This is a genomic window from Bacillota bacterium (assembly GCA_024653485.1).
In the GTDB taxonomy this organism is placed as follows: domain Bacteria; phylum Bacillota; class SHA-98; order UBA4971; family UBA4971; genus UBA6256.
The window spans coordinates 1-57,671 of the sequence record JANLFY010000009.1 but is presented as its reverse complement, the minus strand read 5'-3'; the positions used below and the strand labels follow the sequence as shown (position 1 = coordinate 57,671).

45 protein-coding genes, 2 tRNA genes and 1 other RNA gene (1 of these 48 running past the window's edge) are annotated in these 57,671 nt (G+C 61.5%); 35 read left to right on the top strand and 13 right to left on the bottom strand.

The window, feature by feature from the left end; genetic code table 11:
- Positions 1-1,002, top strand: the 3' end of a protein-coding gene (locus NUW12_08605) for an endonuclease MutS2 (protein ID MCR4402830.1). It extends 1,401 nt beyond the left edge of the window; only the last 1,002 of its 2,403 coding nucleotides appear in the window; the start codon falls outside the window, past its left edge; its stop codon occupies positions 1,000-1,002.
- Here the strand turns inward: NUW12_08605 and NUW12_08600 are convergent.
- Positions 986-3,259 (bottom strand): penicillin-binding protein 1A, encoded by a 2,274-nt coding sequence (locus tag NUW12_08600; GenBank protein MCR4402829.1) that lies wholly within the window; start codon positions 3,257-3,259, stop codon positions 986-988. The genes NUW12_08605 and NUW12_08600 overlap by 17 nt on opposite strands.
- Before the next feature lie 217 nt (positions 3,260-3,476).
- Here NUW12_08600 and tyrS point away from each other — a divergent pair, with 217 nt between their 5' ends.
- The 3 genes from tyrS to NUW12_08585 all read left to right on the top strand — a co-directional run bounded on the left by tyrS (position 3,477) and on the right by NUW12_08585 (position 6,639).
- Entirely contained in the window at positions 3,477-4,700 is a 1,224-nt protein-coding gene (tyrS, locus tag NUW12_08595) for a tyrosine--tRNA ligase (GenBank protein ID MCR4402828.1), read from the top strand.
- Positions 4,701-5,252: 552 nt separating this feature from the next.
- Positions 5,253-5,885 carry a sporulation protein YunB gene (gene yunB, locus NUW12_08590; GenBank protein MCR4402827.1) on the top strand — a complete coding sequence of 211 codons (633 nt, stop codon included), beginning with the start codon at positions 5,253-5,255 and terminating at the stop codon, positions 5,883-5,885.
- Between the two features lie 106 nt (positions 5,886-5,991).
- Entirely contained in the window at positions 5,992-6,639 is a 648-nt protein-coding gene (locus NUW12_08585; GenBank protein MCR4402826.1) for a hypothetical protein, read from the top strand.
- 135 nt (positions 6,640-6,774) lie between these two features.
- On the opposite strand, the gene groL is transcribed toward NUW12_08585, so the two are convergent.
- The 5 genes from groL to NUW12_08560 form a co-directional block, all read right to left on the bottom strand.
- A complete protein-coding gene (gene groL, locus NUW12_08580; protein ID MCR4402825.1) occupies positions 6,775-8,397 on the bottom strand; it encodes a chaperonin GroEL in 1,623 nt (540 codons plus the stop codon).
- A gap of 54 nt (positions 8,398-8,451) precedes the next feature.
- A complete protein-coding gene (gene groES / locus NUW12_08575; protein ID MCR4402824.1) occupies positions 8,452-8,733 on the bottom strand; it encodes a co-chaperone GroES in 282 nt (93 codons plus the stop codon).
- Between the two features lie 207 nt (positions 8,734-8,940).
- Positions 8,941-9,558 carry a BofC C-terminal domain-containing protein gene (locus NUW12_08570; GenBank protein MCR4402823.1) on the bottom strand — a complete coding sequence of 206 codons (618 nt, stop codon included), beginning with the start codon at positions 9,556-9,558 and terminating at the stop codon, positions 8,941-8,943.
- A 151-nt stretch (positions 9,559-9,709) separates the two neighbouring features.
- Entirely contained in the window at positions 9,710-10,468 is a 759-nt protein-coding gene (locus tag NUW12_08565) for a YebC/PmpR family DNA-binding transcriptional regulator (GenBank protein MCR4402822.1), read from the bottom strand.
- A gap of 89 nt (positions 10,469-10,557) precedes the next feature.
- Positions 10,558-11,448, bottom strand: coding sequence for a PrsW family glutamic-type intramembrane protease (locus NUW12_08560; GenBank protein MCR4402821.1), 891 nt, complete (start codon positions 11,446-11,448; stop codon positions 10,558-10,560).
- Between the two features lie 261 nt (positions 11,449-11,709).
- Here NUW12_08560 and NUW12_08555 point away from each other — a divergent pair, with 261 nt between their 5' ends.
- The 16 genes from NUW12_08555 (at position 11,710) to NUW12_08480 (ending at position 27,706) form a co-directional block, all read left to right on the top strand.
- Positions 11,710-11,934: a DUF2905 domain-containing protein gene (locus tag NUW12_08555; protein ID MCR4402820.1), complete on the top strand. Its 225-nt coding sequence runs from the start codon at positions 11,710-11,712 to the stop codon at positions 11,932-11,934.
- 87 nt (positions 11,935-12,021) lie between these two features.
- On the top strand, positions 12,022-12,822 hold the full coding sequence (gene recO, locus NUW12_08550) for a DNA repair protein RecO (protein MCR4402819.1): 801 nt from the start codon (positions 12,022-12,024) through the stop codon (positions 12,820-12,822).
- Between the two features lie 144 nt (positions 12,823-12,966).
- On the top strand, positions 12,967-13,368 hold the full coding sequence (locus tag NUW12_08545; protein ID MCR4402818.1) for a DUF4342 domain-containing protein: 402 nt from the start codon (positions 12,967-12,969) through the stop codon (positions 13,366-13,368).
- A gap of 358 nt (positions 13,369-13,726) precedes the next feature.
- On the top strand, positions 13,727-14,371 hold the full coding sequence (locus NUW12_08540) for a stage II sporulation protein M (GenBank protein MCR4402817.1): 645 nt from the start codon (positions 13,727-13,729) through the stop codon (positions 14,369-14,371).
- 150 nt (positions 14,372-14,521) lie between these two features.
- Entirely contained in the window at positions 14,522-15,478 is a 957-nt protein-coding gene (glyQ, locus tag NUW12_08535) for a glycine--tRNA ligase subunit alpha (GenBank protein ID MCR4402816.1), read from the top strand.
- Complete coding sequence (glyS, locus tag NUW12_08530) at positions 15,471-17,585, top strand: glycine--tRNA ligase subunit beta (GenBank protein MCR4402815.1); 2,115 nt, start codon at positions 15,471-15,473, stop codon at positions 17,583-17,585. Before glyQ ends, glyS begins: the two co-directional genes overlap by 8 nt.
- 155 nt (positions 17,586-17,740) lie before the next feature.
- Positions 17,741-20,443, top strand: a complete 2,703-nt coding sequence (gene ppdK, locus NUW12_08525) for a pyruvate, phosphate dikinase (protein ID MCR4402814.1) — start codon at positions 17,741-17,743, stop codon at positions 20,441-20,443.
- A gap of 524 nt (positions 20,444-20,967) precedes the next feature.
- Complete coding sequence (gene dnaG / locus NUW12_08520; GenBank protein MCR4402813.1) at positions 20,968-22,914, top strand: DNA primase; 1,947 nt, start codon at positions 20,968-20,970, stop codon at positions 22,912-22,914.
- Between the two features lie 112 nt (positions 22,915-23,026).
- A complete protein-coding gene (rpoD, locus tag NUW12_08515; protein ID MCR4402812.1) occupies positions 23,027-24,169 on the top strand; it encodes an RNA polymerase sigma factor RpoD in 1,143 nt (380 codons plus the stop codon).
- 102 nt (positions 24,170-24,271) lie between these two features.
- Positions 24,272-24,346, top strand: a tRNA-Asn gene (locus NUW12_08510).
- A 7-nt stretch (positions 24,347-24,353) separates the two neighbouring features.
- Positions 24,354-24,428 (top strand) — tRNA-Ile (locus NUW12_08505).
- 326 nt (positions 24,429-24,754) lie between these two features.
- Positions 24,755-24,937, top strand: a complete 183-nt coding sequence (locus tag NUW12_08500) for a TraR/DksA C4-type zinc finger protein (protein MCR4402811.1) — start codon at positions 24,755-24,757, stop codon at positions 24,935-24,937.
- Positions 24,938-25,001: 64 nt separating this feature from the next.
- Positions 25,002-25,715 (top strand): C4-type zinc ribbon domain-containing protein, encoded by a 714-nt coding sequence (locus NUW12_08495; GenBank protein ID MCR4402810.1) that lies wholly within the window; start codon positions 25,002-25,004, stop codon positions 25,713-25,715.
- A 91-nt stretch (positions 25,716-25,806) separates the two neighbouring features.
- Positions 25,807-26,259, top strand: coding sequence for a ribonuclease HI family protein (locus NUW12_08490; GenBank protein ID MCR4402809.1), 453 nt, complete (start codon positions 25,807-25,809; stop codon positions 26,257-26,259).
- Between the two features lie 255 nt (positions 26,260-26,514).
- Positions 26,515-26,897: RNase P RNA component class A (gene rnpB / locus NUW12_08485), an RNA gene on the top strand.
- A gap of 245 nt (positions 26,898-27,142) precedes the next feature.
- Positions 27,143-27,706, top strand: coding sequence for an ECF transporter S component (locus NUW12_08480; GenBank protein ID MCR4402808.1), 564 nt, complete (start codon positions 27,143-27,145; stop codon positions 27,704-27,706).
- 124 nt (positions 27,707-27,830) lie between these two features.
- Here the strand turns inward: NUW12_08480 and NUW12_08475 are convergent, their stop codons facing one another.
- Positions 27,831-28,907 (bottom strand): leucine dehydrogenase, encoded by a 1,077-nt coding sequence (locus tag NUW12_08475; protein MCR4402807.1) that lies wholly within the window; start codon positions 28,905-28,907, stop codon positions 27,831-27,833.
- 329 nt (positions 28,908-29,236) lie between these two features.
- Between NUW12_08475 and NUW12_08470 the strand changes: the two genes are divergently transcribed.
- Genes NUW12_08470 through NUW12_08460 form a run of 3 tightly spaced genes read left to right on the top strand, consistent with a single transcriptional unit; the run spans position 29,237 to position 34,198 of the window.
- Complete coding sequence (locus NUW12_08470) at positions 29,237-30,724, top strand: hypothetical protein (protein MCR4402806.1); 1,488 nt, start codon at positions 29,237-29,239, stop codon at positions 30,722-30,724.
- Positions 30,621-30,863 carry a DUF6504 family protein gene (locus NUW12_08465; GenBank protein ID MCR4402805.1) on the top strand — a complete coding sequence of 81 codons (243 nt, stop codon included), beginning with the start codon at positions 30,621-30,623 and terminating at the stop codon, positions 30,861-30,863. The genes NUW12_08470 and NUW12_08465 overlap by 104 nt, the downstream gene beginning before the upstream one ends.
- 29 nt (positions 30,864-30,892) lie before the next feature.
- Positions 30,893-34,198, top strand: coding sequence for a DNA polymerase III subunit alpha (locus tag NUW12_08460; GenBank protein MCR4402804.1), 3,306 nt, complete (start codon positions 30,893-30,895; stop codon positions 34,196-34,198).
- 248 nt (positions 34,199-34,446) lie between these two features.
- Here NUW12_08460 and NUW12_08455 read toward each other — a convergent pair whose 3' ends face one another.
- Positions 34,447-35,370, bottom strand: coding sequence for a class A beta-lactamase-related serine hydrolase (locus NUW12_08455; protein ID MCR4402803.1), 924 nt, complete (start codon positions 35,368-35,370; stop codon positions 34,447-34,449).
- 516 nt (positions 35,371-35,886) lie between these two features.
- Between NUW12_08455 and NUW12_08450 the strand changes: the two genes are divergently transcribed.
- The 9 genes from NUW12_08450 (at position 35,887) to NUW12_08410 (ending at position 47,633) form a co-directional block, all read left to right on the top strand.
- The gene (locus NUW12_08450) at positions 35,887-37,767 is read left to right on the top strand and encodes an ABC transporter substrate-binding protein (protein ID MCR4402802.1); all 1,881 of its coding nucleotides are present in this window, start codon (positions 35,887-35,889) and stop codon (positions 37,765-37,767) included.
- Between the two features lie 139 nt (positions 37,768-37,906).
- Positions 37,907-39,085: an ABC transporter permease gene (locus NUW12_08445; protein ID MCR4402801.1), complete on the top strand. Its 1,179-nt coding sequence runs from the start codon at positions 37,907-37,909 to the stop codon at positions 39,083-39,085.
- A gap of 32 nt (positions 39,086-39,117) precedes the next feature.
- Positions 39,118-40,080 carry an ABC transporter permease gene (locus NUW12_08440; GenBank protein ID MCR4402800.1) on the top strand — a complete coding sequence of 321 codons (963 nt, stop codon included), beginning with the start codon at positions 39,118-39,120 and terminating at the stop codon, positions 40,078-40,080.
- A 4-nt stretch (positions 40,081-40,084) separates the two neighbouring features.
- Positions 40,085-41,128: an ABC transporter ATP-binding protein gene (locus tag NUW12_08435; protein ID MCR4402799.1), complete on the top strand. Its 1,044-nt coding sequence runs from the start codon at positions 40,085-40,087 to the stop codon at positions 41,126-41,128.
- On the top strand, positions 41,106-42,104 hold the full coding sequence (locus NUW12_08430) for an ABC transporter ATP-binding protein (GenBank protein MCR4402798.1): 999 nt from the start codon (positions 41,106-41,108) through the stop codon (positions 42,102-42,104). Before NUW12_08435 ends, NUW12_08430 begins: the two co-directional genes overlap by 23 nt.
- A 100-nt stretch (positions 42,105-42,204) precedes the next feature.
- Positions 42,205-42,759 carry a hypothetical protein gene (locus NUW12_08425; protein ID MCR4402797.1) on the top strand — a complete coding sequence of 185 codons (555 nt, stop codon included), beginning with the start codon at positions 42,205-42,207 and terminating at the stop codon, positions 42,757-42,759.
- On the top strand, positions 42,752-43,285 hold the full coding sequence (locus tag NUW12_08420) for a hypothetical protein (protein MCR4402796.1): 534 nt from the start codon (positions 42,752-42,754) through the stop codon (positions 43,283-43,285). Before NUW12_08425 ends, NUW12_08420 begins: the two co-directional genes overlap by 8 nt.
- A gap of 141 nt (positions 43,286-43,426) precedes the next feature.
- Entirely contained in the window at positions 43,427-44,767 is a 1,341-nt protein-coding gene (locus NUW12_08415; protein ID MCR4402795.1) for an aminotransferase class III-fold pyridoxal phosphate-dependent enzyme, read from the top strand.
- A 58-nt stretch (positions 44,768-44,825) separates the two neighbouring features.
- Positions 44,826-47,633 (top strand): PEP-utilizing enzyme, encoded by a 2,808-nt coding sequence (locus NUW12_08410; protein MCR4402794.1) that lies wholly within the window; start codon positions 44,826-44,828, stop codon positions 47,631-47,633.
- On the opposite strand, the gene cysE is transcribed toward NUW12_08410, so the two are convergent.
- Positions 47,630-48,286, bottom strand: coding sequence for a serine O-acetyltransferase (cysE, locus tag NUW12_08405; protein MCR4402793.1), 657 nt, complete (start codon positions 48,284-48,286; stop codon positions 47,630-47,632). The two genes, NUW12_08410 and cysE, sit on opposite strands and share 4 nt — an antisense overlap.
- Positions 48,287-48,475: 189 nt before the next feature.
- Here cysE and cysK point away from each other — a divergent pair, with 189 nt between their 5' ends.
- From cysK to NUW12_08390, 3 genes are all read left to right on the top strand, one after another.
- Positions 48,476-49,393, top strand: a complete 918-nt coding sequence (cysK, locus tag NUW12_08400; GenBank protein MCR4402792.1) for a cysteine synthase A — start codon at positions 48,476-48,478, stop codon at positions 49,391-49,393.
- A gap of 342 nt (positions 49,394-49,735) precedes the next feature.
- A complete protein-coding gene (locus NUW12_08395) occupies positions 49,736-50,686 on the top strand; it encodes a SpoIID/LytB domain-containing protein (GenBank protein ID MCR4402791.1) in 951 nt (316 codons plus the stop codon).
- A gap of 215 nt (positions 50,687-50,901) precedes the next feature.
- Positions 50,902-53,163 (top strand): heavy metal translocating P-type ATPase, encoded by a 2,262-nt coding sequence (locus NUW12_08390; GenBank protein ID MCR4402790.1) that lies wholly within the window; start codon positions 50,902-50,904, stop codon positions 53,161-53,163.
- Here the strand turns inward: NUW12_08390 and NUW12_08385 are convergent.
- The 4 genes from NUW12_08385 to nifV form a co-directional block, all read right to left on the bottom strand.
- Positions 53,147-54,178 carry an isocitrate/isopropylmalate dehydrogenase family protein gene (locus NUW12_08385; protein ID MCR4402789.1) on the bottom strand — a complete coding sequence of 344 codons (1,032 nt, stop codon included), beginning with the start codon at positions 54,176-54,178 and terminating at the stop codon, positions 53,147-53,149. The two genes, NUW12_08390 and NUW12_08385, sit on opposite strands and share 17 nt — an antisense overlap.
- A gap of 171 nt (positions 54,179-54,349) precedes the next feature.
- Positions 54,350-54,853, bottom strand: coding sequence for a 3-isopropylmalate dehydratase small subunit (locus NUW12_08380; GenBank protein MCR4402788.1), 504 nt, complete (start codon positions 54,851-54,853; stop codon positions 54,350-54,352).
- 70 nt (positions 54,854-54,923) lie between these two features.
- The gene (locus NUW12_08375) at positions 54,924-56,168 is read right to left on the bottom strand and encodes a 3-isopropylmalate dehydratase large subunit (protein MCR4402787.1); all 1,245 of its coding nucleotides are present in this window, start codon (positions 56,166-56,168) and stop codon (positions 54,924-54,926) included.
- Between the two features lie 98 nt (positions 56,169-56,266).
- Positions 56,267-57,415, bottom strand: coding sequence for a homocitrate synthase (gene nifV / locus NUW12_08370; GenBank protein ID MCR4402786.1), 1,149 nt, complete (start codon positions 57,413-57,415; stop codon positions 56,267-56,269).
- Positions 57,416-57,671: the final 256 nt, after the last annotated feature.

Genomic DNA, 57,671 nt, shown 5'->3' with positions numbered 1-57,671 from the left:
GTGGCGACGCTTCGCCCCACCTACCGCTTGGTCGTGGGGGTTCCGGGTGGGTCTTGCGCGTTCGAGGTCGCCTCGCGGCTCGGTCTCCCGCGGGAGGTCGTCGAGTTGGCCCGGGAGCGACTGGGGGAGGACCGCGCTCGCGTCGAGCACATGATCGCGCACATGGAGCAGAGCCGCAAGCAACTCGAGGAGGATAGTGAGCGAGCACGTGGCGCGAGACAAATGATGGAGAGACTCGCCCGCGAGCGTGACGAAGAGGTCCGGCGCATGCGAGAGCTTCGTTCGGAGATACTCCGAAAAGCCAGGGACGAGGCTGCCGGTGTCGTCGCCCGCGCAAGGCAAGACGTGGCACGGATCATAGAAGAGCTCAGAGAAGTCGCTCTCGACAGGGGCAGCGTGGACGATGCGGCGCGAAGAGCGAGGGAAGCGCTCAAGCGCGTTACAGAGGAGATTGTCGCTGCGGACCCTAAGGAGCCAGAGACTGTTGCCGGTCACCTCTCGCCGTTGACGAGGCCCCCTCGTCCGGGAGAGATATCCGTTGGGACCAGCGTGTACGTGCCCAAGCTGGGCGGGTCTGGACGCGTGCTGAGCGTCCCGCGGGACGGGGAAGACGTGGAAGTGCAAGTAGGCGCGATGAGACTCTTCGTCTGCCTGAGGGATCTTGTCGTCGTGGAGGATGGGTCCAGCGGGGCGAAAGAGCGGCCGGCGGGCGGCGTTTTCATCGCCCCGGTCACGCGTGAGAAGGCGGCCACGATATCCAGTGAACTCGATCTGCGCGGGCTCACCGTGGAGGAAGCCATCGCTGAGGTGGATAAGTACCTGGACGACGCGTGCCTTGCGGGTCTAGTGAAGGCCCGGATCATACATGGGAAGGGAACCGGCGCACTCAGGCAGGCCGTTCGCGACTTCGTCAGAACGCACCCGCACGTCAGGGGATTTGAACCGGGGGGGCCTGCCGACGGGGGAGACGGAGTGACCGTCGTGGCTATTCGAGGGGACTAGGGCGGTCGGCCTCCGGGAGCGCGTCTTTACCGCCTGGCGAGCGGAAAGCACCGTCTCGACCTTCGCGGTTTCCCGAGGCGGCTCCGCGCCACCCATGCAGCGAGCAGTGGGCTGTCGGCATGCGCTCTCCCGCCAGGATGGTGCCGTCGGCAAGCACTCGAAGACCGCTCGACGCGAGATACCGGCGAACCTCTATCATGTCTGGCGGGCATGCGTCGGTGGCGAGCGTTCCCGATTCCGCGCACACCGAGACTTCCACGACCCCGCTGTGGAGACCGCAGTAATCTTTGGGTTCCGTTCCCGGGATGAAGACCTCCGTCGCCGGTTTCGGGCACGAGGCGGTCGCGAGCATTCCAGATTCCGTGCAGATTCTCGTAAACACGACGCCGCTCGGAACGGGAAACTCAGCCGGGGGCAGGTCTTTGAGTGCCTCTTTCATGAACGCTCCCCATATCATGGCGGCGCGCGCGCTTCCTATTCTCACGCCCCCGTACACCATGGGCTTTTGCTGCTCGTCGTTGCCTATCCACACGCACGCCACGAGATCAGGCGTGAACCCCACGAACCATGCGTTGGTGTAATCAGACGTGGTCCCCGTCTTTCCCGCCGCCGGGCGACCGATTTGTGCGGCCTTGCCTGTCCCCCGTGTGATTACTCCGCGCATCATGTCCGTCATGATGTAGGCGGTCTGCTCATTCAGGACGACTGTCTTCGCGGGAGTGTTGCGCTCCAGCACGTTGCCGTCAGGGTCCTCGACTCTGAGGATACACGTGGGCTCAGCCCTTATTCCCTGGTTGGGGAACACCGCGTACGCCGCAGCCATCTCGAGGGGTGTCACACCCTTGGTCAGGCCGCCCAGAACAAGCGCGAGGGTCATGTCGTTGCGGCGCCCCGACTCAACCAAGCTGGTTATGCCCATCGCCTTGGCCATCTTGATGGCATTCTCTATTCCCACCTGGTCGAGGAGCTTGACTGACGCCACATTGATCGAGTTCTCGAGCGCTTCTCGTAGCGAAACGGGCCCCCGGAATTTCTCGTCGTTGTTCACTGGCGCCCACGGTTCCTTCTGACCCGGAAGGCTGTATTCGACCGGCGAGTCATCGAGCAGCGTGGCAGGGGTATAGCCGGCCTGTATGGCCGCGGTGTACACGAACGGTTTGAATGCTGACCCGGGCTGTCTGTACGATTGGACGGCCCTGTTGAATTCGTCGTTGCCGCGCCCTCCCACCATCGCCCTTATGTATCCCTCGCGTGCGTCCAGGACCACCATGGCGCCCTGGGGCTGCATGAGCCCTTTCGCATCCGGCTTGCCTTGTGGGAGGTTCGACAGGAGCGCCTTCTCCGCAATTTCCTGCAGCCGCAAGTCAAGGGTAGTGTATACCCTCAGACCCCCCTTGTACACTGTTTCCTGTCCATATCTCTCGAGGAGATGCGCCCGCACGTAGTCCACGAAGTAGGGGGCGACCTCCTTTGAGGATCGCTTCTCGATTACGCCAAGCGGCGCCTTGTTCGCGGCCTCCGCCTCCTCGTGTGAGATGTACCCAAACTCGGCCATGCGCGAGAGCACCAACGCACGTCTCGCTCGCGCGGCATCAGGGTTCTTGGTGGGAGAATATAGTTGGGAGTTCCGTATGAGCCCCGCGAGGAGCGCCGATTCGGCGAGATTCAGGTCGCGCACGTGCTTTCCGAAATATCCTTGGGCGGCGGCTTCCACGCCGTACACAGCTTGCCCTGGGAAATAGTACACCTCGTTCAGGTACAGCTCTAGGATCTGGTCTTTGGTGTACGCCCGTTCAAGCTGGATAGCGTAGATGAACTCCTGAATCTTCCTTGTGAACGTGCGTTCTTGCGTCAGGAAAGCGTTCTTGGCGAGCTGCTGGGTGATGGTGCTCCCGCCTTGGACGATCTTGCCTTCCCTCAGGTCCACGAGCAGTGCCCTCAACATCGCGGTGAAGTTCACACCGTGGTGGTGGCGGAAATTGTGGTCTTCGATGGAGATGACCGCGTTCTGTAAGGTCACCGGGATGTCGCGCAGGGGAACCCAGACTCTGTTCTGTATGTACAGCCGAGCGACCAGCTTTCCGTTGACGTCGTATATCCTTGTAGCCTCACTGGGCCTGTATTCCAGGTCCTCCAGCGCGGGCATGTCTCGCAGGGCTCCCATGACGACACCAACGAAGACGCCGGAGGCCACGCACGCCACGAGGATGAAGCCAACCGCGAGGATGGAGATGATCCGCCCCATGCCCCTGGACATCGCCACGCTCCTCTCTCGGCACGTACTCGTCGCGATAGACGTCCTATGACGACGCCGATTATCATATCGTCTTGTTCCTCATCCGCCCCAATTATACCATACCCCGCGTTGCCCGAGTCAACCTGGCCGGTCATGCTGCGTCGGGCCGCGAAGGCCCGCGATTGACGAGGGGATCGCCCTATGCTAAACTGGACGTGACTCTGGCTGGGAGGTATTGGTGGTGACTAGCGGGGAGCAGGTAGACATCTTGAAGAGGAAGACAGCGGAGGTGGTATCGGAGGATGACCTCCGCGAGAAGCTGGAAAGGGCATCGCGCGCGTCGCGACCGCTCCGCGTGAAGCTGGGGCTGGATCCTTCTGCGCCTGATATTCACCTCGGCCATGCTGTGGTGCTCCGCAAACTGAGGGAGTTCCAGGACCTCGGCCACGAGGTCGTGCTCGTGGTGGGGGACTTCACGGGGCGCATAGGCGATCCGACGGGGAAGTCCGAGACGAGGCGGCAACTTTCCGCAGACGAAGTCATGAGGAACGCTCGCACGTATCAGGAACAAGCATACAAGATCCTGGATCCGGCGAGGACCAGGATAGCTTTTAATAGCGAGTGGCTTTCCAAGCTCACCTTCGAGGACGTCATCAACCTCGCGTCCAAGTACACCGTCGCGAGGATGCTCGAACGGGATGAGTTCAACGCGAGGTTCCGTCAAGAGCAACCGATATACATCCACGAATTCTTCTATCCGTTCATGCAGGCGTACGACTCCGTGGCGCTCCAGGCAGACGTGGAACTCGGCGGCACTGACCAGAAGTTCAACATCCTCTTCGGAAGGATGCTCCAGCGCGAGTACGACCAGGAACCTCAGGTAGCCATGCTCATGCCGATTCTCGTTGGTACGGACGGCGTCAACAAGATGAGCAAGAGCCTGGGGAACTACATCGGTGTCGCGGAGCCGCCTTCGCAGATGTACGGAAAGACAATGTCCATATCTGATGACGTCATGATGACCTTCTACGAGCTCGCGACGGCTCTTCCCGACGAGGAAATCGAGACTGTGCGCGACGAGCTTGCTTCGGGGAGGCTACACCCTAGGGACGCGAAGAGGCGTCTGGCCCGCGAGATAGTCGCGCTTTACCACGGGTGGCAGGCGGCGAAGACCGCGGAGGAAGAGTTCGACGCGGTGTTCCGCAAAGGGGAACTGCCGGAGGAAGTCCCGGAAGCGGTCATCTCCGTCGCGGACCTCGACGAGGGCAAGATGTGGTGTCCCAAGCTCCTCGTGGCGACGGGACTCGCCGGAAGCACCAGCGAGGCGCGTCGACTCATGGACCAGGGGGCGGTGAGGGTTGATGACGAAAGGCTGGTCGATCCTCAGGCGTGCGTGGCCATAAGGGACGGCACCATCATTCGAGTGGGCAAACGCAGGTTCGCGAGGGTTCGCCTTGCGTGAGCGTGATGCGCGACGAGTCCCCCGGCGGATGATGCGATGATGGCGAAGGGGCAGCGAAGCCCGAAGGGAAGCAGCGCTTGAAACTGGCGTCTGGAGTTGCGAAGCGTGGGCCATCCCGGCTTGTGGTGATACCGGGTGTGGCTCCTTTTGTTATGGCCTTTTCGCACCGAGGCGCGAATATGATTTACCGCGGGCCAGGTGCGACTGCCCGAGCTCTGTGCGAAGGCTAGGGGCAAAGGAGGACGCGGGTACATGCCGAGTCGCCGTCGGCGGAGGGGCCTGCCCCGCCACGCGTGGTGGGTGGAGCTCGCCCGTGCTCTTTCGAGAGCTTTTCGACCCAGGCGGCCTGCACGGCGAAGCCCAAGGGGCCGGGCACCGTCCGGACCGATTCCGCCCACGTCAGGGGGGCGCGAGCGCGGGCGGGCGGGCTTGCTCGACCAAGGACCAGGCGTGGCAAAGGGCAGCTTCGTGCCTAAATGGTCGTCGGCACCAAGACCAAGGTGGCCCCGGGTTTCGCGCCGCCCTTCGAGGTGGCGTGGGTTCCTCGCACGCATGATCCTGCTGGCTGCGGTCGCGGGCCTGCTTTTCGCGGTGGTGGACTGGCGTCTGCGACCGACCCTTCAGCAGCTTGCGAAGGCTCAGGCGCGCGTGATGGCGACTGAGGCCGTGACTCAGGCGGTTGCGCAGGAGATCGCCGAGGCCATCCGCTGGGAGGACCTCTACGCGCTCAGACCTGACAGCTCCGGGAAGGTCGTCCTCGTCCAGCCGAACACGGGTGAGATCGACCGCCTTACGTCCAACGTGACCATGCGCGTGCAGAAGCTGCTCAAGCAAACCACCGAGACACAGGTGGAGATACCCCTCGGTCAGGTCTTCGGCAGCCAGATCCTAGCAAATGTCGGCCCGCGAATACCCATCTCCGTCGTTCCCGTGGGAACGGTGAACACGAGAATACTCAGCGACTTCGAACAGGCGGGCATAAACCAAATCCGCCACAAGATCTACCTCGAGGTTGCGGCGCAGGTCAAGCTGGTCGTGCCGCTCGTTGCCTCGACAGTTGACGTCACGGTGCAGGTGCCGATCACCGAGGTCCTGCTCATGGGCGATGTGCCGCATACTTACATCCAGCTGCAGGGCTCCGAGCTCAGGAACCTCCTCCAGCAGCAGACGCCTCCCGGACAGTGATTCAGCGCTCCCATCTCGCCGATCTGGAAGGGATCTGCGAGAACGTGGGGAACGTAGAAATGTACGGTGCAGTCGACTAGCGCATCAAGGAGGGAGCCCGGAGCGAATGCACAAGAGTCGCGACATGATCCTCACTCGAAGCTACATTCAGCGTTCTATAGTGGTATGGGAGACGGTTCTGGCCTTCATCGTGCTGGTGGGCGTGGTCGCTGGGAGTTTGGAACTCGTGAGATACCTCCGAATGCTCCTGCCGGGAGGTGTTCCGCTTCAGGATCCGTACAGCACGCTTCAGGCGTTGATAAGCCACGTTCTGGTGCTGGTGGTTGGGCTCGAGCTCGCGATGATGCTCATCTGGCATACTCCCGGAAGCGTGATCGAGGTCCTCATGTACGTAGCCGCGAGGAAGATGCTCAGCCCTCAGACCACTGTGGTGGAGTTTCTCATCGGCACCGCTGCCATCGGAGGGCTCTTCGCAATCAGGAGGTACCTCTTCGTCGCCAAGATCGAAGCCGGCGACCACGTCTTTAGCGCGGCCACTCCGGTGAGTGCAGTGTGTCAGATCTCGGATGTACATGTGCCGCAAACCATAGCCAAGACTATTGGAGGGGTGGCCGCACGTCTGGCCGAGGAAGAAGGTGTGGCAATCGTCCCGCACAGGACGTTCCGCGTGGCCGACGCCCTGATCGAAGTCGTATCGGTGACGGACGGAGTCGTGGAGGCGGTGAGGGTGACTCGGATCGATCATGTGTCGTGACGCTGCCTCGCGCCAGGTGCGATCGGCTCGTCACCAGGGAGGAGCCCGAGACAGCAGCGCGAGTGAAAGCGACCCCGGGAAGTGCCCCGGGGTCGCGTAGTCTCGGTTGTGTTCCTACGCCGCTTGGCTCGCGGCTTAGTAGTCCATGCCGCCTCCGGGCGGGTAGGGCGGGTTCTTCTCTTCCTTGGGAATGTCCGCCACGAGGGCTTCGGTCGTCAGGAGCATGGACGCGATGCTCGCCGCGTTTTGGAGGGCGCTGCGAGTCACTTTGACCGGGTCTACTATGCCCGCCTTCACGAGGTCCACGTACTGCTCGGTCACGGCGTCGAAGCCGATGCCGGGCTTCTCCTGGCTCTTGACCCTCTCCAGGACGACAGAACCTTCGAGGCCCGCGTTGTTCGCGATCTGCCGGAGCGGCTCTTCGAGCGCTCTCTTCACTATCTGCACGCCGACTCTCTCGTCGCCGTTGACCTCGATCTTGTCGAGGGCGGGGAGGATGTTCACTAGGGTCGTGCCGCCGCCTGCGACTATGCCCTCTTCGACAGCCGCGCGCGTCGCGGCGAGGGCGTCCTCGATACGGTGCTTCTTCTCCTTGAGTTCCGTCTCGGTCGACGCACCGACCTTGATTATGGCCACGCCGCCCGCCAGCTTCGCCAGCCTCTCTTGGAGCTTCTCGCGGTCGTAGTCGGAGTCGGTCTCCTCGATCTGCTTCTTGATCTGGGAAATGCGGCCCTTGATCTTCTCCTTGTCGCCCCGGCCCTCAACGATGGTGGTCTTCTCCCGGTTGATCTTCACCGTCTTGGCCTGGCCTAGCATGTGGAGATCGATGTTCTCCAACTTGACACCGAGGTCTTCAGAGAGGAACGTGCCGCCGGTCAGGATGGCGATGTCCTCCATCATGGCCTTGCGCCTATCGCCGAATCCAGGCGCCTTCACCGCGGCCACGTTGAGGATGCCGCGGATCTTGTTCACGACCAGCGTGGCCAGGGCCTCGCCCTCGACATCCTCAGCTATGATCACGAGCGGCTTGCCGGCACGCGCGACCTTCTCGAGAATGGGCAGGAGGTCCGCGACGGCCGTTATCTTCTTTTCGTGGAGAAGGATGTAGGGATCCTCGAGCACGGCCTCCATTGCCTCGGCGTTGGTCACGAAGTAGGGCGAGATGTAGCCCTTGTCGAACTCCATGCCTTCGACTTTCTCGACGGTGATCTCGATGCCCTTGGACTCCTCCACCGTGATGACGCCGTCTTTGCCCACGAGATCCATGGCTTCGGCTATCTTGTCACCGATGGCGGGATCGTTGCCCGCTATCGCCGCAACGTGGGCGATGTCCTCCTTGCCTTCCACCGGGATGCTGAGCTTCTTCAGCTCGTCCACGGCGACCTGGACTGCCTTGTCGATCCCCTTCTTGACGAACATCGGGTTCGCGCCGGCGGCGACGTTCTTGAGACCCTCAGACACTATCGCCTGAGCCAGCACTGTCGCGGTGGTCGTTCCGTCGCCGGCCACGTCATTGGTCTTCGACGCGACCTCCCGGCAGAGCTGTGCGCCCATGTTCTCGTATGGATCCTCGAGTTCGATCTCTTTTGCGACGGTCACGCCGTCCTTGGTGATGGTGGGCGACCCGAACTTCCGCTCGAGCACTACATTCCGTCCCCTCGGGCCGAGGGTCACCTTGACCGCGGAGGCCACCTTGTCAACGCCCCTCTGAAGCGCGCGCCTGGCCTCCTCGTTGAAAGTAAGTTGCTTGGCAGCCATCGTATGTATACCTCCTCTTGACTGCGCCCGGAAATGCGCTCGGAATTCGGTGTGCTACTTCACAGCCAGGATGTCGCTCTGACGAAGGATGATGTACTCCTCGCCCTCGATCTTGACTTCCGTGCCACCGTATTTGGCGAAGATGACCTTGTCCCCGGGCTTCACATCCATCGGCGCTCTCTGGCCGTTCTCCAGGAGCTTCCCGGGACCTACGGCGATCACCTCACCTTCCTGTGGGCGCTCCTTCGCTGTATCGGGCAGCACGATACCACCCTTTGTGCGCTCTTCCTCGGTGTTGGGCTTGACCACAACTCTGTCCTCCAACGGCTTTACCACTCGTCATACCTCCTCTGGGCTGAAATTTAGCACTCACCGAGGGGGAGTGCTAACAATCCGACACCATATTACAGAACGTCGCGGCGCTTTGTCAATAGGTAGATCAGGAATTCCTCGGCATTTGCGCGAGACGTGCCCGTGAAAGTCTGGGGGAGACATCGGCCCACGTGAGGCTACGGCATAGCGGAGGCAGCCCGGTCTCGCCCCTTACCCGTCAGCCCAGCTTGCGAGCGTTTCTAGGATACGCAGGAGATCCTCTTCTCCTGACACCGGTATCCCGTCTTGAAGATCCGCCCTCTCACTCTGAGGGAGGTCGCTCGCTCTTATCCTAGTCACGCTCTTCGGTCTGCACCGCCTCTTGGGAGCCCCGTAAAACACGGTGACCCAGCCGTCCTTCTCGCCGATGTGCATGCTGGAAACGCACTCCGGAGACATTCCGGCGCGTCTTTGCGACAACACAACCCGTTCTTTGGTGAATTCAGTGACGGTCCATTCCGGAACCTCAAGTGAGAGCTCCTCCCGCGTGAGACCGAACATCTCCGGCGGCGCGGCCATCCTGTTCACTTCGTCGTGGCCGCACTCGTACATGATCCGATACACTACCTCCGTGGACGATGATACCTTCGAGTCGGAGGAGAGATCCCTCAGACTGGCCTCGAGACCTTCCGGGGGCAACGAGGCCGCGTTGGGATCGGCTTGGTCTAGCTCCTTCCGTGCGCGTTCGAGGTTGTGTGCGGCCTTCAGGCTGAGATAGGCGTAAGTTGCCGCCGCCGACGCAAGAACGATGGCGACGCACAAGGCCGCGAGCCTGCCCGCGCGGTTCACGACTTTACCCCTCCAAGAATGTGTGCGGGACTCCCTGGGTATCATGCCCGAGAATGCGCGGGATATTCCTAGAAACAAAAGAACATGGCAAGTATGCCACGTTCTCCTGTCTGACTTGGAAAGTGTCGGAACGAACCGAAGCGGCTGGGAGTCACACCTCCGCGGCCGCTTCCATCTCCTCGTCGGGTATGTCGAAGTTCGCGTGGACCTGCTGCACGTCGTCCAGCTCTTCCAAGGCTTCGGTCAGACTGAGGAGCTGCTTCGCGTCTTTGCCTGTGACCCTCACCGTGGTTTTCGGCACCCACGTCAGCTCTGCGACGGTGAACGCGACGCCGTGATCCCTGAGGAACTTCTGGACGTTCTCGAACTCCGAGGGATCAGTAGTGATCTCTACGGTAGCGCCGTCAACCTTGAAGTCGTCGGCTCCCGCTTCCACGGCGAGGTTCATGAGATCGTCCTCACTCAATTTGACATCGGCGAGGTCTACTACGAGAAGGCCCTTCTTGTGGAACATCCATGCGACGCACCCGCTCTCCCCTAGGTTTCCTCCGTGTCGCGTGAAGGTATGCCTCACATCAGAAGCCGCCCGGTTTCTGTTGTCCGTCATTACCTCGACCATGATCGCGACGCCCCCGGGGCCGTACCCTTCGTAGATGATCTCTTCGTACGTCTCCGCTCCGGATTCGCCCGCGCCTCTCTTTATCGCCCGCATGATGCTGTCATTGGGCATATTCACCGCACGCGCCCTATCAATAGCCATCCTCAACCTGAAGTTGGCCTCGGGGTCAGGACCTCCCTCGCGAGCCGCGACGAGGATCTCTCTCGCGACCTTGGTGAACATCCTTCCCCGCTCAGCATCTGCCTTCGCTTTTCTGTGCTTTATGTTGGCCCACTTGGAGTGCCCAGACATCTCTCACCCCTCCCGTCACGACAATCTTAGCACAGGGGCGATGCGTTGTCACCGGGTGTCCTGCAGCATCAGTGAAGTCGAGGCGGACCTCACTCTTCTTCGAAGGCTCTCCCCGCGCCCTCGGCGTGCGCTTCCACTTGAGGGCTGTCAGGCTGGACACCGTCGCGAGAATGGGGGACGCGCGTCAACGCGTCGGCCGCAGTCTCCATTGCAGCTGGCGCGTGGGTCCATGCGTGCTTCTTCGAACGTAAGGGAGTGGAGCCCAATGGTCTTTCCCCTGCGACCGGAGGACGGGTCGCGAAAGGCGATAGCCGCTCGGCCTGCGCGATCTTGCGGCTAAGGTACGCGTAAGTTCCCAATACCATGAAGATCCCGAATCCAGGCGGCACGATGCCCCCGATTATGAGGAAATCGTACGCCCCATGGAGCGCGATGGCGATGCCGAGACCTCTCGCCACAAGAGCGGTGGCATGCGGAGCGTCCGCCTTCGCGCGCCCTAGGTAGTACCCAACGATCCCTGAGAATGAAGCGTGTGCCAGGTCGGTGATGAAGGCTCTGACCACTCCCACCGCGAGGCCGTAGGCGCTTGCGTAGAACAGGTTCTCGGTGGCCGCGAACCCGAGCCCCGCGGCGACCGCGTACACTACACCGTCCATCACTTCGTCAAACTCAGGGTTATCGTACGCCGCCAGCTTCACCGCGACGAACTTCGAGACCTCCTCGACGACCCCGACGACAAAGATGGACACCACGAGAAGGGCCAAGAGGTCTTTGCGGCCGGTCGCAATGACCCTACGAAACGGGGCCTCGAGAAGCGCAGCTGGGAAGACTGAGACGACGCCAAACGCGAACGACCTTATCACGAGGGTTTTTGGCTCGGGCTCCGCCCGGTCCTTCCGATAGAAGAACCACACCCAAACGATACCCGGAACGAGAGAGACGGTGGCGAGAACGACTAGCCCGGGAGCAGCAGGATCCATTTGCTCCACCTTCCATGCGAGGACTTGATGCCGCCCCTAAGTCTTCCCAGAGTCGCTGGCCGTCAATCCCCCAGACTCCTCCGCGCGGCAAGAGGAGTGTCAGCGGACTACGCCGGGCAGCGCCGGACTCCGACGACTGTGCACAGTGTGGTATAATAGGGCGGGATGCGTGAGGTGGTGAACCCGTTTTGGTTGCGGAATGGGTCCCACCCGCACATCACCGTGCGCAGCGTTCGTAGGTGGATGGCGGGGTGATCTGGCTTGGATGGCCTAGGTTCGCTTGGAAAGATGCTCATGGTTCTCGGCGGGGTCATGCTCGTCTTCGGAGCGTTGCTGGCCTTCGGGGAGAAGCTTCCGGGCATAGGCAGGCTGCCCGGCGACATCTTGATCAGGCGGGGCAACTTCACCTTTTACTTCCCGCTTGCCACTAGCGTCGCACTGAGCGTAATACTGACGCTTCTCCTCGCGCTCTTCTCTCGCAGGTGACTGTGGCTGGCACTCGGTGTCGCATATACTGTGAGAAGCCAGGGAACCCTATGCGCGATGGGGATGAGATTCCCCGGAGGTTGTGCCATGGCGCTGTACAGAACCGAGGGGGTCGTCCTCAAGACCAGGAACTTGGGCGAGGCTGACAGGATAGTCACGTTCTATTCACCGACCAAGGGGAAAGTCCGGGCGGTCGCCCGGGGCGCAAGAAGGCCACGCAGCAGGTTCGTCAGTAGCACGCAGATGTTCGCCCATGCCGACTTCCTGGTGTTTTCGGGCAAGTCCCTTGACAACATAAGCCAGGTCGAGGTGAAGGCGTCCTTTCCGCGCCTTCACGAAGATCTTGGGAAGCTAGCCTTCGCAAGCTACGCTGCGGAACTCCTCGACGCCATGGTCGAAGAGGGCGAGGGGAGCTCCGACGGCGGGGGATGCGAGGAGATCTTCCGCCTCTTGGTTTCGTACCTCGGCGCGCTCTCCGACACGCGGGATCCTGAGATGCTCACCAGGGCCTTCGAGTTGAAGCTCTCGTGCCTCCTGGGATACAAGCCGGTTCTCGAAGCGTGCGCCGTGTGCGGGGAGCCGGATCCCGGCTGCGATATGGGATTCGATCCCGGGGTAGGCGGGATCGTCTGCCCAAGGTGCCTCGACCGCTCCGCCTCCGGCGTCGTAAGGATCTCGCGGGGGTCTGTGGAAGTGTTGAAGAAGCTTCTTCAGCTCGACTTCGAGAGGGTCTCGCGGATCGGGGCGGGTCCGGGCATGAGGGCGGAGATAGAGAGGACCATGAGGACGCATCTGGACTTCAGGCTTGATCGGGAGCTGAAGTCGCTTGAATTCTTGGACGCGGTGAAAGCTGCACCCAGCGGTGGCGGGGCCGTCACAGCCAAGTGAGAGGATGGGAGCTTCCGGGTCTTTCTAGAGAGCTCCCGGACCGGTCGGAGGATCAGAGTGACGTGGACCGGACGAAGCGTGTGCAGCAAGGGACTGCGGCCTAGGTGCCGCGCTTGAATGCGACCGAGACAGGGAGGGCAGCTCATGCAAATAGACCTCGAGAAGGTGGACATCATCCGCGAGCGGGCAGGTCTTTCTTACCGCGATGCCGTCGAGTATCTCAACAGGGCCGAAGGCGATGTGGTGAAGGCCCTCGTCTTCATAGAAGAGGACAGGCGGCTGGAGCAGGCTAAGATCGCGGACATGGGGCAGGAGGTCCTGGACAAGATAAAGGGCGTCATACGCCGCGGTAACGAAACCAAGATCAGGGTCGAACGCTACGGGAAAACCATGGTTGAACTGCCGGTCACCGCGGGCATAATCGGGACGGCGATAGCGCCTCAGCTCGCGCTGGTGGGCGCTGTGACAGCCCTCGCCACAGGGTGTTCCATCTCCATCGAAACCGCTGGCCAGTTCGGCGATGACCAGCAGGAGCACGTGGAGTGACACAACGCCGTGCCTGCGGTGGCCTGTGAGTTGCCCGGTCGTCCAGGTTAGGATTGACATGACCGGGTACGTCTGGTATATTGGGAGAAAAATGATCACGGTCTGGCGATGATGAAGAAGGAGTACCCGCGGACAGGGCGGGGAGAGAGAGCCGGGTGAGGTGCAAGCCGGTACCGCCACAGCGGGGAAGGGCGTCTTCCGAGCCGGAGTGGCATTTTCGACGAGTGGGCTCATCGCGAGGAGACGCGCCCGTCCGGGCACGGACGCGATGGGTCAATCAGGGTGGAACCGCGGGAGCGACCTCTCGTCCCTGGATGTTGCGTCAAGGGCGAGAGGTTTCTTCATGGGGGGGAACGCGATGAGGGCACCGGCCCTCTTGGCGCGGGTTCCGAAGGTTCTTCGCGCGAGCAAGCGGTACATGTTCTTCACGAGCGTACTCTTCCTGACCGGGGTGGTGTTTGGGTACGTGGCGTTCCGCCGACACCCGGTTGACTCCTCGTGGTTGTTCATCCTCCTCGACCAGAAATTCGGCCCCATGGCCCGGGCGATGTCCACGATGCGAGTCACGGGCATGGCGGGCATGGTCTTTTGGAACAATCTCAAGGCAGCGGGACTTCTGGTCGCTGGCGGGGCGCTGTTCGGAGTCCTCCCGATGATCATGGTCTTCATCAATGGGCTCCTCGTGGGGATGGTTTCCGGAGACGTGGCGCGTCAGGGGTTTGGGTTGGTGCCCTTCATCCTCACGGGCATCCTGCCGCACGGTATGTTCGAGATACCGGGTTACGTCATCGGCGGTACGCTGGGGATGAGGCTCGGCTTCAACATCCTCGGGTACCAACGAGGGCTGCGTGAAGTCAGGAACATCAAGGTGATCGTCCTCGACACCCTGCTCGTGCTGACAGTGGTGGTGGTTCCTCTCCTCATGGCGGGTTCGCTCGTTGAGGTAACGATCACGCGTCACCTCGTTGAATGGGTCATGGGCGACGCGCTTCGGTGGCACTAGGCGAGTCAGGGCACAGGGAGACGGTTGTTCCCGTCGCCAGGGACTGCATGGACGGGACCGCATGATCGTATCGACGGATATCCGCGGGCATCAAACCACGCGAACAGCGACGCAGACGGGTGCGGGCGCACGGAGGTAGGGGGAGAGCGCGTGACATTTCAGGAAATGATAGGGAGGCTGGAGTCGTACTGGTCCGCGCAGGGGTGTGTCTTGCAGCAACCCTACGATGTGGAGGTTGGGGCGGGCACCATGGCGCCGGCCACATTCCTGCGCGCCCTCGGTCCGGAGCCATGGAAGGTCGCGTACGTTCAACCATCCAGGCGACCCGCGGATGCCCGCTACGGCGAGAATCCGAACCGAGTCTTTCTTCATCATCAGTTCCAAGTCATCCTGAAGCCGTCCCCTGAAGACGTGGTGGAGGTGTACCTCGGAAGCCTCACCGATGCTCTGGGAATCGATCCCATAGAGCATGACATACGATTCGTCGAAGACAACTGGGAGGCTCCGACGCTGGGCGCATGGGGCACGGGTTGGGAAGTCTGGCTCGATGGCATGGAGATAACTCAGTTCACTTACTTTCAGCAGGTCGGAGGGATCGACACGCGGCCCGTTTCCGCGGAGATCACATACGGCCTCGAGAGGCTCTGCATGTACCTGCAGGACGTTGACAATGTATTCGACCTCTCGTGGACGGACACTATCACCTATGGTGAGATCCAACGTCAGTTCGAGGTGGAACACTCGAAGTACGGGTTTGAGCTCGCGGATGTACGGGCCCTCAACCTCCTCTTCAACACATACGAGGCTGAGGCGAGGAGGGGGCTCGACGCCGGCGTTGTGCTTCCTGCGTACGACTACGTCCTCAAGTGCTCTCATGTGTTCAACCTGCTCGACTCGAGGGGGGCGCTCGGAGTGAGCGAGCGGACGGCTTTCATCGCGCGAGTGCGGGCGCTCGCCCGGGCGTGCGCTGAGGCGTACGTGCGCAAACGTGAGGCTCTCGGCTTCCCCTTGATGACGGCGTTCGGGGGACGACCAGCGTCAGCGCTGATGGCGGGAACGGCCGGACGGGATGCCGGTGAGCAGCAAGGAGGTGCCGCCGATGAATGACGCGCCTGTTCTGCACGGGCGCAGAGACGCTGTCCTCGAGATAGGTGCCGAAGAGATTCCCGCAAGGTTTCTCCCAGAAGCGCTGCGGTACATAGAGCGTGAAGGCGCGAGGATTCTCACGGAGGAGCGTGTGGACTACGAAGACGTGAGAGCGCTTGGCACGCCCCGAAGGCTCGTGCTGTACGTGGAGGGAGTCGCGCCGCTCGGGCCGCCGCTCGTACGTGAGACCAGGGGGCCCGCGTACAGCGCGGCGTTCGACGCTTCGGGGAACCCCACTCGTGCGGCAGAAGGTTTCGCCAGGTCTCGTGGCGTGCGCGTGGAGGACCTGGTGATCAAGGATGAGCCGAAAGGCCGGTTCGTATACGCCGTATCCCGGGAAGACGGAAGGCCGGCGCAGGACGCTCTTGCCTCGGCGTTCACGCGGCTCATCGCGGGCATGAGCTTTCCGAAGTCCATGAGATGGGGAGACTTGGACTTCCGATTCGCGCGCCCGATCCGTTGGGTGCTGGCGCTTCTCGGGGAACAGGTGGTCCCTCTGGAGGTGGGAGGCATAGGGTCCGGGCGGCTCACCGCCGGACACAGGTTCCTCACAAGAGGGATGCTCGAGGTTGCCAAGGCGGAGGACTACATTGCGACTCTGAGGGCGGCCCATTGCCTCGCGGATCATCGGGAGCGACGGGAGGTCATAGCTCGCGGGGCCAGCGAAGCGGCCAAGTCCTTGGGCGGCAGAATCGTTGAGGACGAAGACTTGCTCGAGGAGCTCACTTTCCTGTCAGAGCATCCCGTCCCGCTAGTGGGGCGCTTTGATCCGGACCTGCTCCGTCTGCCCAGGGAGGTTATCGTCACACCGATGCGGGATCATCAGCGGTACTTCCCTGTGGAGGACGAGAGGGGCCGCCTCCTGCCCGCGTTCGTGGCCGTCCGTGACGGTCTCGCGTCGCGCATCGATGCAGTGCGCAGGGGCAATGAGCGGGTGCTTGCGGCGAGACTGCAGGACGCAAGGTTCTTTTACGAAGAGGACACGAAGGCTCACCTGGAGACGTATATCGACGGATTGTCAGGTGTAGTCTTTCACGAGCAGCTCGGCACCATGCTAGACAAGGCCCGCCGTGTCGAGCGGCTGGCGGCGGACATATGCGTGAGGCTTGGCCTTTCCGAGGGCGTAAGCAAGGTGGTGACGAGGGCAGCTCAGCTTTGCAAGGCCGACCTCGTGACACATATGGTGAAGGAGTTTCCTGAGCTGCAAGGGGTCATGGGCGCAGAGTACGCTATGGCCTCGGGTGAGGACAGTGACGTAGCGAGAGCCATATCCGAGCACTACATGCCGAGATTCGCTGGGGACCGCCTGCCAGAGAGTCGCGCAGGGATCGTACTATCGCTCGCGGACAAGATGGACACGGTCGCCGGGTTCTACGGGATCGGGATACAGCCTTCGGGCTCTGAGGATCCCTACGCCCTAAGGAGGCAAGTCTCCGGCATAGTGAGCATCCTGCTGGAACGCGACGTGGACGTTCCCGTCTATTGGCTTGCGTCCCGGTCCGTTTTCTTACTTGAGCAGGCTGGGGTGCTCAGACTCCCGCCGGAGGAGGTGAGCGAGGCCATCTTGGATTCCACACGGCAGCGCATGCGGGCGACGCTCATAGACCGAGGCATTCGTTACGACCTCGTCGATGCGGTGCTCGGAGCGGGTTTCGACGATGTACCCGACACCCTGCGCCGCGCTGAGGCTCTCGCTTCTGCCAGCGGCACGGAGGAGTTTGGGCGGGCAGTCACAGGTTACACCCGCGCCTCCCGCATAGCGGGTTCGGAGGACCGTGGGGAGGTGGACGAGTCGCTGTTGGGTGAACCCGCGGAACGGAGACTCTTCGTTGCGTTCTGCGAAGCCAGGGAGGTTGTCGCGGCCGCGGTGAAGAGGAAGGATTACGCCAGCGCGCTCAAGGCCATGGCTGAGTTGGCTGACCCTATCGACGCGTTCTTCCGCGATGTGCTGGTAATGACCGAGGATGAGGCTCGAAGGCACAACAGGCTCGCGCTCCTCTCACGCGTGGCCGGGCTTTCGCGAGGCATCGCGGACTTCTCCAAGGTAGTCCAGACTGAGACGACCTGAAGACCTGGAGCAAGACTCGGATTCGAGTGACACACATCGTGCGACGCGCGGGCGCGCCTGCTGAGCGAGTCCTGGCGGGAGACGAGAGGCGACGCGGCGCCCGCGGCCCAGCAGTATACGATCGAAGGTCAGAAACGAAGGAGGTAGAACCATTCATGGCCAAGAAGTACGTGTACTTTTTCGGCAAGGGCAAGGCTGAAGGTGGCAAGGAGATGAGGAACCTTCTCGGAGGGAAGGGCGCGAACATCGCGGAGATGACCAACCTGGGGATACCCGTTCCCCCTGGGTTCACCATCACCACCGAGGTGTGTTCCTTCTACTACGACAAGAACAAGCAGTACCCACCAGAGCTTGCCGATCAGGTCCTCGAGAACCTCCGGAAGCTCGAAGACGCGATGGATCTCAAGTTCGGCGACGCGGAACGACCCCTCCTCGTGTCGGTGAGATCGGGCGCTAGAGTATCCATGCCCGGTATGATGGATACCGTTCTCAACCTCGGCCTCAACGACGAGACCGTGAAAGGGCTCATCAAGCTCACGGGGAACGAGCGATTCGCGTACGACGCGTACCGCAGGTTCGTGCAGATGTTCGGCAACGTCGTGCTAGGCGTCTCCCACGACGACTTCGAGGAGATCCTCGAGGGCAAGAAGAAGAGCCTCGGAGTGCACCTTGACACCGAGCTCGATGCGGCTGCCCTCAAGGACGTGGTGAGGGCCTTCAAAGCGCGGATCCGGGAGAAGAAGGGGATCGACTTTCCCGAAGACCCCATGAAGCAGCTTGAGATGGCGCGCGACGCCGTTTTCGGGTCCTGGAACAACCCCAGGGCGATAACGTACCGCAAGATACACAACATACCGGGCGATTGGGGCACGGCCGTGAACGTCCAGGCGATGGTGTTCGGAAACATGGGGGAGAACTCCGGCACGGGTGTGGCGTTCACTAGAGACCCGGCTACCGGCGAGAAGAAGTATTACGGTGAGTACCTGAAGAACGCGCAGGGCGAGGACGTGGTGGCGGGCATCAGAACTCCCAAGCCCATCGCGGAGCTCGAGCGGGAGATGCCTGAGGTCTACCGGGAACTCACCGGTATCTTCGAGAAGCTGGAGCGTCACTACCGCGATATGCAGGACGTGGAGTTCACGATCCAGGAAGGCAAGCTCTTCATGCTGCAGACCCGCGCGGGAAAGCGGACAGCCGCCGCGGCAGTGAAGATCGCCGTGGATATGGTGAGGGAGGGTCTCATCACCAAGGAAGAAGCCATAATGCGCGTGGAGCCGGCGCAGCTCGACACGCTCCTTCACAAGATGATCGATCCCAAAGCGAAGGTGAGCGTCCTTGCGACGGGTGTCGCCGCTTCCCCCGGTGCAGCGGTCGGTGCGGTCGTGTTCACGGCCGACGACGCCGCTGAAAGGGGCGGCGCCGGCGAGAAAGTCATCCTTGTCAGAAAGGAGACCTCGCCGGATGACATCCATGGCATGGCTGCGGCCCAAGGCATACTCACGAGCAGAGGCGGCAAGACGAGCCACGCCGCGGTCGTGGCGCGCGGCATGGGCACACCCGCGGTCACGGGTTGCGAGGCCATCACCGTGGTTGAGGCGGAGAAGCTCTTCCGTGTGGGGGACGTAGTGGTCAAGGAAGGCGACGTCATAACCCTCGATGGAACGAACGGCCGAGTCATTCTGGGCGAGGCGCCGCTCGTGGACCCCACAATAGGCGGCGATTTCGCGACTCTCATGGATTGGGCTGACGAAATCAAGTCCCTTGGGGTGCGAGCAAACGCTGACACACCGCACGACGCAGAGACGGCTCTGAAATTCGGGGCGAAAGGCATCGGCCTGTGCCGAACAGAGCACATGTTCTTCGGCGAGGAGCGGGTCCCTGTAGTTCAGGAGATGATCCTGGCTGAGACGACCGAGGCGCGACGCGCGGCCCTCGACAAGCTGCTGCCGTTCCAGGTGGAGGACTTCCGCGGGATCCTGAAGGCGATGGCCGGTTACCCGGTGATCATCAGGCTCCTGGATCCGCCGCTCCATGAGTTCCTGCCCAGCCACGAGGAGTTGCTCGTGGAAGTGACCAAGATGAAGCTCCAGGGGACCGACGGCGAGGGACTGAGGAAGAAGGAAGCGCTCCTGGCGCGTGTCGACAAGTTGCGTGAACTCAACCCCATGCTCGGACACAGAGGGTGCAGGCTGGGCATAACCTACCCGGAGATCAACGAGATGCAGGCGAGGGCCATATTCGAAGCAGCTTGCGAGCTGGTGAAGGAAGGATACAAGGTCTTCCCGGAGGTCATGATCCCGGTGGTCGGGCACGTCAGAGAGATCGAAATCGCTCGTGAGGTCGTGGAACGCGTCGCCAGAGAGACTATGGAGAAACACGGTGTGAAGCTCGAATACATGGTCGGGACCATGATCGAGCTGCCTAGGGCGGCTCTCACAGCCGACGAGATAGCCAAGGAAGCCCAGTTCTTCTCGTTCGGCACGAACGACCTCACGCAGACGACATTTGGCTTCTCTCGAGACGACGCCGAAGGGAAGTTCCTGCCGTACTACCTGGAACACAATATCCTGGAGCACAACCCGTTCGAAGTGCTAGACCGAAAGGGCGTAGGACAACTCATAAATATCGCTGTGGAACGCGGAAGGCAAACCCGGCCCGAGCTCGAAGTGGGTATATGCGGGGAGCACGGGGGGGATCCTTCGTCCGTCGAGTTCTGCCACGACGCAGGCCTCGACTACGTGAGTTGCTCTCCTTTCAGGGTGCCTATCGCGCGATTGGCCGCGGCGAGGGCTGAGATAAAGAACCCGCGTAAGGCGACAGGCAAGACAGGTAGAGTGGACGAGTACACCACTGCGTAACCCCTCAGGCAGGGGATCGCGGAAAAGCCCGCGTAGGACAAGAGAGCAAGGTGCCCCCAAGCGCGGCCATGGTCGCTTGGGGGCACAATCATCAGCAGTCCGTCAACCAGAGTGCCGTGGTCACTTCATGCGCTCGCGATGGCGCCTGACGCGAACTGCGCTTGCGAGCGATGCATCGGTCGCACGCGAGGCGGCCCTCGGGCATATACTGCCTCAAGTGCGGTATACTACCAAATATGCGAACACATGGTCCGTTTGAGCATCGCTCGACATGTCGGTTGGTGTGAGAAATGTTGGTCAGCCGGGAGGATTCCGGCAAGAGCCGTCGAATCGTGTACGCCAGTCTTCGTGTCCTTCGGGGACATACGAAGAGAACGTGGCCGCGAGCGTGCACACTCCAGAGAGAAGCGGCTTTCTTTCGCGTGGAGAGCCTGGCAAGAGAGGAAAAGTGCCCGAGATGGCGAAAGAGGAACTACAACGAACGCATCTCGCTGGCGTGCGGTGCGGCAAGGAGAACCGATCCCATGCGCGGCTTCAGTGACGATGTTCTCGACGAGCTCCGCGCGAAGAGCGACATAGTAGAGGTGATATCCGGATACGTCGCGCTGAAGCAAGCGGGCAGGACTTACAAGGGCCTGTGTCCGTTTCACGCGGAGAAGACGCCGTCCTTCGTGGTGTCCCCTGAAAAGCAGCTCTTTCATTGTTTTGGGTGCGGGGCCGGTGGCGATGTCTTCAGCTTCGTCATGAAGATCGAGAACCTGAGCTTCGCGGAAGCAGTGAGGCTCCTCGCGGATAGGGCCGGAATCGTAGTCGACGAAAGAGCGCAGGGAGCGGCGGAAGCTCGCGAGGAGCAAAGGGCGTTGTACGAAGCTAACGAGGCCGCGTGCGAGTACTTTGAGAGTGTGTTGGCAAGAAGCCCCGAAGCCAGGAACGCACGTGACTATCTAAAGCGGCGTGGTCTTGCGGACGAGACGGTGGCCAAGTTCAGACTTGGGTTCGCCTCACAGTCCTGGGACGCCCTCCTTAGGGCACTGAGCAGGCGCAAGATCGCCAAGGAGACTCTCTTGGCTGCCGGTCTGGTTGTGCCGGGCAAAGAGCCAGGGAGCTGCTACGACAGGTTCAGGGCGAGGCTGATGTTTCCGATATGCGACCCTTCGGGAAGGGTGATAGGGTTCGGGGGACGGGTCCTCGACGACTCGGTCCCCAAGTATCTGAATTCCCCCGAGACGGTTCTTTTCAAGAAGGGAAGAACCCTGTACGGCCTGCACCTCGCGAAGGACTTCATTCGCAAGGACTCTACGGCGGTCGTCGTTGAGGGTTACATGGACGCCATCACCGCCCACCAGCACGGCTTCCGGAACGTGGTTGCCTCGCTTGGTACAGCGCTCACAGAGGAACAGGCAAGGACGCTTCGACGTTATGCACCGGCGGTGGTGATAGCTTACGACGCTGATGCTGCGGGAGCCGCGGCGACCGTCCGTGGCATGGAGATCTTGGCAGACGCTGGGCTCACGGTCAAGGTGGCGAGCCTTCCTGAGGGAGAGGATCCGGACGCGACTCTCCGACGAGGCGGGACCGAAGCTCTATCGCGTGTTCTGCTTGATGCGAGACCCCTCGTTGATTACAGGCTCCATCTTGCGGTCTCCAGTTCTGACCTGGCCACGGTGGAGGGAAGGGTGCAGGGAGCGCGCGAAGCGGCAAAGGTGATCGCAACCGTGAGGAGCGCTGTCGAGCGCAGCGAATACACTCGAAGAGCCGCCTTGCTTCTCAAGATAGACCCTGAGGCGTTGGGCAGGGACGTTGAGGCGCTCGTGAACGAGCGAACCGTCCGTGGAGACCGGCGTCGACTCGGCTGGCGGAGGGCGGCAGACCGAGGGACCGAGCGTCAAGGGGCGCCGGTGGCGGCCCAGGCTGGGGATAGAATCGCTGGAAACAGGCATACTAAGTCAGAGGATGATATTGCCAGATCAGGCGAGACGATGAAAGTCCTGGAAGCCGAGAAGATCCTTCTCAAGCTGATGGCCGAGAACAGCTCGGTGAGGGCCACCGTGCTCTCAGAGATTGGGGTAGATGGCTTCCATGACGCGAGGCACCGAGAGATCGCAAGGGCCCTGGTGGATGAGGCCGCGCGTGCCGAAGCCGATGGCGAACGGGATCTCGCGGTCGATCCTGCGAAGATAGTTGGGTCCCTTGACGATGAGGAGACTCGTCGGTACGCCTCCGGGATTCTGCTCGGACAGGCCGGCGAGGAACAGGGCGACCCTGCGAAGATCGCTGGAGACTGCCTCTCGGTGCTGAGAGAGAGGTGCCTTAGGAAAAGGATCCGTGAGCTCGAGAGGGAGCTTGCGTCGCTGGACGGCTCTCTGGACGGCTCTGAGGCGGTGGAGAAATCGAGATACCTGCTGGCGGAGCTTGGAAGCCTTCGGGCGAGGCTCTCGAGGGAGTTCCAGCCGTTCTCGGGGAGCGGGTGAAGCTCACCAGCGCGTCGCCACGCGATGCGTGTAACGCAAGGGGACGCGGTGACCACACAGCCGCCATGGCCGGCAAGGCGTCGATGGCTGGCGACGGAAAGGAGGGATGATCATGAAGCCTGGGCAGCCTGACATGCCCGAGTTGAAGGAGCTCATCGAGCGCGGCAAGAGGAAGGGCATGTTGACATACAGGGAGATAATGGACGCGCTTCAGAACGTGGAACTGTCTCCTGAGCAAATAGACGAGGTGTACGAAGCCCTCAGCCAGATGGGCATAGACGTCGCGCCTGATCCGGGAGACGGCGAGGCAGGGCAGATCACCGATGAGGCCGTGGTTCCGAGTGGACCTGATGGGCCGGACGGGCCGGACGGGGAGGCGGTGGTCCGTGAGGACGTGGAGCTGGATCTCTCTCTCCCTGAAGGCATCAGCGTGGATGACCCGGTCAGGATGTACCTCAAAGAGATCGGGAGAGTCCCGCTCCTGACGGCCGAGGAGGAAGTCGAGCTCGCGAAGCGCATCGAAAATGGCGACGAACAGGCTAAACGCAGGCTTGCCGAGGCGAACCTCCGGCTCGTGGTCAGCATCGCCAAACGGTACGTCGGCCGTGGCATGCTCTTCCTCGATCTCATACAGGAAGGAAACCTTGGCCTTTTGAAGGCCGTGGAGAAGTTCGACTATAGGAAAGGCTACAAGTTCAGCACGTACGCGACGTGGTGGATCAGACAGGCGATAACCCGAGCAATAGCCGACCAGGCCAGGACCATACGAATTCCCGTCCACATGGTCGAGACCATCAATAAGCTTGTCCGGGTTCAAAGGCAGCTCGTGCAGGAATACGGCCGAGAACCTACGATCGAGGAAACGGCGAAAGCCATGGACATGAGCGAGGAGAAGGTCAGGGAGATCATGAAGGTGGCTCAGGAGCCCGTGTCCCTCGAGACGCCCATAGGCGAGGAAGAGGACAGCCATCTCGGGGACTTCATCGAAGACGAGGAGGTATTGGCTCCCGCGGATGCGGTGTCCTTCCACCTCCTCAAGGAGCAGCTCGAGGACGTTTTGGACACGCTCACCCCAAGGGAGGAGAAGGTGCTCCGACTGCGCTTCGGGCTTGACGACGGCCGGTCTCGCACCCTTGAAGAGGTCGGGCAGGTGTTCGGCGTCACGCGCGAGAGGATACGCCAGATAGAAGCGAAGGCGCTCCGAAAACTCAGGCATCCCAGTCGTAGCAAGAAACTCAAGGACTACCTGGAGTAAACCCCGGAAGCCGGACGGAGGCAGCGTGCGGATTTCGCAGCGCCTGCCTCTTGACCGGGCGGGACCACGCGTGTATAATAGCACGTGTGAACGAGGTTTTGTTCCCTGGTAGCTCAATGGCAGAGCGGCCGGCTGTTAACCGGTAGGTTGCAGGTTCGAGTCCTGCCCAGGGAGCCAAGTATTTGGGCCTATAGCTCAGCGGTAGAGCAACCGGCTCATAACCGGTCGGTCCCTGGTTCGATCCCAGGTGGGCCCACCAGATTTGTGGAGCGGGCGAGGTTCGCCCGCTTTGCGTATGTAGAGGTGCATTGAGGACAGTCCAGCATTCCCGGCCAGTCCCTTCGATGGAGAGGAGGGTTCCCGAACCGTTACATAAGGTGGACTGCGTCGCCCGGGGCTCGGCGGGGCGTGAAGCCTGGCGTCGCAAGCGGCGTGCAGGAACTGAAAGCCCGGTGTAGAAATAACTATAGTAGCGAAGGGGGAAGGCTGTGCCCGTCGGGGACGTGTCTGGCAGCGGGTTTCTCCGGCATGAGGGCCTTGAGACGAGCAGGAACGGCAGACCGGAGGAGAAAGGGGCCCAGAAGGATGGTCGTGAAGTGCGAAATCTGTGGCAAGGTCATCCCAAAGGCGAGACTTGAGATTCTGCCGACGACGAAGCGGTGTGTGGACTGCGCGAAGAAGAACGGTACAGACGTGCAGGCAAAGCGCACCGAGGTCGGCATGGATATCGAAACCTACAAGGACCTACTGGGGGCGATAAGGAGCTAGGGCAGCTCAACGCGGCCGATCGCTCCCTTTAGTTTAGTACGACGACGCGAGGGGAATAATGCCAATGATGGAGATACAGTTGCTCTTCGAGCTCCAGCGGCTGGACATGCAGAGGCAGCGGCTGGAAAGGGCTCTCGCGGAGCTGCCTGTCAAGAAGGAGATAAAGGGTGTCGAGGACACACTTGCGTCGTTGCGCGCAAGCCTCTCCGATACGAACACGAGGCTTGCGCGCGTTCGTAAGGAGCAGAAAGAAGCTGAATGGAACCTGAAAGAGGCAGTTGGGGCTATCGAGGCCATTTCGAGGAAACTATACGGGGGAATCGTGACGAATCCAAGAGAGATAGAGGGGATGCAAGGGAAACTGAGGATGCTGGAGGCGAGCAAAGCCCGGTTCGAGGACCACGTCATAGGTCAGATGGAAGAGATAGAGGCGGCGGAGTCGCGTGCGAGCGAGCTGGGTAGGGCGATCGCCGAGGCGTCCGCGAAATTGGAGGCGCTGAAAGGCGTGCGCGACACCGAGGTGCGCAAGATCGAGTCTGAGATAGCGCAGTTGTGCACGGAGCGCGACGCGCTAGTCGCGAAGATCTCCCCCGGTGTTCTGGCAAGGTATGAGCAGATTGCGAAAGACAAGGGCGGTATTGCGGTAGTTCCGGTCAAGGACGGGATTTGCGGAGGGTGTCACGTGGTTCTCCCGACTTTTCTCGTGGCTCGGGCGAGATCCAATGACCAGGTGGTCCGATGCGAAAGTTGTGGAAGGATCCTCTGTTGGGTCGGGTGATCGCGTCTCGAGCATCGGATCGAGGCTGAGCAGGCCGGGAGGTGCGCGGGATCCGACCGCGCCGGTCCGGCGGAGTGTCGGGGGGAACGTGATGGACGAGCGTGCACAGGCTGAATTGGAGAGAGAGCTCATTATATACAGCGATGGCGCGTCAAGGGGAAACCCGGGGCCGGCCGGAATCGGCGCCGTGATACTTGACGAGAACGAGAGCGTGGTTGCCCAGATAAGCGCTGGGGTAGGTGTCGCCACGAACAACGAAGCCGAGTACCTCGCTATCGCGAAGGCGCTCGAGACCGCGCAGGAGCTCGGAGCACGCAGGGTGCGGGTCTATGTTGACAGCGAGCTCGTGGCGAGGCAGCTATCCGGGCAGTACGCCGTCAAGTCTGAGCGCCTTCGCCCTCTGGTCGCCGAGGTGCAGAGACTGAGGCGCCTCTTCGACTCATGCCCCGTGAGACACGTTAGACGGGAAATGAACGCCAAAGCTGACCAGCTTGCTAACATGGGCATCGACGGCGACCTCGGGCTACGGGATCCTTCGGACTAGTCGTCCGGCCGCGACACTAGCCGGGTGTCTTGGTCACCGCAGGAACGCGTGCGCAAACGAGACCCGGGGAGGCGCGCGCAACGGTGGCCTGATTTGACATATGGGCACGTAGATGTTAGAATCCTTGTGGGCCTGAGCTCCGGGTCCGGCTGTGACGAGGTCGATCCGGAGGTCGATCCGGTTGAAGACGCGGCGCGATAGCGACGCGGCCTTCGTCTCTTGGGCAGGGCCCGAAAGAAAGGTGAGAGCAGAGAGCAAGCAGATCGGGTGGTCGCGGGCGCGTGATTCCCGTGGGAATCGCGCGCCTGAGGAAAGTCCGAACTCCGCAGGGCAGGGTGCTGGGTAATCCCCAGTGGGGGCGACCCCAAGGAAAGTGCAACAGAGATGAGACCGCTTGCGCGGGCGAGGCCGCACGAGGTCCGAAATCGCGTGAGCAAGGGTGAAACGGTGCGGCAAGAGCGCACCAGCGGCCGGGCGACCGGTCGGCTAGGCAAACCCCACCCGGAGCAAGACCAAATAGGAGGGACATGAGGTGGCCCGCCTCCCCCTCGGGTACGGTCGCATGAGGTCCGGGGCGACTCGGATCCAAGACAGATGACCACCCTCGACAGAATTCGGCTTACAGATCTGGTTGCCTCGCTCACTTGGGACTGGCGCTCCTAGTTCAGGGGCGCCCGCTCTCTATCGTGGTCGTATTGCCGTGCCGTGTGCTGTCATCTCGGGCTTTCCGAGACCCGTCCGTGGCGCGGGAGTCGGGTAGGGGCTTCTCGTAGCCGCCAGAGATCCCGGAGATCCTGGAGACCATGTCGAAGCGGGCGGCACTGCCACCGCAGCCGCACATGACGGCGTTGCGGGAAGGGCCGTGCACAGGGGGCTGATCTTGATGCGTAGTAGTCGCTGCATAGTGCGAGAACTTGCCCACGGTGCTGTCTTTATCGCGTTGGGAATAGTGATCCCCATGTTCTTTCATGCCGTTGGGGCGGGCAAGGTTTTCCTTCCGATGCACGTGCCGGTCCTCTTGGCGGGCTTTTTCGTTGGCCCGGTCATCGGCGGGATCGTCGGGTTTCTGACGCCTCTATTGTCCGCCATCTTGACGGGGATGCCTCCTTTGATTCCACCTACCGCGCAGGCCATGATGGTGGAGCTGACCGTGTACGGGTTCCTCAGCGGGCTCTTATACAGAGCGTTGAAGCAGAACGTGATAGTCGCTCTCGTGAGTGCTATGATAGGCGGTCGCCTGGTGTATGGCGCACTTGGTGCGTACCTCTTGCCTCTCTTTGGCCTGGACTCCGTGCCGGTGCTGTATCCCCTGACGGCTGGGATAGTAGCTAGCCTCCCGGGCGTGGTCCTGCAGTTGGTTTTCGTTCCCGGTGTGGTGTACCTGTATGAGAAGACCATGAAGGCGAAGGCCGAAGCTCCTCGTCGGACAGAAGGATATCGTAAGTGACGAGGGAGCCATCGGAATGAAAGGGGCTGCTGGCTTGCCTGAACGCCGCTTGCCGGCAGCCCCCGTTTCATTCGTTGTCTTTCGTGGCACGTGGCAGTTGCTGCGAGGACCGCAGCGAGATGTGTCAGATGCAACCGGACCGGATTCGCCGCATGATCTTGCCCACGGTGGCGATGCGCTCCTCCGCGAGCCGGTCGGCAGCCTTGTAGGTCGGAACGTTGTCCCGTTTGGATATCTCGACCACCCTGAGTATGGTGTCGTAGATGCCCGCCGCCTTACGCAGAGCCCTCTCGCGACTATATCCGAAGAGGCCGTCCGCGACATTGATGACGCCTCCGGCGTTGATGATGTAGTCTGGTGCGTACAGGATTCCCGTGTCCTGCAACACGTCGCCGTGTCGATTCTCTTTCAGCTGATTGTTGGCGGAGCCTCCCACTATCTTACACTTAAGCCTGGGGATTGTGGAATCGTTGAGGACAGCGCCGAGGGCGCAAGGGGCGAAGATATCGCACTCGACGTCGAATATGGCGTCTGGCTCCACAGCTCTCGCTCCTAGGTCGCGCACTGCCCGTTCTACCTTGTCCTGAAAGATGTCCGTGACGATGAGGTTGGCGCCATCATCGCGCAGGTGTTTGCCGAGATGGTAGCCGACGCTCCCGACTCCCTGGATCGCCACGGTAAGGCCTTTCAGAGAGTCGCTGCCGAAGACCACCTTCGCGCATGCTGCGAGGCCACGCCAAACGCCATAGGCGGTCACAGGACCCGGGTCGCCGCTGCCTCCAGATGCGCTGGACGAACCTCCGACCCATTTGGTCTCGCATCTCATGGTCTCAACATCGTCCACGGTTATGCCCACATCCTCGCCTGTGATAAACCTGCCACCGAGAGTGTCCACGAACCGGCCGAACGCCCTGAAGAGCTCCTCTGATTTGTCCTTTCTGGGGTCACCGATGATGACCGCTTTCCCGCCGCCGAAATTGAGGCCGGCCGCGGCGTTCTTGTAGGTCATGCCGCGAGCGAGGCGGAGCGCGTCGACGACCGCCTCCTCCTCGGTGTTGTACGGCCACATTCGGGTGCCGCCAAGGGCGGGGCCGAGGGTGGTGTCGTGAATGACGATTATCGCCCGCAGGCCCGTTGATGTGTCGCTACAGAAGAGGACCTGCTCGTAATCGTGTTTCCCCATCGCGTCAAACAGGTTCATCGCCTTGTCCTCCTTGTCTTGAGGTTTGGAAAGGGGCCTCAAGTGAGAGATGCCGGCGGCAGAGGTTATCCGCCTGGACGATGGTTCGGCAAGCACACCTTCCTCCTTTCGAATTGCCCTGGAGTGTACGTTGAGTTGCGCTTGCAGCAGCGCTGCCCCATAGTTGTTTGGACATATGCGCACGAATTCCTTCCGTGCCCATACCTTATGGCAGGATTTGTATTGACAGGAAGGCGGCAAGACTCATATACTATAAATACGAACTGATGTTCGACTAAGCCTTTCCGTTACATGTCTTGACTTTGAGCAGGCTCACGAAGGTGAAGCCCATGTCAGTGGTTGTTGCGCATGTTTGGGTGCCCGACTTCTATGTGGAAGCCGAGGTTTTACTAGATTCACGCCTGAAAGGGGCGCCCATGATCCTTGTCACGAAGAGTAAGAGAGTGATGGCCACGTCTCCGGGTGCGAGGAATGCGGGGATTAGACCAGGGATGTCTCTATCTGCGGCGCGACTCGTGCACCCAGATGTGATCGATGTTGGCTACGTTCCTGAGCGTTACGATAGGCTTGCCGATGATTTATGGGAGGCATGCGCGCAGTATAGCCCGGCTGTAGAGCCCTTGGCTCAACACGAAGCGTTTGTCGACCTTTCAGGGTGCGCCGATGTTCCGGAAACGCTCGGGAGGATTTCTCAAGACATACAGGGCATAATTGGGAGTCGTCCCGTGTTCGGGGTAGCGCGCTGCAAGCTGGTGGCGCGGGTGGCTTCGGGGGTGCTCGACGAGGCAGGGGAAATGCCGAGGGGCGAGGAGTTTCGACACCTCATAACCGGCTCAGCGAGGGAGGCCGGGCATGTGCACATCGTTACCGGGAAAGAAAAGGAGTTTCTCGCCCCCTTGCCAGTGGATGTGCTCTGGACGCTCGATGAGGATGTGATCGAGCGATTACTGCGCCTTGGGCTGAAACGGGTGGGTGAGGTGCAGGCGATAGGGAGGTCGGCTCTCGTCGATACGCTTGGAGAGGTGGGGCACATTGTTTACGAGCGCAGCTTAGGCACGGATCGTGCGCGGGTGATACCTGTCCATCCCAAGAGGATGGTGACCTTTCGCAAGGTCTTTGATGATGACGTGTCCAGCGAGCCTATCTTGGCACGTATAGTGGAGGCTGGCGCTGTATGCATGGAACAGAAGCTCAGGGCCAGTTCTGTGACTGCCCGTCGGTGGGGTATAGTGCTCGATATCGCCGGGCGCGAAGGTGAGAGCCAAGTGGCGCGCGAGCAACGCTTTTCGAGGCCACCAGAGATGTGCGGGGGTGTTACGGGGATATACAGGAGCCTTCTGAGAACGGTGCTGCTGGCGCTTTATGATGAAGCACCATCAGAAGCCGAATCGCCCGTGGCGCGCGAATCGCCTGTGCCGCTTGAGCGGGTGTGTCGCCCAAAGCGGAAGATGGAGCGATGGGAGCCGGCCACAGGTGGGCTGCCTCGTCCTGTGAGGGCGCTATCGCTTGTAGCAGCCGATCTCGTACCCGTGGTAGCCGCATTTCAAGCGGATATGTTCGCCCCTAATGTGACAACTGACCAAGCTCGATCCGTCGATGCGGTCGCGGTTCGGGTGAGAGAGAAATTCGGAACAAGAAGCCTTTTTCCTGGAAGCCTGCTTCAGTGCGAAAGGAAAGATAGGCTTCTGATGGCCTGGGAGGCTTGTTTGCATCATGAGGAGGATAAACAGGTCGCTTCAGGTTGTCGCGCGGGAAGACCTACGTCCGGAGAGGTTCTATTGGAGGCGAAAATGGCTTCGTGTGCTTTCCATTGTTGACGAGTGGCGCGAGGTAGGCGATTGGTGGCGAGGGGAAGGAGAGAGGCGCGCCTTTACCGTGCTTGCCGATAACGGTGGGGTGTACGAACTTTGCTGCGATGAGCGCGAGGCCTGGCGGCTCACAAAGATCTTCGATTGATTGCGTTTCATTGAGGGAATTCGGAGGGAATGTCAAGCGCCATGGGCAGGTTCGCTCATCTCCACGTGCACTCTCACTTCTCATTCCTCGACGGGGCGTCCAGCGTCGAGGCGCTCGTGAAGCGGGCGGCGGAGCTCGGCATGGAAGCCATCGCCATAACCGACCACGACAACCTCTGCGGGGCAGCGAGGCTTGTTCGAGCCGCCCGACGGCATGGGATAAAGCCCATCCATGGCGCCGAGGTGACGCTAGAGGAGGGAAGCCACCTTGTACTCCTGGCTGAAGGCCCCGAGGGTTATTCGAACATCTGCACGATCCTCACCGAAGCGTATATGTGCAAAGATTGGGAGCGAGTCATAGCGGGCGCTGGTGCACGACCATCTGCCGAGATGTTCAGCGGCACGGAATCCGTTTTAGAGTTCGCCAAGCGCCGTCTGTCGCCGAGAGTGGCTCTGTCTTCCCTCGAAGAGCACCACAGGGGGATCATAGCGCTTTCCGGATGTATCATGCGAGGCGCCATCCCGACACTCGTTCGGGCGGGCAGGTACGGGCGGGCGCTTGAGTTCGCTAAGCGTCTTGCGGGGATTTTCGGGCGGAAGAGCTTCTACGTCGAGCTCGAGAACCTTGCCGTCCCTGGGGGCGACCGCCTGACCTCCAGCCTCGCCGCGCTGGCGGAGGAGGTCGGGGTGGGGGTCGTGGCTACCAACGACGTTCATTACTGCGAGAAGTCAGACTTTGCGCTGCATGACGTTCTCACTTGTATCCGCACGCTGACCCGGCTCGACCAAGTACATCCTGAGCGAAGGCTCAACGCTGAGAACTACTTGAAATCCATCGAGGAAATGACATCCATCTTTCGGCGCCATCCAGAGGCGCTAGCGGCTGCTGGTGAGATAGTGGATCGGTGTTCCCCAGGGCTTTCGCTCGATCAGAGACTCTTCCCCATCTTCGTCCCTCCAGGTCAAGCGGGGACGTCGGCCGAGTACCTCCGACGACTAGTGTACGAAGGCGCTTCATCGCGTTATGGGACCATCACCCGGGAGATTAGGTCGAGGCTCGACCACGAGCTCAACGTCATATGCACCCTCGGATACGAAGACTACTTCCTCATGGTATGGGACGTTGCGAACTTCGCCCGGCAAGAGGGGATCCGGTTCGCGGGGAGGGGCTCCGCTGCGGATTCCGCAGTAGCATACTGCCTTTTCATAACGAGCGTGGACCCGATAGCTCGAGGTCTTCTCTTCGAGAGATTCCTCAGCCTCGAGCGGGCGCAGAAGCCTGACATCGACATAGACTTCGACGCGAGAAGGCGGGACGAAGTTCGGGATTACCTGCAGCGCCGGTACGGTCCCGAGCATGTGGCGACGGTATGCACCTTCAACACGTTTCGGGCAAGATCGGCCGTACGCGACGTGGGAAAGGCCATGGGATTGCCTGCGGAAGACATGGACCGGCTTGCGAAGCGTCTCCCGTACTTGTGCGCGGACGAGATCGGGGCCGCTTTCGAAAGATACCCAGAGCTTCGTGAGGGTGGAATCTCCGCAGAGAAGTATTCCCGTTTGTTCGAAGTGTGCGAAGCGCTCGCGGGCGTGCCGCGCCACATCGGTACCCACCTGGGCGGGGTGGTTGCCAGCCGGGTGCCACTCGTGAAAGTGACCCCCTTGCAGATGGCTGCGCGAGGAGTGGTGATAGCACAGTTCGACAAGGACGACGTGGAAGACGTCGGTCTCATCAAACTCGACATGCTGTCATTGCGTATGCTCGCGGCGGTGGAAGACTCGGTGAGATGGAGCGGCCAAGATTACCAGCGCATTCCGTTGGATGATGAGGCGACCTTCAACATGCTCAACTCCGGGGAAACCATAGGCGTGTTCCAATTGGAAAGCCCCGCGCAGCGGGCTCTCCAGGGGCGGCTTGGGGCGAACACGATTGAGGACATCGTGGCGAGCGTGGCGCTCATACGGCCTGGTCCCGTGCAGGGCAATATGGTGGAGCCGTTCATCGCGAGGAGGCGGGGGATCGAGGACGCGACTTACGTGCATCCCAGCCTCGAGAGGATCCTCAAGAAAACGTATGGTGTGGTGCTCTACCAGGAACAGGTGATCGAGATCGCGACGGCGGTGGCCGGCTTCACACCAGGGGAATCCGACCGTTTGCGAAAAGTGATGACCCACTACCGTTCCAGATCCGAGATGGATGGGATAGGAAAGGAATTCCTGAGGAAGGCGATGGAACATGGTGCCTCGCGTGAGGTTGCCGAGACGGTGCTCTCGTATATAGTTGCGTATGCAGGCTATGGTTTCTGCGAGGCCCACGCTGCCGCCTTCGCGGATACCGCATACAAGACAGCGTACCTTTTGCGCCACTTTCCTGCAGAGTTCTATGCGGCCATCCTGAACAACCAGCCCATGGGGTTCTATCCGCCGAACACCATATGCGTGGAGGCCAGGCGACGCGGGGTCCGGATCCTTCCGGTCGACATAAACAGGAGTTTTGAGAGGTTTGCCATCGAGAACGGCGCGATACGCGTGGGACTCCTCCAAGTGCGGGGGATGAGCGAGGATGCGGCCTCGAGGATAGTCGCGTCCAGGGGGCCGCGGGGATATTCCTCCATCGAGGACTTCTTTGTTCGGGTACCTGTGGACCGAAACCTCTTCGAAAACTTGATACTGTGTGGGGCGTTCGATTCCCTCTGCCCAAACCGCAGGGCGGCACTTTGGGAGATCACAAGGCGCTTACGTGAAGGCGAGCAGCCGGGACGTCGGTGGAGGGACGAGACTGGCCCAGACGGGGTCAGCGCTCGTAGGGTTAGCGCTCGTGCCGACGGCGGCGACAGCACCGCCACTATCGTCGAGGGCGACGATAGCTGTTCTGGAGCTGACGGACGGATGCGAGACTCGTCATGGGGCAACGGTTTTCTGAGATACTTCGGGGACATCCCTGACTTTTCTGAAGTCGACAAGTTCAGGCACGAGTTCTGCATACTCGGTCTTCATCCTACGAGACACCCAATGGAGTTCTATCGCAGCCGTTTGGCAAAGGCAGGGGTGATCACGACCGCCGCGGCAAGGCAGATGGAGTCCGGCACCAACGTACGGGTAGCAGGGGTGGTAGTGCGACCTCATCGCCCTCCGACTCGAAGCGGAAGACTCGTGGTTTTCTTCTCGCTGGAAGATGAGACCGGCCTTGTCGACGTTACGGCGTTCGAGGACGTATACAGGCGGTGCGGGGGTGTGATGTTCACAAGTCCAATGCTCGTCGTGGAAGGGCGTGTGGACCGGCGGGGGACCACGGTGAGCATAGTTTCCCGACGGGTCAGAAAGAATCTCCCGTAACGATATTGAACCACACCTTGTGACGTCCGCGGCGCCTTCCTCACCCTCGAGGAAACACCCTCGAGGGAATCCAAGCCGGTGCCCAGGGGAGGCTGGCGGCTGGTTCGCAGGCATCGTTCTCGTGATCGTTGCAGCGGTCGCGCTGGCTGCATTGGCGGGGTGGGGCAGCCGTCGGCTGCCGCCTCCGAGGCAGGCAGACGACGGCGGAGACAGCGAGGGGGTGACCGAGGGAGGCAGCCGCGGGAAGGTCACACGGAGAGGCTGGCCTGATAATCGTACACCCTCCGTGAGATATCGGCGATCTTGGCGAAACCCTCGTCGATGTCAGCGACGTCCTTCGAAAGCACGACGAGGATGTAGGGCCTTTTCGCGAAGACGACACCGATGTCGTTGGCGACGCCAGTGACATCGCCCTCTTTGTGCGCCACCATGACGTGCGGCGGCAGCTTCCCGGGCAGGCCGACATGGTAGATGGGGTGGGCCATGTCATCCAGGAGGCGAGCCCCAAGATCCGGATGAGCCAGTCCGAGATCGAGAACGCCCTGGACGTACTCGGCCATGTCCTTCGCGCATGTGACGTTCCGTCCATTCGGGAACACGATCTCCCCACCGAGCTCTCTCATGAACGCCGCGACATTGTCCTTACCAAGATGCCTCAGGAGCATCCTATAGGCTACGTTGTCGCTTATCGTTATGGCCAGGTTCGCGAGCGTTCGAAGAGAGTAGCTGTCTCCATCCCTCGCCGCGAACTGAAGTATCCCTGCGCCGTCCTGGTAGTCCGAGGCACTGTCGAACACGACCCGATCATCCCAGTTCGCCTTGCCTTGAGCGATCAGGTGGTTGAGATAGAGCACCACGGGCACTTTCACCGTGCTCGCTGCTGTAATGGGCTCGCGTTCGTTGATTCCGAAGCTCGCTCCCGAACTCAGGTCGCGGAAGTACAGGCCGTACACCGCAGGCTGCGACTCGAGGTACGCTTCGAGCTCGGCCTCGAGAGGACCGTAATCAGGCCGCGGTCCGGTCGAAGCGGCGTCGTTTCCACGGTCGCTGATTTCGCTACCGCTACGTGAGGAGGAAACATGACGGGTCGAGGCCGCCCAGTAGAGCGTGCTCGCGACCGCGACGATCACCATGATTGCGACTCCCAGCACATGGCGCGCGTATCCCTTCATACGTGTCCCTCCTTCCTGCGAGACTTTCGTCCCATTATAAGCCCTGCCGCGACAGTTGGCCATGGTAACTTGTGGCTCGGGGGCTCGCCGCACGGCGATGTAGCCCGGGTTCGTTGGCGCCCGCGCGCGAGGGCAAAACACTGGCGCACACGCCCGCGCGCGTTGGGCGTCCGCCAGGTCAGGCAGTGCTGGCATAGGGTCGTCGAGTGCTGCACGGAGGCAAGGCGGCGAGCCCGGAGGAGCCGATCTTGTCATCGGCGATGACTCACGAATACGACACGGTAAGCAGACGCTGATGGAGGGCGCAAGTTTCCAAATGTCCGGAAGGATTCCGAGCAATCAGGGAGAACTATGATTGCAGGACAAATGGCGAGTTTCGTCAGGTTGGGTCGATGAGGAGGTGGTGCGTGGGCGAGCGAAGACGGACCTGACTTGCTTGATTTTGCTCACTTACAAGTTAGAAGCAGGGGATTTCGAAGGACAACTTTGGGAAGGCGAGAAGGAGGCTGTGCTTCGATGAGGAGATCTTTGAAGGGAGTCCTTGCCGGGTTGATTTTCGTTCTCCTCGTGGCGGGCGTTGCGTCGACTGGCTTAGCCGCTCAAGGCAAACTGTTTGAAATGGCCATTTTCGCGGACCCGACCACGATAAACCTGTTTTCGTCCCTCGGTCCGAGTTCCACTGTTTGGAACACGTTCGTCTCGAACAGCCAGTACTACACCTCTCTCTACACGAACGCCCCTCCGACCTGGGCTTTCGTGCCCGCCGCTGCGAGCGAGATGCCGAGCCCGCTGAAAGAGGAGAAGATCGGCGGCAAGACCTTCTACACATCAATCGTGAAGATGCGCAAGGACATCAAGTGGAGCGACAACACCCCGCTTACCGCCGATGACGTGGTGTTCACCTATAGTGCCATACTTGACATGGATCCCAACAAGCTCGGCGGGAACTGGCCGAGCATCGTGGATCCGGCTCTCTTGGAGCGTGTAGAGAAAGTAGACGATTACACGGTCAAGTTCATTCTCAAGGATAAGCCCGGGCTTTCACAGTGGCAGTACGGAATGCTCCAGTGCTACATAGTCAACAAAAAGTACTGGGAGCCTGTCTTTGCGAACGCCAAGAAAGCCGCCGACCCAGTAAAGGAGCTCTTCGCTCACGAGCCCGAGAAGCAGCCAACTACCGGCCCGTGGAAGTTCGGACACTGGGAGAAGGGCGCTTTCTGGCAGAACGTGCCAAACCCGGTGTATAGCGGGAAGGGCGAGGTCACGACCTTCTACGAAAACGGCGTCGTAACCATCGAGAACCCTCGGAGCGGGTTCAAGTGGCAGAGCGGCAAGCCGGAAGGGAAGGTTGAGCTCAAGCTGACCGAGGGTATGGACGCTACCGGGACGCTATATCGGATATTCCAGAACCAGAGCGCCGCCGTGCTTTCCCTCACGAGCGGCCAAGTTGACTTCGTGCTCAACTCCCTCGGCCTGCAGCGCGGCTTCCAGGAGCAGCTCAAGAAGGCGCCCAACGTCGAACTCATCGAGAACAGCGTGAACGGCTTCCGGTTCATGGCTTTCAACCTGCGCAAGTACCCCTTCAACATCAAGGAGTTCCGGCAGGCCGTATCCACGCTCATCGACCGCGAATACATCTGCGAGAGGGTGCTGCAAGGCATAGCGTTCCCACAGTACTCGGTCGTGCCTCCCGGAAACGCGTACTGGTACAACAAGAACGTTCCGCAGTGGGGCAAGGGACTCACCCGCTCTCAGAGGATAGCCGAGGCAGTGAAGCTTCTCAAGAAGGCTGGGTTCAAGTGGGAAGTCGAGCCGGAGGTGGATGTCGAGAAAGACAAGGTGCTCAAGCGTGGTAAGGGGATCATCATGCCGGACGGCAAGAAGATGCCCGAGTTCGAGTTCATGATCATGACCGCAGGCTACGATCCTCTCCGCTACACGTTCGGTCTGAACATCGCATCCTGGCTCAAGGAGATCGGCATCCCCATTGAGGCCGTGCCCACTGAGTTCAACGTGGTCAGCTCAAGGGTCTTCGACGAGCAGAACTTCGATGCGTTCCTCATGGGCTGGAGCCTGAGCCTGTATCCCGACCACATGAAGTGGTTCTTCCATAGCGAACAGGCTGAGGTAGGCGGCTTCAACGCCGAGGGCTACAGCAACCCCGAATTCGACAAGCTGGCGGACGACTTCGTAAAGGAGTCCGACATGGAGAAGGCCCGCGAAAAAGCGTTCAAGCTCCAAGAGATCCTTGCCGATGAGCTGCCCTACATAGTGCTCTTCGACACCCCGATGCTCGAGGCGTACAGGTCCGATCGCGTTCAGTTCCCGTACACGAAGGTCCTGAGCGGTCTGCAGTACGTTGGGGCGGCGACGAGCTTCGTGAAGATGCTCGACTGAGTGCGGTCGCATCCTGGGCGCGAGTTGAGTCGCGGCCTCTCGCGAGCGGGCCTGGGGTGCCCCAGGCCCGCTTGGGTTTCTCCGCTTTCGCGTGGGGTCGCGCGAGAAGGGGAAATCTGGCTAGGATCGGGGGATCGAAATGCGCCGATACGTCTTGAGCAGGCTGGGACAGGTCATCCTGACTCTCTTGGTATACATAACCCTTGTCTACTTCTTGCTTCAGGCCATGCCGGGGGACATCACCCAGATGTACCTCGCCAATCCGAAAATCCCACAGGCAGCGAGGCAGGAACTGAGAAGACAGCTGGGTCTCGACCAAGGGATAGTCATGCAGTACTTGGCGTATCTGAGAAACTTCTTCAGGGGAGAGCTCGGGGTGTCGTTCTCCCATTACCCGCGGCCGGTGTGGGATATCCTGATGGAGCGGCTGCCGAGGACCTTCGTTCTCTTCCTTACCGCGAACGTTCTATCCTTTTACGTTGGCTACCTGATGGGACGGATCATCGCATGGCGCCGAGGTAAGGTCGTGGATTACGCCGCCACGGTCGTGGGCATTACCTTCTGGACTGCGTTCTATCCTCTCCTTGCGCTAGTCTTGATTTGGGTGTTTGCCTATACACTCAAGCTCCTCCCGCTGAATCAATTCATTGAGCCCAAGGTGTGGCAGGGAGCTCCGTGGTCGGCCAACACGGTCTTCGGGTACATGGTATTCGGCGGCGGGGCGCTCGCGGTCTGCCTGTTCCTAGTCGCCTATGCTCTCCTGGGCGGCCTTCGGCGAACCAGGCGGAACGTGGCCGTTGCATGGCTTTCGGGGGGCGCGCTCATCGGTTTGGCCGCCCTGGCGGCATGGCGGGCTGGGCTGCTCGTCTACATCTGGGACATCGCCAGCCACATGGTTCTCCCGGTGTGCACTCTTACTCTCATCAGCTTTGCGGGAACCATGTTACTCATGCGCGACTCCATGCTCGAGACCGTGCAGGAGGACTACGTCATGGCCGCGCGTGCCAAGGGCCTTCCCGATCACATCGTGAGGGACCGGTATGCCGCTCGTACCGCGATGCTACCTACCGTGACGAGCCTAGTGCTCAGCCTCGCGAGCTCCATGAGCGGCGGGCTCGTCACTGAGACGATGTTCTCGTGGCCGGGTCTCGGTCAGATCCTCTTTCACTCCGCGCTCTCAAATGACTATCCGCTCGCGACCGGGGCTCTGGCGTTCACGGGGGTCTTTCTGCTGGTAGCTCACTTCGTTGCAGACATTCTCTATGCGGTCCTCGACCCTCGAATCACACACACAGGACACCCTGCGGCCGAGGGTTAGGAAGACGTTTGGCAAGGTAGGTGGGGGGAAACATGAGACAACTGGCTCCGAGTCCGGGCGCGGGTGCCGCTGTCATTGGAGAGCCTCTCTGGAGAATCAGATGGAAGCTCACGATGCGCGGGCTATCGCAGAACTGGGCGGTCTTCAGGGAAAGCCGCATCGGCGTTCTCGGACTGGCGATAATCATCCTATTCGGCCTCTTCGGCGCTCTTTGGCCGATAATGATCAACACGGTCTGGGATCCGCTCGTGTACCATCCCGTTGTGGGATTTGATCCCATGCTCGCCCATCCTTCGCCACCGACGAGGGCGCACCTCCTCGGTACCGACCCCATAGGCCGCGACGTCCTAGCCCAACTCATGTTCAGCACGGGACGGGAGTTCTTGTTGGGGGTGCTGTCGGCGCTCATCACCGTGGTGATAGGGACGATAGTCGGTACCATGGCAGCCTACTACGGTGGGTTCACTGACACGTTCTTCATGCGGGTGGCGGATATAATGATGCTCTTCCCGCTCATACCGCTTCTCGTGGTCGTCGGCTCAATGGTGAGGCTCAGTTTCTTCCCGTTCGCCGTGATCCTCGGTGTCTTGGGCGGGTTCGGCGGGATCACCATCATCCTGAAAGCACAGGCGCTCTCTGTGAAAGTCAGGCCGTACATCGATGCAGCTCGAGTGGCTGGAGGGAGCAGCTTTCACATAATCCGCGCGCACATCATCCCCAATGTGCTTCCGTTGTCGTTTCTGTACATGATGTTTGACGTCACTGCAGCTATCCTGAGCGAGGCGACGCTGTCGTTCTTCGGTGTGCTGAACATAGACATGAGCTGGGGCATGATGATACACACCGCTGAGGCAGCCGGTTACCTATTCGACTTCAGCAGGTACTGGTGGCTGTGGCTGCCTTCCGGACTCGCGATAACGGTGTTTTGCGCGGCGTTCTACATGGTGGGCCGTGGGCTGGATGAAGTCGTGAATCCACGGCTCAGAAAGAGGTGATCCGATGGACGCCCTGCTTGAGCTGGATGACTTCACTATGCATTACCGCACGAAGGCCGGCTGGGTGAAGGCGGTCGACGGCGTGACGCTGTCTTTGGCAAGAGGGCAAGCCCTCGGGCTCGTGGGGGAGTCGGGGTGCGGCAAGACGTCCATCGCCATGTCCGTAATGAAGCTGCTTCCCTACAACTCGAAGGTGGTGAGAGGACGGGTCCTTTTCGAAGGTCGCGACATCTACTCAATGACCGACGAGGAAGTTCGTAGAATGCGGTGGAAAGGCGTTGCCATGATATTCCAGGCAGCGATGAACTCTCTCAATCCTGTGTACCGGGTGGGAAATCAGATAGTAGAGGCCATAGTGACCCACGAACCGGATACCACCGAGGAAGAGGCGTGGGAGAGGGTCGGGTCGTTGTTCGAGCTCGTAGGGATTCCGAAGGAACGCATGCACAACTATCCGCACGAGTACAGCGGCGGCATGAAGCAGAGAGCGGTGATCGCGATGGCCCTCGCGTGCAACCCCAGACTGATCATCGCTGACGAACCCACCACCGCGCTGGACGTCATAGTGCAAGACAAGATACTGAGGGAGATGGACCAGATAAGGCGGAGGATAAACATGAGCATGATCTACATCTCCCATGACGTGTCAGTCATCGCCGAGGTGAGCGACGTGGTCGCTGTAATGTACGCTGGAAAGCTAGTGGAACTCGGCGAAGCAGATGATGTGTTCAAGAGGCCGCGCCACCCATATACCTACGCTCTCATGCAAGCTTACCCCAGCATCCTCGGGGAGAAGCACGAGTTGGCCACGATCCCGGGCGAACCACCGAATCTCCTCGACCCGCCATCTGGGTGTAGATTCCATCCAAGGTGCGATCGGGCGAGTAAGGAATGTGCAGCCGCGGACCCCCCGTGGCGGGAGATCTACCCTGGGCACCACTGCGCTTGTCATAACCCAGTCGGCACCAGAGACGCACGGTCAGAGCTGGTCCGTCCGGCAGTGGGTGCTCATGGAGGTGATGGTCTTGGCAGTTCCAGCAACGGCTGACGCAGCCGATACCGTCTTGCGGGTTGAGGCTCTCTCCAAGTACTATCAGGTGTCGCGAGGCTTCTTTGCGAGAAAACGCCTGCTCCTTCACGCCGTCGACGACGTGAACTTCGAGGTGAAGCGGGGCGAGGTTCTCGGACTCGTTGGGGAGTCGGGATGCGGAAAGACCACGACCGGTCGGCTCATCACGCGACTAACCTCCCCAACATCAGGGCGAATACTGATTGATGGCTCCGACATCACGAAGATGGAAGGCGAGGACTTCGCGGAATTCCGCAGGAAAGTGCAGATGATTTTCCAGGACCCCTACGAATCACTGGACCCGAGGATGACCGTCTTCGACATAGTCGCTGAGCCCTTGCACGTCAACGGCATGGGCACTCTTGAGGAGCGCGAGCAGCGCGTGGCGGACATGCTGAACCTGGTTGGGATATCTCCGCCATCGGCGTTTCTCTTCAGGTTCCCTCATGAACTGTCGGGCGGACAGCGGCAGCGAGTCGCAATCGCGAGAGCACTCGTCATGAACCCAAAGTTCGTGGTGGCAGACGAGCCGACCTCGATGCTGGACGTGTCCATTCGCACAGGCGTCATGAAACTCCTTGCGCAGCTTCGCGAGGATCTGGGGATAAGCTACCTCTACATTACCCACGACCTCGCAGTGGCACGTTACCTCTGCGACCGGGTGGCGGTGATGTACCTCGGGAAGATCGTTGAAGTGGCGGGTGCAGAAGAGGTGGTCAAAGAGCCGCTGCATCCGTATACTCGGGCTCTCATATCGGCCGTCCCCATTCCGGATCCCGCTATGAAGAGGCCGATCCCGACCATCAAAGGGGGCGTAAGCAAGCCAATAAACCCGCCGCGCAGGTGCAGGTTCTACGAGCGTTGTCCCGTGGCGACGGGAGCATGCGCGGAGCGGGATCACCCGCCCCTGAAAGAGGTTTCAAGCGGTCACTTCGTCGCGTGCCACGTGTTGTAGACACCGTGGGTTGAGGGCGACGGCTCGGACAAGGCACCACATAGTTGAGGACCAGCGTACTGGGGCCGTAATTCTCCGTGAACAGGCGAGGTGAAACGTGATGCCAAGAATGGGATCGCACGAGATATGGTCCTGGGCGGCGCTGGTGGTCGCGTTTGCTCTCGCTCTCTTGGTTTTCGAAGCCACGGAGAGCAAGTACCGCGATTACGCAAGCTGGACACGGCAGATAGGGGCCGCTCTGGAGACGGCGGCCATTCGACGGAAGGGTGAGTCCGCGCTGCTCGAGGCGGTAATCACGGTGCGGTCGCCGACAGTCGCCTTCGCGAACACCGTGGAGAGAGTGGACTTTGCGCTCGAACGTGGCGGGAAGCGCCTGGGGTACTTCTGCACTCTTCCTGGGGAAATCACGGTCGATCGCCATGCCGAAGGCGCTGCCGTGGCTGTGACACGAATAAGTGTCAGGAAAGACGTTTCCGGACAACTCGCTCCGATCGTGGATGCACCGCAAGCCAAGCGGCAGTCTGAGGCGGGGGTCGGTTCGGATAGTGCCGTGCGGTTTGCCGGTGATGTGGTTGTTGAAGTCGCTCTTCGGCGGGGAGACAGATTGCTTCGCGTTCCCGTAGAAGGTGACGTGGAGGTGGACAGTGGTGCCTAGGCACAGACCGAGTCGCGGGGAGTCCGCAATGCGCTGCCGGAATGCGGCGGGGCTTGCCGTGCGTGCCATCCTTCTTGCAGGAGTGGGCTCAATGTGCCTGGCCGTGCTCCAGCTCGGGGACTTTACTCCTGTGCCCGCTACATGGGGTCTCGGCATGCCCGTTCTCGGCGGCGTGGCGATAGGGCTCGCGCGAATGAGCGTCCATGAGCTGACTGGGTGCGTTGCGTTGGTCCTCGCCCTATCTCCAGCCTTGGCGCCGTTTCTTGTGGCCGCCGCTGCCTCGGAGCTCGAGAGAGCTCAAGTAATGAGGGCCGCGCTCCGAAACTCCGTGGCAGCTGATTGGCTCTTGCTCCTTCCGTGCGTCCTGGTGGGGACGGTCCTCGGCAGGTGGATCGCCAGCGCGTGTCATTCGCGCCCTGCAGGGGTGGGAGAGAAAGGGCGGGCGCAAGACCGATCGATCTGGCGGCTGCCTGAGGGAGCGGCGAGTCATCCTCGCGGGACCAAAGCTGATGAACGGATTTCCTGACAGCTTGGTTGGACGAGCCCGGTCGGCTCGTCTGGCCTGTCGGTGACGACGGTGAGGGCGCGCGAGCAAGGACCTCAAGGCTGGGCTCCCCAGGCGTGGGCGCGAGATTGCACGGAGCCGAGTTCGATTGGAGGGGTGAACGTGGGACGGGCTGACTTGCGTGGCATGACACGGTCGATGCCGCTAGCTGGACGTGCCAATGAAGGACGCTTCATAGGCGGCAAGCCGCAGGACTCGATCATACAGGATTTCGAGAAGTTTGTGGCGCCAGGGCGGGTGGCGGTGTACCGATCTCTCGGCTTCGACGCAGTCCCAGGTAAGCGCGAAGGGGTGTACGTCTGGGATCTGCAGGGCAGGCGGTACGTGAATTGCAGGTCGAGCGGGGGCGTGTTCAACCTGGGTCACAGGCCGGCCGCGGTCGTGGCAGCCCTGAAGGAGGCGCTTGAGTTTCTGGACATCGGAGACCACATGCTCCTCAGTGAACAGAGGGCAAGGCTGGGAGCGCGCCTCGCGGAGCTCACCCCGGGTGACATCACGTACAGCTTCTTCACGCCGAGCGGTGGGGAGGCGTGCGACGTTGCGATCAAGCTTGCAAGGGGCTACACCGGTCGCCCGGGGATAGTCTCGGCCATCGACGGATATCACGGACACACGGGATTTGCCCTTTCAGCCGGGGATGACCGCTTCAAGAGGCACTTCGGGCCGCTCATGCCGGGCTTCACCCAGGTGCCCTTTGGGGACATCGACGCGGTGAGGAAGGCTGTGGACGAGAATACGGCCGCGGTGATATTCGAGACCATTCCGGCGACGGCGGGCATCGTCATCCCGCCCGATGACTTCTACCCGGCCGTCAGGGAGATCTGCGACAGCGCAGGCGCCCTGCTCATCCTCGACGAGGTACAGGCTGGGCTTGGCCGGACGGGCCGCCTGTGGGCAATCGATGAGTGGAACGTCGTTCCGGACGTTCTCGTGCTGGGCAAGGGCATGAGCGGCGGGGTGTACCCGCTGTCGGTCGTATGCTACAGAGAGCACGTGGACGATTTCTTCAGGCGAAATCCATTCGTCCACTTGACGTCCTTCGGCGGCGCGGACCTTGGGTGCGTGTGTGCCCTCGCCATGCTCGATGAGATCTGCCGCCCCGGGTTCTTGGAACACGTGGAGGAGATGGGAGAGCGTTTCGAGAGCGGATTCTCCCGGCTGAGGGATGCGCACCCGGAGGTAGTGGCGGGCTGGAGACGGCGTGGATTGATGATGGCGTTCGAGCTCGTGGAGGACAGATTCGGTCCCATGATGACGTACGCCCTAGGAAAGAACGGGGTGATAGCGGTATTCTCTGACTTTCGCCCGCGGGCGATGCAGATAATGCCGCCTCTCATAATCCAACCCGGCGAAGTCGACGAGGTGCTCGAGGCGATGGACCGCGCGCTTGACATGGTCGAGGAGATGGTGGGCGCCGGAGTGCCTGCGCCCTACATCCCGTGACATCCCTTGAGGATCGCAGCGCCGCCGGCCGGCGCATGAAGGGAGCATCCGGGTTCACGTGGAGCCGTTCGTACTGAGGATAGATGAGATCGAGCCACAGCACTATGCCATCGTCGGAGGAAAGGCTCGCAACCTCGCGAGGCTGGTCCGCGCGGGGCTACCCGTGCCCTCCGGGTTCGTCGTCACGACCACGGCCTACCTCCGGCACGCTGATGGAGCTGGTCTTGGGGAAGGCTCCGATGAGCAGGGAGCAGCCGGACATTCATCTCTGTGGAACGCAGTCCGCGCAGCGTATGAGGAGCTTGTCGCCTCTGACCCGGGCGCGTCCTGCGCCGTACGGTCGTCTGCGAACGTGGAAGACGAGGTGGGCGCGTCCCATGCAGGGCAGTACGAGACGATCCTGGGGGTACGTACCTGGGATGCGCTTGTCGAGGCGATCCGGGCTTGCTGGGGGTCATTGAACGGAGATAGGACGCGCGCTTACTCCCCGCACAGAGACGCGCGACGCGCCCTCATCGGCGCGGAGAGAGCAATGGCCGTGCTCGTGCAGATCGAGGTGGCCGCCGATGTGAGCGGCGTCCTGTTTACATTGAATCCCCAGTCAGGCAGGGAGAACGAGATGCTGGTCGAAGCCACCTGGGGACTTGGGGAAGCGCTCGTTGCGGGGCTAGCCACCCCCGACAGGTTCGTGGTGGACACGTGGACCGCGACGATCGTGGACGCGCGAGTGAGCGACAAGAAGCTCATGGTGGCGGCGGGTGGTGCCGAGCCGATACCCGTGCCCGGCGAGATGCGGACGAAACGGACGCTCGATGATGCCTCCCTCGTGCTCCTAGCCCGACTGGGGGAGAGGATTCAGGAAGAGTATGGCCTGCCGCAGGACATCGAGTGGGCAATGTCAGGTGGCGAGATTATGATACTTCAGGCACGTCCCCTCACGGCCTTCTCCTTCGCGGAAGACTTCGGAGAATGGACTTCGGCCAACTTCAGGGAGGTGATGCCCGGGTTTGCCTCCTACTTGAGCCAGTCCATGTCGTTTCATCACGATTTCGCGCGCGCCACGGAGGAGGTTTTCAAGCGTACGAAGCTGTTTCGGAGGGAAGACGAGGGCACCAGATGGGCGGCGACATTCTTCGGACACGGTTATTGGAACGTGGGGGCCACGAAACGGGTGGCGGCGCGTGTGCCGGGCTTTCGAGAGCGTGCCTTCGACCGGACTGTGGGCATCGTTCCATCATACGAGGGTGATGGAGTCGTGACTCCGTGGACCCCCGCGACGGTGCTGCGCGCGATTCCATCGCTATTCGCTCTAAGGAAGCACTACAGGCTAGCGGTGGAGGAAGCCAGGAGTTTCATCTCGTGGTTCGACGCGAACGAGCCCAGATGGGACCTAATCAAGCCTGAAGAGCTCAAGGACGAGGATTTGGAATCGTGGACGAGGTTCGCCATCGACCTGCACTGGCAGGCCAACCGCTGGGCTTTGGTGATCTCTCTCCTCGGAACGCAAGCACAAGATGACTTTCACGCTACAGTTGAGAGGCTCAACAGGCGCGTGAGAAGGCCCGGAACTGCGGTGTCCGAGGCACGCCTTCTCACCGGGCTCTCCAAAATGGCGACGGCGAAACCGCTGGCCGCTATCTGGGAGCTTGCGAGGTTTGCCCAAACTCGGCCGCCTGTCGCCGACACGCTGAAGGCCATGACGCCTGAGGAGCTCGCGCAGGCGTTCAGACGATGGGAAAGGGAAGCAGCAGAAGGCTCGTGCGCCGCCACCCTCGGCATGTCGCCCGACATGGGAGAGTTTTGGGCTCGGTTCGAAGCGTGCGTCCGCGAGTTCCGCTACATGTCGGAGATCGACGAGGACCTGTCCGTTCCGAGATGGTGTGAGGATGTGGCCCTGCCTCTCTCGATGTTGCAGGCGTGCTTGTCCGGAGAGGTCGGGCAGGATCCTCGCCAACAGATAGCCCGCCAGGAACAGGTGCGTGCCGAGGAGGAGGAAGCCGCGGCTTGCATGCTGAGATCGCGAGGCTTGGCGAGCTTGCTCAATCCTTTCCGCGTTTCGGGTTTTCGTGCCCAGCTTGAACTCGTGAGACGCCTCGCGTGGTGGCGTGAGGAGACGCGGGTGTATCTCAGTCGCGCCAGGTACCACACGCGGCGCTTCCTGAAGGAACAGGGGAGGCGCTGGGCGGCCTGCGGCCTTCTCCGCGCTGAAGACGACATCTTCTGGTTGTCCCGTGACGAAGTGTTGGGACTGCTCGAGGGGTCGACCGGCGTTCGAAGAGTGCGCGAGATCGTCGAGAGAAGGCGCAGAATCCCCGTTGCGTACAGGAACTTCGTGCCGCCTCCCGTGATAATGCCTGGTCCTGCGCGGATCCTCGTAAAGCGCTCTTTGACCGTTCGAGGGAAAGATGCCGAAGGCCAGATCGCGACGGCTCACATCAGCAGGCAGAACCCCGCGACTCCGCCCGCGGAGCGGATACGGCACGAAGGTGCCGGGGAGACCTACGCCGGGGTGGGGTGCTCCGCGGGGGTCGCGCGCGGGGTCGTGAGGGTCATCCGGTCTCTCGACGAGGCGGGCGCTCTGAAGAAGGGCGACGTCTTAGTGGCGCCGTTCGCGAACCCCGGCTGGATGCCCCTCTTCAACGTGGCGTCCGCCATCGTTCTCGAAGAGGGAGGGCTTCTGTCTCACAGTGCCGTTGTGGCGAGGGAGTACGGGATCCCTGCCGTGCTTCAAGTGGAAGGCGCGACGACCAAGCTCCGCACCGGGGATCTCGTGTATGTGGACGGAGGCCGCGGAGTGGTCGAAGTGATTCGAAGGAACAACGGTGGGATCCCGCACTCGGCCCCGGTCTCACGTGATCCCCTCTAGACAGCGGGTTCAGAGGCCTTTTCGAGGCTTTCGAGACGTTCCTCCAGAGCCTCCACCCTTTGACTGATCGCTTCCAATGCCGCTTGAACTGGATCAGGCAGGTTTTGATGGTTGAGGTCGATGCCTGGAACGCGTCTCCCGTGCCTGGCCACGATCCGACCTGGAACCCCCACCACCGTCGCACCCGCCGGCACCGGCCGAAGCACTACGGCGCCGGCGCCGATCTTCGCGCCATCGCCGACCTCAAACGATCCCAGCACCTTTGCTCCTGCGGCAATGACCACGCGGTTGCGTACGGTCGGATGGCGCTTGCCCTTCTCCTTGCCGGTGCCGCCCAGAGTGACCCCTTGGTAGATCGTGACGTCGTCGCCCACTTCCGCCGTCTCGCCGATGACGACGCCCATCCCGTGGTCGATGAAAAGGCGCCGACCGATGCGAGCACCGGGGTGGATCTCGATGCCGGTCAGGAAACGCGCCACGTGCGAGACGAGCCTCGCGATGACGAACATCTTCCTCTCGTAGAAGAAATGAGCTATCCTGTACCCTATGAGAGCATGAAGTCCAGGGTAGCATAGGATGACTTCGAGCACGTTCTTGGCGGCCGGGTCCCGCTCGAACACGACTCTGACGTCCTCGCGGATCCTCTCAAACATAGGAACAACCTCCCAAATGCGGGCTTAGGGCGATACCCTAGTATTCCGGTCGGTGTTATTGTATTATAGCACACAAGAGGGCGGGCCGCGATTGGTCAAGAAAGAGGTCGCCAGATGCTCCTTCGCGCACTGCCGTGTGGGGCTTGTGAAGCGGTTGAACTCGTCGAGCACGTTCGGGAGGTGGCTTGCGTGGCAAGGATCGTCGAGAGCGTTCAGGAGATTGTGGGGAAGACGCCTCTCGTGAGGATCCGCCGGATGGCAGATGGACTTGGGGTGCAGATCGCGGCGAAACTGGAGTTCATGAATCCGGGTGGGAGCGTGAAAGACCGCGCTGCTCTCGGTATGCTCATCGCGGCTGAGAGAGAGGGAAGGCTTGGGCCTGGATCGGTTGTCGTGGAGCCGACTAGCGGCAACACGGGGATAGCCCTGGCGATGCTCTGTGCTTCGCGCGGCCTGCGTCTCATCGTGACCATGCCCGAGTCGATGAGCGTTGAGAGACTCAGGATCCTTGAGGCTTACGGTGCCAGTGTCATCCTCACGCCGGCCGAGGAGGGGATGGACGGAGCGGTGCGACGGGCTGGCGAGATCGCGAGTTCGACGCCTGGGAGCATAGTCCTCCAGCAGTTCAGCAATCCTGCAAACCCGGAAGCACACCGCAAGACGACCGCGAGGGAGATCTGGGAGGACACCGACGGACAAGTGGACGTGCTCGTGGCCGGAGTGGGGACGGGCGGAACCGTGACAGGCGTTGGTGAGGCTCTCAAGGCTAAGAAGCCGTGCGTGCGTGTGGTCGCCGTTGAGCCAGCGGAGTCTCGGGTGCTCGAGGGCGGACCGCCCGGACACCACGGGATCCAAGGCATCGGCGCGGGTTTCGTGCCTCCGGTCCTGAACGTGGGCGTGATTGACGAGGTCGTGGCGGTAGCAACCATTGACGCCATCCTGATGGCCAAGAGGCTGGCGAGGGAGGAAGGCATCCTCGCCGGAGTCTCCTCGGGAGCGGCGCTCGCAGCGGCGCTGCGTGTGGCGGGGCGCCCCGAGAGCCGCGGCCGTTTGATCGTGGTCGTCTTTCCGGACGGCGGCGAGAGTTACCTGTCAGGCTCCAATTAGGGAAAGCGCCGAAGCCGCGCTGGCTCGGACGCGACCGCCGCTTGCGGGCGCGCTCCGCTCGTGCGCCGACGAGTGCGTGGTCGGCTCACTCAGCGCCGGAACAGAGGGCAGGCGCCGCCCGGCGCTGCACTGGTACGCGCGGGGGGTTCTGCGCATAATAGCCTCCGGAGACACCAAATAGCGGCAGAGCACGGGCGGCGCGGAGCTGAGGGTTGGTCCGGTCACGCCTTCCCGCGCGGACAGCGAGAGCGCACGGGCGCTCGGCCGCACGCTCGATGCGGACCGAACGCAGTGTGTCCGCCGCGCCCCCTGCTCGGCGTCGCGCGACGGAGGCTGAAGGATGTGGCTGGAAGAAGGAATCGCAACTTGCTTTGGATCGGCATCGGTCTCGCTGCGGTAGTGCTGGTGATAATTGCAATCGGGAGGACGAGGAAGCAGACCCTTGCGGACGAACCAACGATAAAGGTGTACCTGGCGGACCAGAATCGCGTTGAGGCAATGCCCATGGAGGAATACGTGGCTGGCGTGGTAGCAGGAGAGATGAAGAACTACTGGCCGAGGGAGGCACTGGCGGCTCAAGCCGTCGTTGCGCGCACTTTCGCCCTCAAGGCCCTCGAACAAGGGCGCGGAAAGGGGCCGATGGGCTCGGATATTGAGGCAGGTTTCCGGACGGCGCAGGAGTACAAGCCGGAGAACGTGAACGATGCCATCAGGTCAGCGGTTCGTGAGACGCGCGGAAAGGTCCTCACCTATAAGGGCGAGCTCATCGACGCGTGGTTCCATTCCAACGCCGGCGGCATGACTGCCCTTGCCAAAGAGGGCTTGAACTTCCGCGGCCCGGAGCCGCCATATACTGTGGTCAAGAAGAGCCCAGACATGACATCCGACGTCCCTGCCCAGGACCGCGTATGGTCCGCGACGTTCACAACGGCAGAGATCGAGGCCGCATTGAGGAAGATCGGGGTCCCGGTCAGCGGGATACAGGACATGGTCGTGGCGAAACGAGGTCCTTCTGGGCGTGCGCAGACCATATCCATCCGACACTCAGGCGGCGAGCTAACCATCGGTGGGAACGACCTGAGGGTGGCGCTCGACCCCATGCGAATGAGGTCCAACTTGATCACGAGCCTCGAGGTCCGTGACGGCCAAGTGAGCATGAGCGGCAAGGGTTTCGGGCACGGAGTGGGAATGAGTCAATGGGGTGCTCACAACATGGCGAAAGCAGGGCGAAGGCACGAGGAGATTTGCACGTATTACTTCAAGGACGTGAGGGTGGAGAGGCGCTGGGCGTAGCGTGCGGCGCGGACGGCCGCCTGCGTGTCGACGGGGCCCAGGAAAGCGGAGGAAGCGCAAGACAACGTGGTGGCGACGAGGGCGTCACGTGAGAGGGGGAGGCTCTGGTGAAAGACGAGCTCGAACTGGTGGAGGGCGGTGCCCACACAGACGTCTGTGAACCCGCCGGAAGCTGTGGCGGGAGGGGAGGACACGAGAGGCGGGCGACTTTTCGAATCACGGGAATGACGTGTGCGTCGTGCGCCGCTCGAGTGGAGCGCGCACTGCGTCGATCCCCGGCCATCATCGACGCCGCGGTGAATCTCACCTCCGAGAGGGCTACGGTCCTGTATGACGAGGGCAAGGCATCGCCGATCGATCTCGTGCGGATCGTGCGTGCCGCGGGCTATGATGCGTTCGAGGTGCGGGAGGGCGGAGAAGCTGGGGCTGCCGGGGATAGGGAGCAGCGCCTCCGCGCGAAAGAGATAGGGCAACAGAGGGCGCTGTTCGTGCTGGCGGCGGCCTTTTCTGCGCCGCTCCTGGCTCTCATGCTGTCGCACTTGCTTGGTCTTCGCATTCCCCGTCCACTCGCTGACCCCCTCTTTCAGTTCGCCCTCGCCACGCCGGTGCAGTTCGTGGCAGGTCGGCAATTCTACACTGGGGCGCTGGCGGCTCTTCGTGCGCGTTCCCCGAACATGGACGTGCTCGTTGCTCTGGGGACGACAGCGGCGTACGGGTTCAGCGTGTACCAGACGTTCGCGGGGCGCGGTCATCTGTATTACGAATCGTCGGCTGTGGTCATTACCCTGGTGCTCTTGGGAAGGTTCCTCGAGGCGAGGGCAAAGGGCAGGACGTCGGAGGCCATAAGGAAGCTCGCGGGCCTCGCGCCTCGAGTCGCGCATGTCGTTCGTGACGGCAAGGAGGCGGATATTCCCACGGACGAGGTGCGAGTGGGAGACGTGGTGGTCGTGAGACCCGGGGAGAGGATTCCCGTGGACGGGATCATACTCGACGGCACCTCGGTCGTGGATGAGTCCATGCTCACCGGCGAGAGCATTCCCGTTGACAAGGGCCCCGGTGACGAGGTCACGGGCGCCACCATCAATGGACACGGGTCGTTCAGACTGCGCGCCACGAGGGTCGGGAGGGATACCGTCCTCTCTCAGATAGTTCGAATGGTGGAAGAGGCGCAGGAGTCAAAGGCCCCCATCCAGAGGATGGCGGACATAGTCGCGGGATACTTCGTCCCGGCGGTGCTTGGAGTGGCGCTCGTCGCCCTCGTAGGGTGGCTCGTCGCCACGGGAGATCCCGCTCGCGCCCTCATTGCGTTCACGGCGGTCCTCGTCATCGCCTGTCCGTGCGCGCTCGGACTTGCGACTCCGACCGCCGTAATGGTGGGCACGGGCAAAGGGGCCGAGGTCGGCGTATTGATCCGAGGTGCAGAGCACCTCGAGAGGGCGCATGGCATAGACACAGTCATGTTCGACAAGACCGGAACGCTTACGAAGGGTGAACCGCAGGTGGTGGCCGAAGTCCCGGTGTGTCCTGCGAAGACGTCTTCGCGCCCGGCCTCGACCGACGTGCGGGGGGCGGAGGGTGTGCCTAAGACAAGCGCGGACGACCGGGCCCTCGAGATGCTCGAGCTTGCGGCCTCGGCAGAGCTGAGGTCCGAACACCCGCTTGGAGCGGCCGTCGTGCGCCGTGCGCGGGCCCTTGGGATAACGCCTGCGGAGCCGGAGCGATTCGAGGCAATTCCGGGAAAGGGAGTCAGAGCCCACGTGCGCGGGGCCGTGGTGCTCGCGGGGACCTGGCGTCTCCTTCAAGAGAACGGCGTGAGCGTGACAGAGGACGTCGAAAAGGCGAGACGCTCAATGGAAGCCCAAGGGCAGACCGCCATGTTCGTGGCGGCGAACGGGATGGCTCTCGGCGTCATTGGTTTGGCGGACACCGTCAAGGAGACCTCGAAGGAAGCCGTGCGGGAGCTCCACGCCCTCGGCGTGGACGTGATCATGATAACAGGGGATAACGAGCGCACAGCTCGGGCTATCGCGCGCGAGGTCGGAATCGACAGGGTCCTTGCCGAGGTGCTTCCGAGCGAAAAGGCCAGAGAGGTTGAGCGGCTCCGCGGCGAAGGAAGGGTCGTCGCCATGGTCGGCGATGGCATCAACGACGCGCCCGCCCTCGCTGCTGCCGATGTCGGAATAGCGATGGGAACCGGCACGGACATCGCAATGGAGGCGGCGGACATCACGCTGATCCGAGGGGACCTTCGCGCGGTGGCCGCAGCCATTCGCCTAAGCAGGAGAACCATGGCCACCATCCGCCAGAACTTGTTCTGGGCTTTCGCGTATAATGTCATTGGCATTCCGCTCGCGGCGTTCGGCCTGTTGTCCCCCGTGATCGCAGGGGCGGCCATGGCGTTCTCGTCGGTGTCGGTCGTGACCAACTCCCTCAGGCTTCGACGCTTCAACCCGGAACGCGTCAACGTGGAGCGCTAGCAGGGCGCTGGGATGACTCAAGGGCGGCCACTATGGCGTCTGTCATCTGCCTGGTGGAGGCACTCCCGCCGAGGTCGGGCGTGAGCCAGCGACCTTCGGTCAGGACCCTCGATACGGCGACCTCGACAGCCGCGGCGCTCTCCCGTTCGTCCAGGTAACTCAGCATCATCGCGCCTGACAGGATGGTGGCGACGGGGTTTGCGACGCCGAGTCCGGCGAGTTCGGGAGCGCTCCCGTGGACAGGCTCGAACACCGCGATCCCGTCACCCATGTTGGCGCCTGGAGCGACTCCCAACCCGCCCACGAGACCAGACGCGAGATCTGAGACGATGTCTCCGTACAGGTTCGGCAGGAGCAGCACGTCAAAGGCTTCGGGCGCCATGACCAACTGCATACAGAGGGCGTCTATGATACGGTCGTCGAACTGGATATCCGGGTAGCCGCGTGCGACCGAGCGGGCGCAGCGGAGGAAGAGGCCGTCTGTGAATTTCATGATGTTGGCCTTGTGTCCGCAAGTCACCCGGCGGCGTCTCTCTCTCCTCGCGAACTCCATCGCAGCCCGCGCGATGCGCTCGGAGCCTCTGCGGGTGATGACCTTGACGGTCTCAGCCGTGTTCTCGTCCACCCAACGCTCTCTGCCGGCGTACACGTCCTCGGTGGCTTCCCGGAAGATCACGATGTCCACCCGGTCATGCTTTCCGCGCACGCAGGGCAGAGTCTTGATGGGTCGGACGTTTGCGTAGAGATCGAGAGCGACCCGCAGACCCACGTTGACACTGCGGAAGCCTCCGGCCACCGGTGTCGTGATGGGTCCTTTGAGCGCGATGCCCGTCCTTCGCAACGACTCGATGACTTCGTCGGGCAGGGGAGTGCGGAGCCGCTTGGCCATCTCAGCGCCTGCCTGGACTTCTTCCCACTCGATGTCGACACCCGTGGCTTCGATCACACGCCTTGCGGCAGCGACTACCTCCGGGCCGATGCCGTCGCCATGGATGAGCGTTACTTTGTGCAACACGATGGATCCCTCCGACTCCTCTAACCCAGGTCGTCAGGACTGGGCATCGGGGGCTCTGGACTCAAGAGCGTTGAGAGCGCGCGGTCTTCTTCGCCTGCGGGAGGAACGAGGTCTCTGGAAACCGTCGTGGGATGAAGGTCTTCGGCCCGTTCCGATCTTCCCAGGGAAGCGCTAGAGGCCAAGGCAATAGCCACCGTGCTTGCGGACGTGCGCCGCGAGGCCTCCGTCCTCAAAGATCCGTTGCATGAATGGGGGTAGCGGAGCAGCGCTCACGGTAACGCCGCGAGTGAGATTGAGCACCTCGCCGTGGTCCAGGTCCACCTGTAGTTCATCTCCGTTGGAGATGAGGCAGGTGTCGCATTCCACGACGGGTAAGCCTGTGTTCACCGCGTTCCTATAAAAGAGCCTCGCGAAGGATGATGCGATCACCGCTCCCACCCTTGCGTGCACCAATGCGAGCGGTGCTTGCTCGCGCGAGGAACCGCATCCGAAGTTCCTACCCGCCACGACGAAGTCCCCGGGAGCGAGCCTCGCGTGAAACTCCGGGTCGAGGTCCTCCATGACGTGCTTTGCGAGCTCGTCCATGTCGAGCGTCTTGAATTTGTACTTGCCGGCGATGATGTAATCGGTATTGACGTCATCGCCGAACTTGTGGGCCTTTCCTCTCAAGAGCATGCGGCCTTCGCCTCCGCTGGACGGGCGCAAAGCCCGCCCGACTTCTCATCGTGGAGATGCGCAAGGAGCTTCACCCTAGGAACCCTCTCGGGTCCGTGATCCTCCCCGTCACAGCCGAGGCCGCCACCGTCGCCGGGGACGCAAGGTATATCTCTGCGGCCGGGTTGCCCATCCTCCCTCTGAAGTTGCGGTTGGCCGTGGATACTACGACCTCGCCGTCCGCAGGCACGCCACCGTGGGTGCCGACGCACGGTCCGCATCCGGGAGGGAGCACCGTGGCGCCCGCCTTCAGCAGGATCTCCAGTATACCTTCATGCAAGGCAGCCAAGAGCACTTGTCTCGAAGCGGGCGCGACCACCAGCCGCACAGATCGGCACACGGTCCTTCCCTCGAGTATCGAGGCGGCGACGCGCAGGTCTTCCAGCCGACCGTTCGTGCAGGTTCCGATGAAGGCTTGTTGGATCTCAACTGATGAGAGGTCTTGAACGTCGCACACGTTGTCCACTTGATGCGGACGCGCAGCCTGCGGCGCGAGATGCGAGACGTCGAACTCACGCACGTCCGTGTAGCGGGCGTCTTCGTCTGCGAACACCGGGCGAGGCGTCCTCCCCGATCGGCTGCGCACCCACGAGAGCACCTCATCGCTGGGCGCGATGATCCCCGCCTTCGCGCCCATCTCAACCGCCATGTTGCACAGCGTCAGCCTGGCATCCACTCCGAGGCGGTCCACCACTTCCCCGCAGTACTCGCATGACATGTACGTCGCCCCGGAGGCTGTGACCTTGCCGGCGACGTAGAGCGCCAGGTCCTTGCCATACGTGCCCACCGGGAGCCTTCCTTTGAGCACTATCTTCATGCTTTGGGGGACCTTGAGCCATGTCCTTCCAGTAATGAGGGTCGCCGCGAGGTCCGTGGACCCCACTCCCGTGGAAAAGGCACCGATTCCGCCGTAGGTGCACGTGTGGGAATCGGCCCCGACTACCAGGTCTCCTGGCAGGACGTGCCCGCGCTCGGGCATGAGCTGGTGGCACACGCCCTCGCCGACATCGTACACGACGAAAGTCTGCTCCTTGGCGAAATCCCTCATGAGCCTGTGCAGGTTCGCTGTGCCCTCGTTCGGACTGGGCGCGCCGTGGTCTATCACCATGGCGACCTTCGAGGGATCGAAGACCTTCTTCCCACCCATGTCGCGAAAGGCCTTGATCGCCAAAGGCGACGTTCCGTCTTGCCCCATGACGAAATCCACGTTGGCAATGACTATGTCTCCCGCGCGCGCGTCCGTACCTGAATGGCTTGAGATGATCTTCTCTGCGATGGTCTTACCCAAGACAACGATGCTCCCTCATACGCCCCTCGTGATACGCCCCTCGTGGAACGATGCTCGATCACACGTCCTTGCCCGATCTCGGGCGTCTACTTGCGAGCAGACATCTCCCTCTTCGCGTCATCGTATATATATACAAGCTCCTTGTCGAACAGCGGACGCTTGAGGTTCACCGCGGTTGCGCGCACCGCGGGCAGCATGGCCGCTGCTTCCTGGTCGGTTAGATTGATGCCGTATTCAAGGAACTTTGCTTTGAGGGCGTGCTTTCCAGAGTGTTTTCCTATGATGATCTGTCTCTGAAGGCCCACTTCCTCAGGGGGAAAGACCTCGTAGGTCTTAGGGTTCTTCAAGACGCCGTCCGCGTGTATTCCCGACTCGTGAGCGAACGTGTTCGTGCCGACAATGGGTTTCGAGGGAGGGATCTCCCTGCCCGAGGCCCGGGCCACGTACTCGGAGACCTCCCTGAATCTGGTGGTCTTGATCCCGAGGTCCATGCCGTATATGTGCTTGAGCGCCATCACGACCTCCTCGAGAGCCGCATTGCCGGCTCGCTCGCCGAGGCCGTTGACCGTGACCCCCACGTACTTTGCGCCCGCCCTCACGCCCGCCAACGTATTGGCGGTCGCCATCCCGAAGTCGTTGTGGGCGTGCGTCTCGATGTCAAGGCCGGTCTGCTCGTGGAGAGCCTTGATGCGGTCGTATGTCGCCAGGGGATCCAGAAACCCGACGGTGTCGCAATAGCGCAACCTGTTCGCTCCCGCGCCTTTCGCGGCCATGGCGAACTCCAGGAGGAACGCGGGGTCCGCGCGGCTTGCGTCCTCGGCGTTGACGGATATGTACAAACCGTGCTGCGCCGCGTACACGACCGCCTGTGTCATGGCATCTAGAACCTGGTCGCGCGTCATGCGGAGTTTGTGGAAGATGTGTATGTCCGAGGTGGAGATTGAGATGGCCACCGCGTCCACTCCGCACTCGATCGATGCGTCCAAGTCCGAGATGACTGCTCTGTTCCACGCCATGACACTGGCCTCGAGCCCGGCGTGCGCTATCGCCCTCACTGCCTCCTTTTCATCCCCACCCATGGCGGGGATGCCGGCCTCGATCTGATCCACGCCGATCTCGTCCAGCATTCTCGCGATACGTAGCTTCTCGGTGAGAGCGAAAACCACACCCGCGGTCTGCTCACCGTCTCGCAGCGTCGTGTCCACGAGGAACACTTTCTTGTGTCTGTCCTTCAAGGCTTCTTCTCTCCTCTCGTGAGTCTAGGGCGTCCTAAGTGCATACCTATGCATTCACTCTCACGGCAGCTGACGCTGGACGAAACCGCCGAACCAGGCCTCCTACCGGTAGCTGCTCCGCAGCAGCCATGTGTACGTATGCGTATATGGCATTACACTACACTCTTTGCTGCCCTCTTGTCAAGAGAGATCTCCGACCAGTGTCGTCGGCCTGTGATAATGTCACCCTGTAAGCGGTCTGAGAAAATGTCACCCC

Bases quoted from the DNA above. Each gene is read 5' to 3' on its own strand.
- NUW12_08600 (MCR4402829.1), bottom strand. From the start codon at position 3,259: ATGTCCAGGGGCATGGGGCGGATCATCTCCATCCTCGCGGTTGGCTTC.
- yunB (MCR4402827.1), top strand. From the start codon at position 5,253: ATGATCCTGCTGGCTGCGGTCGCGGGCCTGCTTTTCGCGGTGGTGGAC.
- NUW12_08585 (MCR4402826.1), top strand. From the start codon at position 5,992: ATGCACAAGAGTCGCGACATGATCCTCACTCGAAGCTACATTCAGCGT.
- groL (MCR4402825.1), bottom strand. From the start codon at position 8,397: ATGGCTGCCAAGCAACTTACTTTCAACGAGGAGGCCAGGCGCGCGCTT.
- NUW12_08565 (MCR4402822.1), bottom strand. From the start codon at position 10,468: ATGTCTGGGCACTCCAAGTGGGCCAACATAAAGCACAGAAAAGCGAAG.
- NUW12_08560 (MCR4402821.1), bottom strand. From the start codon at position 11,448: ATGGATCCTGCTGCTCCCGGGCTAGTCGTTCTCGCCACCGTCTCTCTC.
- recO (MCR4402819.1), top strand. From the start codon at position 12,022: ATGGCGCTGTACAGAACCGAGGGGGTCGTCCTCAAGACCAGGAACTTG.
- NUW12_08545 (MCR4402818.1), top strand. From the start codon at position 12,967: ATGCAAATAGACCTCGAGAAGGTGGACATCATCCGCGAGCGGGCAGGT.
- NUW12_08540 (MCR4402817.1), top strand. From the start codon at position 13,727: ATGAGGGCACCGGCCCTCTTGGCGCGGGTTCCGAAGGTTCTTCGCGCG.
- glyS (MCR4402815.1), top strand. From the start codon at position 15,471: ATGAATGACGCGCCTGTTCTGCACGGGCGCAGAGACGCTGTCCTCGAG.
- ppdK (MCR4402814.1), top strand. From the start codon at position 17,741: ATGGCCAAGAAGTACGTGTACTTTTTCGGCAAGGGCAAGGCTGAAGGT.
- dnaG (MCR4402813.1), top strand. From the start codon at position 20,968: ATGCGCGGCTTCAGTGACGATGTTCTCGACGAGCTCCGCGCGAAGAGC.
- rpoD (MCR4402812.1), top strand. From the start codon at position 23,027: ATGAAGCCTGGGCAGCCTGACATGCCCGAGTTGAAGGAGCTCATCGAG.
- NUW12_08500 (MCR4402811.1), top strand. From the start codon at position 24,755: ATGGTCGTGAAGTGCGAAATCTGTGGCAAGGTCATCCCAAAGGCGAGA.
- NUW12_08495 (MCR4402810.1), top strand. From the start codon at position 25,002: ATGATGGAGATACAGTTGCTCTTCGAGCTCCAGCGGCTGGACATGCAG.
- NUW12_08490 (MCR4402809.1), top strand. From the start codon at position 25,807: ATGGACGAGCGTGCACAGGCTGAATTGGAGAGAGAGCTCATTATATAC.
- NUW12_08480 (MCR4402808.1), top strand. From the start codon at position 27,143: ATGCGTAGTAGTCGCTGCATAGTGCGAGAACTTGCCCACGGTGCTGTC.
- NUW12_08475 (MCR4402807.1), bottom strand. From the start codon at position 28,907: ATGAACCTGTTTGACGCGATGGGGAAACACGATTACGAGCAGGTCCTC.
- NUW12_08470 (MCR4402806.1), top strand. From the start codon at position 29,237: ATGTCAGTGGTTGTTGCGCATGTTTGGGTGCCCGACTTCTATGTGGAA.
- NUW12_08465 (MCR4402805.1), top strand. From the start codon at position 30,621: ATGAGGAGGATAAACAGGTCGCTTCAGGTTGTCGCGCGGGAAGACCTA.
- NUW12_08460 (MCR4402804.1), top strand. From the start codon at position 30,893: ATGTCAAGCGCCATGGGCAGGTTCGCTCATCTCCACGTGCACTCTCAC.
- NUW12_08455 (MCR4402803.1), bottom strand. From the start codon at position 35,370: ATGAAGGGATACGCGCGCCATGTGCTGGGAGTCGCAATCATGGTGATC.
- NUW12_08450 (MCR4402802.1), top strand. From the start codon at position 35,887: ATGAGGAGATCTTTGAAGGGAGTCCTTGCCGGGTTGATTTTCGTTCTC.
- NUW12_08445 (MCR4402801.1), top strand. From the start codon at position 37,907: ATGCGCCGATACGTCTTGAGCAGGCTGGGACAGGTCATCCTGACTCTC.
- NUW12_08440 (MCR4402800.1), top strand. From the start codon at position 39,118: ATGAGACAACTGGCTCCGAGTCCGGGCGCGGGTGCCGCTGTCATTGGA.
- NUW12_08435 (MCR4402799.1), top strand. From the start codon at position 40,085: ATGGACGCCCTGCTTGAGCTGGATGACTTCACTATGCATTACCGCACG.
- NUW12_08425 (MCR4402797.1), top strand. From the start codon at position 42,205: ATGCCAAGAATGGGATCGCACGAGATATGGTCCTGGGCGGCGCTGGTG.
- cysE (MCR4402793.1), bottom strand. From the start codon at position 48,286: ATGTTTGAGAGGATCCGCGAGGACGTCAGAGTCGTGTTCGAGCGGGAC.
- NUW12_08380 (MCR4402788.1), bottom strand. From the start codon at position 54,853: ATGCTCTTGAGAGGAAAGGCCCACAAGTTCGGCGATGACGTCAATACC.